This is a genomic window from Streptomyces sp. NPDC060184, from assembly GCF_042728795.1.
Classification (GTDB): Bacteria; Actinomycetota; Actinomycetes; order Streptomycetales; family Streptomycetaceae; genus Streptomyces.
Genome location: NZ_JBHWYX010000002.1, coordinates 225517 through 281630 on the forward strand (window position 1 = coordinate 225517; position 56114 = coordinate 281630).

Consider the following 56114-nt stretch of genomic DNA (forward strand, 5'->3'; position numbering starts at 1 on the left):
CCGCGACACCCCCTGTGTCAGCCCCGCACGTGCAGCCCGAAGCCACTGCGTCCCGCGGGCTCCAGGCCGTCCTTCAGCCGCAGCGAGGGGATGGCGTAGTCACCGGAGTTCTGCGGCCGGAACGCGATCGGATCGGTCGTCTCCAAGGTCAGCAAGCGCTGCCGCCACGCCTTGGCGATCTCCGGGTACTCCGCGTCGGTCATCCGGTCGGTGCCGTACAGCACGAACGGCGGCAGCACCTCGATGCCCGGGTAGTAGAGGATGCCGTGCTGGATCGGGAAGAGCAGGTCGTCGATGGGGCCGTTGATCCCGCGAGCGGTGTAGTGCGGCTCCGGGCCGCCGGTGGTCACCGACAGCAGGGCTCTGCGGCCCGCGAGGGTGCCTTCGCCGAAACGCTCGCCGTACTTGGTGTCGCTGTGCTCGCCGACGCCGTACGCGAAGTGGAAGGTGAACACGCGGTCCACCCAGCCCTTGAGGATCGCGGGCATCGAGTACCACCACAGCGGAAACTGGAAGATGATCGTGTCCGCCCACAGCAGCGTCTCCTGCTCGGCGCGGACGTCGGGGGTGAGCGTCCCGGCGTCGAAGGCCCTGCCCGAATCCCGCGCGACCCGCAAGGGGGTGGAGGCGTCGGGTCCGTAGTCCGCCGCGTCCACGACCGCCTTCCAGCCCATCGCGTACAGATCGCTCACCCGCACCTCGTGCCCGGCGCCCTCCAGGGTGGACACCGCGAGGTCCTTCAACGAGCCGTTCAGGGACTTCGGCTCCGGGTGGGCGTGGACGATCAGCGTCTTCATGGGAACTCCTTCGATCGGATTCCCTGGAGTCTGGCCGCCCCGGCCCCCGGTGTTCAGGGACGCCGCCACCGTCGGACCGGACTTCCTGGTAACGGCAGGACCACCCTCACCGGGCCTCCTCTGCAACCGCCGCGGCCATACTGGGAGGCATGGACGACCTCGCGGGCTTCCTCAGGACACGGCGTTCCCGGGTCGACCCGTCGTCGGTCGGCATCCCTGCCGACAACCGACGCCGGGTCGCCGGACTGCGCCGCGAAGAGGTCGCACACCTGTCCGGGGTCAGCGTCGACTACTACGTACGCCTGGAGCAGGGGCGCGCGACCCAGCCCTCCGACCAGGTGCTCGACGCGCTGGCCCGGGTGCTCGGCCTGGACGGGACCGAGCGCGAACACCTCTCCCGGCTCGCCTGCCGGCGCAGCCGCGCGAAGGCACCGGGCAGCCGCGTCCGGCCCGAGTTGCTGCGCGTCCTCGACCTGGTCGCGGAGGCCCCCGCGTTCATCATGAACCACCGTCTGGACGTACTCGCCGGCAACCGCCTCGCCGGACTCCTCTTCGGCCGGCCGCTGCCGGGCCTGAACACCGCCCGGCACCTCTTCCTTGAGGAGGACGAGCGCGGTCTCTACGCGGACTGGGAGAAGTGCACCCTGGACGTGGTCGGGCACCTGCGTCTGGCCGTCGGCCAGTACCCCGACGACCCCCGCCTGGCCTCGCTCATCGGCGAGTTGGCGATGGGCAGCGAGCGGTTCCGCCGCCTCTGGGCCCGCGCGGACGTCCGCGCCCGCACCCACGGGCGCAAGCCGTACCAACACCCGCTGGTCGGCCTGCTCGAACTGCACCAGGAGAACTTCGGCCTCCCCGGCGCGTCCGGCATGGAGTTGGTGGTCCTCTCCGCGCCCCCCGGCAGCCCCGCCGAGGACGGGCTGCGCCTGCTTTCGAGTCTGGGCACGGAGCACGGTGACGTGGAGGAACCGTCGGCGCGCGCCCGGACGCGCGAGTAGCCCGCACGGTCGGCCCGAACTCCCGTGCGTTCACCGGGCACGTGTGTGAAGCCCGGGTTCGCGGGCAGGCGAACCCATGAGCGCATCCCACCGGCCGTACGCATCGCGGTACGCACCGCCGCCGCCGAACGTGTCGCCGTACGCAACGCCGTACGTGTCGCCGTACGTGTCGCAAGGCCGTACGCATCGCGGTTCGCACAGCCGGGCGGGGAGCGCGGCCGAAGGACCGCCGAGGAAGGAGCGACCCATGAGTACCGACCCGTGGGGTTACCACCCTGCCAGCGGCCACATCTCCGGAACCGACCTGACCGGTTTCGCGGTCGAGGCCGTCGACGGGCACGTCGGCAAGGTCGACAAGCACTCCGACGAGGTGGGTTCCGCCCACCTCCTGGTGGACACCGGGGTGTGGATCTTCGGACGGGAGGTCCTGTTGCCCGCAGGCGCGGTCTCCCGGATCGACACCGAGGAACGCGTGGTCCACGTCGACCTCACCAAGGAACAGATCAAGGACTCACCGGAGTTCGAACGGCAGACGCACTCGGGCGACCCGGCCTACTACACGGACCTGGCCACCTACTACGGGATGCACCGGCTGATCTGACGCCTCGCGTCCTCCGTCGCCGTCCTGCCGTGGGCACCACGCACATCCGAAACACCTGAAACACCTGGAACACCTGGAACACCTGGAACAGAGCACAGCGCACGTCGCACAGAGCGGGGCGGGCCCGAAGAGGGTTCGCCCCGCGACGTGTGCCCGGAGCCGAAGCGCGGGGCCGGGGCGTCCGGCCGAGGGCCTGCGGGGCGGCCCCCGGGAGTTTCCCTGCCGTTCCTCCTCTGCCCATCTGGCCTGGCTACTCTCCCCCCGCCCGGTCCAGCACAGGAGAGGTACGTCCATGAGCGCCTCGGTCCACCGCACCTCACCACGGCCCCGGGTCTCCCCGATGCCGGGCAGGCAGCCTCAGGACCGGGGCCGGAGCGCGAGCCCGCACGGCAACTCGTCGCAGCGCGCACTCCTCTCGATCCAGTCGAGCGCCGGCAACCGGGCCGCGACCGTGATGGTGCAGCGCGCCCGGGAAGCGGCCGTCGGACGCCAGGACGCCGCACCGACGAACGTCAACACCGCCTCCCGGTCGCAGAGACTCCGCGACCGGGCAGCCGCGGGCTTCGACAGACTGAAGAAGAACTTCGAGTTCATCGACACCTTCGTCAAGGGCATCCAGACCCCCACCAACGCGGGCTTCGCCCAGCACGCCTCCGCCACGACCGACGAAGGCCTCAAGCACTCCGCCGCCGGCTCGGGATCCGGCGCCGCCGGAGTGGGCATCGGCGCGGAAGCCCTCGGGGCGTACATCAGCGGCAAGGACGGGCTCGACGCCAGGAAGAACATGGCGAAGCACAAGGACGGGGCCGCCCATCACGGGGCGAGGAAGAAGTTCATCTCCAAGACGTCCGACGCCTTCGTCAGCGCCGCCAGCTCGATCAACCAGTCACTGGCCTTCACCAAGGAGCTCACCAAGGCCACGAAGGCCGCGGACGCCCTGGCCGCATCCGAGGCGAGCGGGGTCAGCTCCGGTCTCGTCGGCGGGGTGAAGGGAACACGCGCCGCGGTCCGCACCGCGACGACGCTCCGCAAGCACCATGCGCTGAAAGCCTTCGAGAAACCCGACCGTGTCGAAGACACGGACCTGACCCGGCTGATGCAGGCGCGGAACGAAGCCGACCTCGCCATGGCCAGGGCCTACGTCGCCATGGACTCCGTGTGGGACCGCGAGGACGGAAACGGGCTGGAGGACATGCCGACCGCCATCGACGCGGCCCTGTCGGCGCTGGACGGCGCCCGCGACGCTGCCGACCAGTTCCGGCAGGCCGAGGACAGGAACACGATCAACACGGTGGTCGACTACGCGATCGGCAAGCAGAAGAACAAGATGGCCAAGCAGGCCGTCACGGCCGTGGGTGAGAGCGCCAAGGCCGCGGGCGGCATCGTGACGGCGGTCGCCGCCACCGCGGGCGCGGCCGGGCTCGCGAGCAACCCGGTCGGCTGGGGCATCGCCGCGTCCGCGGCCGGCCTCATCCTCGGCGTCGCCGCCTACAAGGGGGGCCGCGCGGGCACGAAGCGCTACGAGGGGGCCCGCCACCCCGAACGGTGGGCCCCCGACGGGGAGACTCCGAAGGCGCCGGCGTCCCGCGAGGACGCGCTGAAGGAGGCCCTGAAGTTCTGGAAGAAGGTCGAGAACGGCGAACGCCAGGCGATGGCACGCAAGATCTACGCCCTGGCGGCGGGTCCGAACATCGAGGGGAGCGGCCACACGACGACGGAGATGCGGGACTCGGCCAGATCCCTCCTCGTCATCCTCAAGGCAGGTCCCACCAACCAGAAGCTGACTCCCGAGGCATGGGCGGCGTCCCTCGACAACCCGAGCATGAGCGCCGCCTGGGTCAAGGAGATTGCGGAACAGCTGTCCTCGGCGTGACCGCAAGGCGGAACCGCGTGACCGCAAGGCGGAACCGCGTCGCACCTCCCGGTCAGGCCCCCCGCGCGACACCGGCCGACCCCTGCCGCGGCCCTGCCGCCCTGTCGGGGTGCGCCTCGATCTCCTCGCAGAGCACGGGGCGAGTTCATCGGTCCGTCTGCCGAGCGACGGGCCCGATGGCGTGCTCCGCCGCCGAACGGTCCCTCAACGGGGCAGCTGCCCCTCCCTGTTGATCTCCGTCACCCGTGCGCGGAGCACCACGCCGGGCGGTGCCGGCTGCACCGCGTCGGGCGGGCAGTCCCACTCCGGGCCGCCGCCGGGCGGACGCAGCCGGATGTCCGGGCCCACCCGGCCCACCACGCGCCCGACCTTGCCCGACCGGGCGTCGACCGCGAACGATCCCCGCTCCGGCCCACACGGCTCAAGCCTTTCGACCGACATGTTCCGCACCCTCCTTCACCTGGGCTCTCTCCCCGCCGATCACCCTCCGCATGCCCCCCGTAGCGACTTCTCCCCTGCCACCCCGCCGACCAGGCCGGGGGACGCGCCGCCGCCCACGGCTCCGCCGCGTCGGGCAAGCACACCGTCGGGCACGCGCGGTGGGCTGCGCGCACCCTTGGCGGTACACCGCCGCCGTGGCGGGATGCCGCCCGTACGCGTCTGCCCCTGAGCCCGGCCCCGCGGGTCTATCGTGAACACATGGCCACTCCCGAACTCATCCGTATCGTCTCCCGCGACTCGCCCATGGCCCTGGCCCAGGTGGAGCGCGTACGGGCCGAACTGGGTGCGCTGCACCCCGGAATCGCCACCGAGGTCGTCCCCGTGAAGACGACCGGGGACAAGTGGATGGGGGACCTCTCCCAGGTGGAGGGGAAGGGCGCGTTCACCAAGGAGGTCGACGCGGCGCTGCTCGCCGGGGAGGCCGATCTCGCGGTGCACTGCGTGAAGGACGTCCCCGCGGACCGGCCGTTGCCGGCCGGGACGGTGTTCGCGGCGTTCCTGGAGCGCGACGACGTGCGGGACGCCCTCGTGCACCCCGGTGGGCTCACGCTCGACGAGTTGCCGGAAGGGGCCCGTATCGGGACCTCGTCCGTACGCCGGATCGCGCAGTTGTCGGCCTCGCACCCGCATCTGGAGTGCGTACCGTTCCGGGGCAACGCCAACCGGCGGCTGGAGAAACTGGCCGCGGGCGAGGCCGACGCGCTGCTGCTCGCCGCGTCCGGGCTCGCGCGCATCGGGCGCTCCGACGCCGTCTCCGAGGTGCTCTCCACCGACGTGATGTGCCCGCCGATCGGCGCCGGAGTGCTCGCGCTCCAGTGCCGCGAGGACGACAGCGCCACGATCGACGCGGTCAGCGGCCTCAACCACCCCGGGACGTACCGGGAGATGACCGCCGAGCGGATGTTCCTGCACGTGCTCCAGGGGCACTGCAACAGCCCGATCGCCGGTTACGCCACCTACGGAGGCAACGGCGAACTCTCCCTGCGTGCCTGCGTGTTCACCTTGGACGGCAAGACCGTCCTGAACGCCCACGAGTGGGCCGGCCCGCTCGACCCCGCCACGCTCGGCACCTCGGTCGCGGTGGCCCTGTTGCGCCAGGGCGCCCGCGAGCTGATCGACTCCATCGAGCACTGAGACCGGCCGGGGATGAAGGACGGCGTGGAGCTGAACGGGCCGGACGGGATGAGCCTGCGGAAGAGGTTGAACGGGGACAGGGTTCTGCTGCGGCCGACGGCCGACGGCGACGCCGAGATCCTCCACCGGGTCGTACGCGAGCCGGAGGTCGCGGCCTGGTGGTCACCGCCCCCGGACAGCTACCAGGACAAGCTGGCCATCGTCTTCGAGGACGAGGTCGTCGGTGCCATCCAGTTCAGCGAGGAGAACGATCCGCAGTTCCGCCGTGCCGGTATCGACATCTTCCTGACGACGAGGCTCCGCGGGAGGGGGCTCGGTACGGACGCGGTACGCACGCTGGCCCGGTGGCTGGTGGAGGAACGCGGCCATCACCGGTTGACCATCGACCCCGCTGCGGCCAACACCTCGGCGATCCGCTGCTACCAGAAGGTCGGATTCAAGCCGGTGGGAGTCATGCGAGCGTACTGGCACAACGAACAGACGGGCGCCTGGGAGGACGGCCTGCTGATGGACCTGCTCGCGGACGAACTGATCTGAGCGCGCTCACACACGAGCGCAACGCGTGAACAGATCTGCGACAGACAACCCGAAAGGGTGAATTCGGCGAACCGCCCCGCATCGCGTGACGCTTTCCCCACGCGGTCACGCCCCCGTGCGTACGTACTTCCCCTCAGCCTCCCAGCCGCCCCTTGTGGCCCTCAGGCCGCCTGCGCCCCGCCCGTACGGCCTTCACGGCACTTCCGGGGCACTTCCAGGGCGGTTTCGGGGCGCTTCCGGGGCGCTTCCGGGGCAGGGGGTTCCGCTTCACGGGTACGGCATCAGGTTCTGCGGGGCCGCGTACGGCGTTTCGCTGTCGGCGAGACGCGGCGCCCGGCGGATGGGGCATCCGTACCTTCGGACCGCTGAACCGAAGTGTCCGGAGTGTGCGGAAGGCAGGGGAGCACCATGGGAACGCTGGAAGGCAGAACCGCCGTCGTGACGGGCGGCTCCCGGGGGATCGGCCGGGGCATCGTGGAGCGACTCGCGCGTGAGGGCGCCGAGGTCGTGTTCAACTACGCGCAGAACACCGAGGCGGCCGAGGAGGTCGTCCGTACCGTCGAGGAAGCGGGCGGCCAGGCACGGGCGTTGAAGCTGGACCTGGCGGAATCCGGGGCGGCCGAGAAACTGATGGAGGCCGCCGAGGAGCAGTCGTCCGGCGGCGTGAGCATCCTGGTGAACAACGCGGCGCTGACCTTCACCCCGGCCCCGCTCGCCGCGATCGAGGACGAGGTCTTCGACCAGGCGTTCGCGGTGAACACGAAGGCCGCGTTCCTCACCCTGCGGTACGCGGCCCGGCACATGCCGGACGGCGGCAGGATCATCAACATCTCGACGCTCAACACCCTGCGGACCGCCCCGGGCATCGTGCCGTACCTGGTCAGCAAGGGCGCGCTGGAGCAGCTCACCGCCGGGGCGGCAGTCGAGCTGGGCGCCCGCGGGATCACCGTCAACACCGTCTCCCCCGGCGCCACCGACACCGATCTGCTGCGGGGCTCCAACCCGGCCGAGGCGCTGGCCACGATCCCGGCCATGACGCCGCTCGGGCGCCTCGGAACGCCCGCCGACATCGCGGCCGTGGTCGCCTTCCTCGCCGGGGACGAGGGCCGCTGGATCACCGGCCAGAACATCCGGGCCACCGGCGGACTCGGCTGACCCGCAGCAGAGCGGTCCCACCCGGGGCGCACTGCCCTGGAGTGGACTGAATCGGGGCCAAGTCGCCCCGGACCACGGCAAGGAGCAAGGGGGCCGGCAAGGGGCAAGGGCCCGGCGGAGCGGGGCACCCGGGTACGCGACCGTACCCGGGTGCCTCCCGCGACGCCGGGCCCTCGGCTCGCACCGCACGCGCCGTACGCACCGCACGCACCGCACGAGCCGCACGAGCCGCACGAGCCGTCGAATGCACGTGCCCTGCCGGTCGTGGTCTGCGGGACCCGGGCGAAGGGGAGACGTCGGGGAGGACGGCGAGGAAGAGGCGGCGTTTGTCATGACTGCGACCCCGGTGGCCGGTACGGCCGCGCCCGAGGTGACCGATCGGCGGCTGACCCTCATCGGCCTGGTGCTGGCGCTCGGGACGTTCACCACGCTCCTCGACACCACGATCGTCACCATCGCCCTCGACCATCTGCACACGACGTTCCACGCCTCGGTGGCCCGGACCCAGTGGGTGTCGACGGGCTATCTGCTGGCGTTCGTCTCGGTGATCCCGGTCAGCGGCTGGCTCTCCGAACGGTTCGGCGCACGCAACGCGTGGATGTTCGCCATCGGTGCCTTCCTGACCGGTTCCCTGCTCTGCGGGCTCGCGGGCTCCCTGCCCGGACTCATCGCCTTCCGGGTGGTCCAGGGAGTCGGCGGCGGCATGGTCATGCCGATCACGCTCTCGCTCATCACCCGGGCGGCGGGGCCGGAACGGATCGACCGCGCCACCGCGGCCGTCGCGCTCCCGGGGCTGCTCGGGCCGCTCCTGGGCTCGGTGCTCGGGGGCGCCGTCGTGCAGTCGCTGAGCTGGCACTGGCTCTTCCTCGTGAACGTGCCCGTCTGCCTCGCCGCCCTCGTCCTCGGACCCGTCCTGCTGCCCGCCACCGCCGGACGGCGCGGCCATCGGCTCGACGTACCCGGGTTCCTGCTGCTGACGCCCGGGGTCGTCGCCGTCGCGTACGGCATCAGCCGGACGTCCGGAGCCGACGGCTTCGCGGCCACCTCCGCCTGGCTGCCGCTCGCCGCCGGTGGCACGCTGCTCGCCGCCTTCGTGGCGCACTCGCTACGGGCCCGTCGCCCCGCCCTCGTCGACGTCCGGATGTTCGCCCGGCGCGGCTTCGGCCTGGGCAGCGTCATCACCTTCGCGAGCGGGTTCACCACCTACGCGCTGTCGTTCCTGCTGCCCCTCTTCCACCAGCAGGTCCGTGGGGCGACGGTGCTCCACACCGGTCTGCTGCTCGTGACACAGGGGCTCGGCACGATGTTCTTCGTCGTGGTCCTGCGCACCGTCGCCGCCCGGCTCGACGGGCGCATGGTCGTCGCCGCCGGGGTGGCGCTGGCCATGCTCGGTACGGTGCCGTTCGCCCTCGCGGACACCCACGGCGGCACACCGCTGCTCCTGGCCGCGCAGTTCGCCCAGGGACTCGGCTTCGCCGCGACCGCCTTCCCGGTGATGACGCTCGCCTTCTCGAACCTGAGCCACGACGAAGCTCCGCGCGGCAGCGCCGCGTTCAGCGTCGTGCAGCGCGTCGGGGCACCCTTCGGTGTCGCCGTCATCGCCGTCGTCCTGCAGAGCCGCCTCGATGGCGCGACCACCGCGTCGGACAGGCTCGCGGCGTTCTCCGTCGCGTTCTGGTGGACCTTCGGGCTGAGCGCGGCCCCGCTCCTGTTCGCCTTCCTCCTGCCTGCGAAGGAGGAGGCGGGGGCGAAGGCCGGAGCGCGGGACGTCAGGCCGGCGTGCTGAGCCGGCCGTTCACGACGACCGGAAGACCGCCATTCTGAGGGGTGGGGCAACCAGCCCGACCGGCTGCGCCGACCGGCGCCGGAGCAGCCGGCCGACGCGGCGGAACGGCTGCGGAGGCGATGCCCGGGGCGAGGACCGTCGCAGCGCCCAGCGGATCGCTCCGGACGATCCTCGCCGGTGATCAATTCCGTTCCAGCAGGTTGGTGAACGGGTGTCGGGTGGTAGGTGAGGGGTGACGACGCCCGGTCGGAGGCGTACGGCTCGAACAGGCCCTACTGTGCAGGTCACGCACACCGCGCGGGAGCCGTCCCGCGCGGCCCGCGTCTCCCGGTCGGTGCCGTCGGTCTCCCCGCCACCGGTCAAGCCGACGACCGACCCAGCACGCTCTCCCGAGAAGAGATCACCATGCCCCAAGCGCCCGCTCTCATAGGCAAACTCGCGGAATCCGCCATGGGCCGCCGTGCGCGCGTACTCGATGTCCAGCGGCCCGCTCCCGGCTTCCTCGAACTCACCCTGAGCGCCGAGGCACCGCCCGGCGGCTGGCGCCCCGGGCACGAGATCCAGTTCCGGGTCGCACCCACCCTGAGCCGCCGCTACACGGTACGGACCGTGGGCGGCACCGGCACCGGCAGCCGCACCAGCACCGGCACCAGCGGCGATGGCAACGGCGGTGTCAGCAACGGCGGTGGCAGCACCGACCGTGGGGCCGAGGCCGAGCGGATCGGCATCATCGCCGCCATGGAGTCCCAAGGCCCCGGATCCACGTGGGTGGGCGAACTCCGGGCCGGTGCCGAGACCGTGCTGCTGGCCGGCCGGCACCGCGCCCTCCGCGAGACCGGGGGCCGGCGCCTCTACCTCGGCGACGGCTCCGCCCTCGGCACCATCGACGCCTACGCGCGGGAGGACGAACAGTCCCTCGTCGCCATCGAGGTGCCACCGCCCGCAGTCGAGACCCTGGCCGCGCGATGGCCCCGGTACGCCTTCCTGCCCGTCGCCAAGGCTCCGGGCGACGCGTTGTTCGCCTGGCTGGAACGCGCCGCCGGTGAAGGCGAGTTCACCCGGCTCGACGGCGCGATGCTGCTGGGCCACGCGCAGTCCATCCAGCGCCAGCGGGCCGCCCTGGTCGACAGCCGGATACTGCCGCGCCGCGCCGTCACCACCAAGCCGTACTGGGCCACCGGCAAAGCGGGGCTCTGAATCCCGGCGCGGGCGGCCCGAAGCAGTGCTTCCGCAGCCGCCTCGCGAACACGAAAAGAGCCAACCTCTCACGTCGCTCCGCGCCCTGAGGCGAGATCACCAAAAGTGCGTACTCACCTTCCGGTTGGGCCCCTACGGTCTCCCTTCAGGACACGGCATCCGTAAAGAAGCGGGAGCGTCGACGAGAAGGGAAGCACATGCACCGTATGGCTCCGCCCGACACCGTCCCGGGCCCGCGCGGTCGCGCCGCGCGTACCGTGCACAGGCTCGCCTCCCTCTGCGGAGTGCGTCGGCCTGCGTGTGCGGCCGTCACCGCCGGGTTGCTGGCGTTCGGTGCGGTCGTGGCGATCGGCACGGTCGATGCGGCCGAGACGGCCCGGGCGGGCACCATCGGTACCACCCCCGGCACCTACACCAGCTACGCGTTCGCCGGATCGCCGAAGCTGACCGACGTGACCTGGTCGACCGACGTGCTCACCGACCCCGGACTCACCTCCCAGGTCTTCTGGAGCCACCAGTTCGACTTCGACAAGGGCAACGGCGCCTACATCGGCCTGCAGTCCAACGGCGGTTCGAGCAGGACGTTCCTCTTCTCCGTCTGGGACGTGTCCCGCGCCGTGGCGGGCAGTGCCGGCAGCCACTGCCAGAGCTTCGACGGAGAGGGAACGGGCCAGAGCTGCCGGATGTCCCTCGCCTGGACCGCCGGTCACACCTACACCTTCACCGTGGCCTCCGAGGGCGGCGGCTGGTTCGGTGCCACGGTCCGCGACACGACCGCAGGGACCTCGTTCGAGCTCGGCAGCATCCTGACTCCGGCCACCGCCATCTCCCCCAGGGGGATGGTGGACCGGACCGAGTACTTCGAATGGAACGACTCCCGCGCCACCTGCTACGACCAGCCCTTCAGCGCCGCGCGCTTCGGCCTGCCCACCGCGAACGGCGGGACCGTCACCGCGAAGGTCTCCGCCACCTCGGCCAACGACAACGCCTGTGCGCCGATGACCCGGACCGACTCCGTCATCGGCGGCACCGTGCAGAACCTGGCGGTCGGGAACTCGGTACGCGGCAGGGTCATCGGGCTCTCCGGCACGTGCCTGGACTCCCGCGGCAGGGTCAGCGGCGGGGTCGGCGACGGAAGCGGCGGGTTCGGCGACGGAAGCGGCGGGTTCGGCGACGGAAGCGGCGGGGTCGGCGACGGAACCACCGCCGGCCTCAGCACCTGCACCGGGAACGTCGAGCAGGCGTGGGTCCGGTCCGCCGACGGCACCCTGCGCCTGCGCTCCGATTACTGCCTGGCCGAGAGCGGTACCGCCGCCGCCTCGGCCGTGGTGGTGCGCGACTGTGCCGGTACGGGCACCGGCGGCACGGTCACCGACGCGTCGAAGCTGTGGATGTACGACACCACCACACACGCTCTGGTCAACAAGGCGTCCGGGCTCTGCCTGGACGTCCCGGGCAGCCAGAGCAGCGACGGCACACCCCTGATCGTGTACGCCTGCACGGGGAACGCCAACCAGCGGTGGACCCTGCCCGCCATCACCTGAGCGCTCCATGGGCGCTCCCGTCCCGTCCTCAATCCCGCCGGATCAGCTCGGGGTCGATCCGGCGGCCGACGACGGGAAAGGAGCCCGCGGTGGCCAGAGCGATCACGCCTGCCGCACAGAGGGCGAGGAGAGGAAGGCCGTCGGTGTCCCAGAGGATGTCGCCGCCGCCCGCGACGAGGTAGCTGGACTCGGTGAGCTTGCCGGTGACCAGGGCGAGGGAGAGCCCCAGGGTCAGGGGAAGGACGACCTGGGCGCACTGGACGGCGCGCAGGGTGCGGGGGCGGGCGCCGAGGAGGGCGAGGGAGGTGACCTGGGAACGGCGCTCCACCGCACGGTCGGTGGCGGCGACCACGTAGGCGGCGACGCCGACGACCAGGCCGAGGACCATCCCGGCGCCGAGCAGCGCCTCGATGACGGCGATCTGCTGGAGTGCGCCCACGTCGACACCGATCGCCGTGACGTACGCGATGGGTGCGGCGGCTCCGATTCCGTCGAGGACCTTCCGCACCGTGGCCGCGTCCGGGGCGCTGGTGAGGAGAAGGCTGGCCCGGTCCGGTACCGCTCCCTTCGGGAAGGTGGACGGCGGTACGAGGAGAGGCAGGTCGGCCGCCATGGGCTCGTACGCCGTGTAGTGCGCCTCCGCCCCGGGGACGGTCACGTCGACCATCCGGGTCAGGCCGTCCTTGCGATAGGTGAACGGGTAGGCCGTGCCAGGGTGTTCGAGATCGCCGTCGGCCGAGGCGTTCCGGGCGGTGAGGCGCATGGGCTGCCCGTCGACGCACCCCCGGAGGTCGATGACGAGCTCGGCCAGCTGGGCGCAGGTCGCGACCACCGCGTCCGTTGCGGGGCCGGGGTCCTCGCGGTTCATGTCCGTCCACGAGTGCACCGCCACGGCGTGGCCTCGGGCGCCGGGCACCTCGGTCAGCGCGGCCCGGCCCGGCGCGTCCACGCCGTCCAGCGAGACGGAGTAGTCCTGGCGGAAGGAGTTGGGGCGGGAGACCTGGCTCAGCTCGACCAGCACGCCCTGGGCGAGGGAGGCGGCGAAGACCACGAGGACGAGTCCGGAGGCGACCCGGAGCGCGCTGCCCGGTTCCACCTCGTTGCGCCGCATGGCGAGTCCGAGCGGGAGGGACTCGGTGGACCGGGCGACCAGACGGGAGAGCCAGTGGCTGAGGAAGGGGAGGGTGAGGATCAGGCCGCTGCCCACCAGCAGGGCGGCTGCCGGGACGAGGAGTTCGGACAACCCCTCGTCGGTGGGTTTCCGGCCCGTCGCCCCCAGTACGCAGTAGGCGGTCACCACCCCGAGGCCCGCGATCAGGAGGTAGACGCCCCCGTGCCGGGGGCGGGCCGGCGGCGCGGTCCTCCGTACGGCGAGAGGGTCCCGGGCTGCCCGGCGGCCCCCGGCCCGCCCGGCGAACCAGGCGAGAACCGGGCAGACGGCCAGGCAGATCGCCACGGTGGAGGCGGAGAGCGCTCCGTCGGGGGCGTACCAACGCAGACCCGGCAGTCCGGTGCGGGCCACGACCTGGTTGACGAGGGTGTACAGACCGAGGCCCGCGACCGTCCCCAGCAGCGCGGCGGCGACGGTCTCCGCCGCGTTCACCCGCTGGGTGCCCTTGGCGCTCAGGCCCAGCAGGCGCAGAGCGGCGAGTCGTCGGGTCCTGCTCGCCGCCGAGAGCCGGGCGCAGACGGTGAGGAACACCGCGAGCGGCAGGAGTACGAGGGTGGCGAGGGTGAAGCGGAGGATGTCGAGGGTGGAGGGATCCACGGCGGGGGCGTCGGCGTACCTTCCGCCGAAGGCCGTGACGACGGTGCCCTTGGCCAGCCGGTCCGGGGTCACCCCGATGTAGGCGTACAGCTCGTCGGGGTGGCCGAGACCCGCCGCGGTGATCCTGCCCCGCTCACGACCGGGCAGGAGTTCGGCGAGCGCCGGATGGTCCCGCACCAGCTCGTGGACGGCCGGGGAGAGGTACACCTCGCCCGGACGGGGAAGCTCCGGGATGCCCGGGGGCGGGGCGGGCACCTCATCCCCCCTGGCGATGAAGACGCGGCTGAGCGGCCGGGAGCCGTACGCGTCGTCGAGGAGGAGTTGCCGGGTGCCGTGCGGGTTCGCCGGGGCGTCGGGGTCGGGGTCGGGGGAGGAGGCGGGCTGCCGCGCAGCGGCGCGTCCGTCACGGGCGTCCAGGATGGCGGGGATCGTGAGCACGGCCGCAAGGCAGCACACCCCGATCGCCCCGCCCACGACCATCAGCCAGAAGCGGACCCTGTTCCCCCGGCCGGAGCCGAACAGCAGCCTGAGCCCCAGTGCCAGCTCCTTCATACCGTCACCTGCTGTGCGAGCACGCCATCCGTCATCGTGCAGCGGGTGTCGGCCCGGGCGGCCACCGACTGATCGTGGGTGACCATGACGACGGCGCTCCCCCGGGCCCTCGCCAGGCTCAGGAACTCGTCGAGCACGGCTGTGGCGTTGGCGCTGTCGAGCGAGCCGGTGGGCTCGTCGGCGAACACCACGGCGGGGCGGTGCACCAACGCCCGGGCCACGGCGGCCCGCTGGCTCTGACCGCCGGACACCTGAGAGGGACGGCGCCCCCGCAGGGCTCCGATCCCCAGCCGGTCGAGCACCTCCGCCGCCTCACCCAGGGCCGTCTTCTTGCGGAGCCCCGCGAGGCGGAGCGGCAGGGCGACGTTCTCCTCGATGGTCAGCTCGGGGAGCAACTCGCCGTACTGGAAGACGAATCCGAAACGGTCCCGGCGGAGTGCGCTCAACTCCTCGTCCCTCAGGCCACCGAGCGGCCGGCCGTCGAAGACGACCTGACCGTCGGTGACCGGGAGGACTCCGGCCAGGCAGTAGAGCAGGGAGGACTTGCCCGACCCGCTCTGCCCGGTGATCGCCACCACCTCGCCCGGCCGTACCGAGAGCCGCGCATTCCTGACGGCCGCAGTGGAGCCGTAGGAGAGGCAGACGCCGTCGGCCACCAGCGTCCCGGTCCTGCTGTTCTGCATGGTTCGTGCCCCCTCGGATCGGGGCCCGGGATTCGCCCGCACCCCACGTGTTCGCTCGCTCGGTCACCGACGCACACGAGCCATTCCCTGTGCTCGGCAAGGCCCCTGTGCTCGGCAAGGCCCCTGCGCTCAGCAACGCCCTTGCCCGCGCACCCGCGGAAGGAAGCCCTGGCGCCCGGGAAAGTCCGTGGGCCCGGGAAAGCCCGTTTGGCTCGGGAAGCCCGCCCTACCAGGAAGTCCCCCGGGATGTCCCGCCCCCGAGAGATCCCGCTCCTGCGGGAGATTCGTCCTCCCCCAACAGGTGCGCGTGTGTCACCTCTTGTAGTGCGGGGCGGTGGCGCAGTTGTCCGGATGGAGCGTCCCTCTGTCCCGGCACACCCGGATGGTGGCGTCGCTGGTGTACAGGGCAGCCGCGTCGTACACGACCTTGTGGAGGGAGACCGTCTTCTTCTGCTTGCCGTAGAAGCGATTCCAGTCGTATCCCTCGACGCGAACCTCCACGTAGACGTTGTGGCCGTCGCCGGAATCGGCGTCCTTGAGCTTCCCCCTGAACTCGAAGCCGCCGTGCTCGGTGCCCTTCGGATTGAACCTGTACGTGCCGCTGCTGAAGAGCGTGCCCGAGCTCTTGAGGCGGGGGATGGTGTGCCAGCCGACGGCGAGTGCCGCCCCGGCACCACCGGCGAAAAGTCCGACCGCGAGCGCCGCGCTCACTGCGGCCTTCCGCCTGCCCCGCACCCCGCCCAGCGACTTCGTGAGACGCGCGACGGCCGAAGGACGCACGGTGTTCCGGACGTTCGGGGCGGCCTGGACGCTCGGAGTCCGCGCGGTCGCCTGAAGGCTCGGGGTGGCCAGAACGCTCAGGGTGTGCGGGGTGTTCCGGATGCTCGGGGTGTTCACGGTGTTCGGGATGCTCAACTTGCCCAACATGGCCGACCTCCTGCCGACGCGCCGCCGAACCGCCTCGTGGCGACCCGTGATTACAGAACGTAGCAAGCCGAGGCGCAGCGTGACCATGACGCTGCGTGAACTAACCCCCATCGGGTGATCCTGGTGCTTTCCTTTCAACCTCGCGCGCAGGCCGTGCCGTTCGCGCCGAGGGCGCACATCGTTCGCAACGGCGCACCTCCTCGGCTCCCGCGCGCGCTCGTCCGTTCGGGGTGCCGTCCCACCCCGCTCAGGGGTACCGCCCCGACCCGCTCGGGGATGCCGTCCCACCCCGCTCGGGGGTATCGCACCGACTCGTTCGGGGTGCCGCCCCGACCCCGCTCGCACCGCGCGCTCAAGCCCCGCGCGTGTTGAGGCGGGCCGCCTGGCGCGTCAGGTGGTCGCGCTCGGCGAGGTCGGGGGCCTTGTGGGCCGCCTCGGCGTACAGCCGTGCCGCCTTCGCGAGGTCGCCGTCGCGCTCGTGGAGGTATGCCGCCACGGCGGTGTGGCGGGGCACCGAGTCGTCCAGCCCCGCGAGTGCCGCCAGCCCCGCGCGCGGGCCGTCGGCTTCGCCGACGGCGACGGCGCGGTTCAGCCGGACGACCGGGCTGTCGGTCAGGCGTGCCAACTCGTCGTACCACTCGACGATCTGGGGCCAGTCGGTCTCCTCGGCGGTGGGCGCGTCGGCGTGCAGGGCCGCGACGGCGGCCTGGGCCTGGTACTCGCCCAACCGGTCGCGGGCCAGGGCCGCCTGGAGAATGCCGACGCCCTCGGCGATCAGCCCGGTGTCCCACCGGCCCCGGTCCTGCGCGGCGAGCGGCACCAGGCTGCCGTCCGGCGCGGTGCGCGCGGCCCGCCGGGCGTGGTGGAGCAGCATCAGGGCGAGCAGCCCGGACACCTCGGGGTGGTCGATGCGGGCCGCGAGTTGCCGGGTGAGACGCATGGCCTCGGCGGCGAGGTCGACATCGCCGGAGTAGCCCTCGTTGAACACCAGGTAAAGGACGCGCAGCACGGTGCCGACATCGCCGGGCCGGTCGAACCGCACACCGGAGACGGTGCGCTTCGCCCGGCTGACGCGCTGGGCCATGGTCGCTTCCGGCACCAGGTAGGCGCGGGCGATCTGGCGCGTGGTGAGCCCGCCGACGGCACGCAGGGTCAGTGCGACCGCCGATGCCGGGGTCAGCGAGGGGTGGGCGCAGAGGAAGTAGAGCTGGAGCGTGTCGTCCACCGCGGGCGCGGGCCCCGGTACGGGCTCCTCGTCCAGCCGGACCTCGCGGTGGCGGCGGGCGGTCTCCGCCCGGGTGGCGTCGAGGAACCTGCGCCAGGCCGCCGTGACCAGCCAGCCCTTCGCATCGCGCGGCGGGTCGGCCGGCCATACGCGTACCGCCTGGAGCAGCGCTTCCTGCACGGCGTCCTCCGCCGCCGCGAAGTCGGCTCCGCGACGGACGAGGACGGCGAGCACGCCCGGCGTGAGACTCCTGAGCAGAGCCTCGTCCAACACCCCGCCGGACGCCCCGCCCCTCGACCCGCCGGAAGCCCCGCCCGTCGCGTCGCCCGCCGCGTCGTCCATCGGTGAGGTCACTCCGTGATGGTGGGGTGGTGCGATCCCATGAAGGGGCGCAGCTCCAGCCACTCATGGATCGGTGCGCCGCCCGCGCCGGGGGCGGCCGACAGCTCTCCGGCCAGCTCGACGGCGCGCTCGTAGCTGTCGACGTCGATCACCATCCACCCGGCGATGAGGTCCTTGGTCTCGGCGAACGGGCCGTCGGTGACCGGCGGGCGGCCCTCGCCGTCGTACCGGACCCACGTCCCCTCGGGGGCGAGCGCCTGGCCGTCGACGTACTCGCCGGTCTTCTCCAGCCGGGCCGCGAAGTCGTTCATGTACTGGATGTGGGCCGAGATCTCCTCCGGGCTCCACTTGTCCATCGGCACGTCGTTGGCCGGTGCCGGAGCGCCTCGGTAGTGCTTGAGCAGCAGGTACTTGGCCATGGTCTCTCTCCTCGCTGCGGCGACCGTGTTCGCGGTCGCGTGGGTCGCGTTCGTCGCGTTCACTACGGGGACGGAACCGGTCACGGGTTCTCGACATCGCCGGGCAGGACATTTCCCGGGCTTCCCGCCGAGCTCCCGGACGCGGGCGCACGAACCCGGACCACTCCCAGCGTGGTGCCCCGGTCTTCGCGTGTCCAACGAACGCCCGCGTGTCCGGCGAACGCCACCGAAAACGGTGGGGGGCGAGGTGCGGCGCCCCCGGCCAGCCGCTCAGGACCTGCCCGCCCCCGACCACCCCGGACCGCCCCGACCGCCGTCCCGCACCGACCGCTCCTGACCCCACCCGAACCGCCCCGACCGCTCCGGGCCGCCCCGCTCAGACCGGAACCGCACCCGACGCGTAATCGCGCAGCTCCAGCGCCGCGTTGATGCTCCGCCCCTCCTCGCCCGAGGCGAGCGTCGGCTCGGCCAAGGCCTCGTTGCGCGCCGCGAGGTCCTCGGCCGTACGCGGCGCGAGGACGGCGAGCCCGCTGTGCGCGAGGGCCTGGTTGGCTTCCACGAACTCCCGCAGCCCGTTCTCGTACGCGGCGAACGCTGCCGTGTGGTCCTCCCGCACCGCCAGTTCACCGGCGAGGACGTACGCACCGATCAGCGCGATGCTCGACCCCTGCCCCGAGAAGAAGGACGGGGCGTACGCGGCGTCGCCGACGAGCGCGACCCGGCCCGTGGACCAGGACGGAAGGTGGATCTGCCCGGCCACGTCGAAGAAGAGGTCGTCCGCCTCTCGCATCGCGGCGACCATGCGCGGGACCTCCCAGCCCTCGTCGGCGAAGACGGAGGCGACGAGCTCGCGCTGGGCTGCCGGGTCGCGGAACGCCGCCGCCGGCACGGTCCCCGGCGCCAGGTCCGAGGCGAACACCAGGAAGCCGTGCAGGTCCTCGGACTCCTCCACGGCGTACAGGACCGCCCCCCTGCCCGGGGTGTTGCGGATGACTCCCTCGTGGCTGAGGCCGAAGTCGTTGGGCAGGGTGAAACCGGCGAAGCACTGGCCGAGGGAGCGGTGGTACCGCGCCTCGGACCCCATCACCAGCCCCCGGGTGTGCGAGTGGATGCCGTCCGCGCCCACGACCAGGTCGAACGTGCGCCGGGCTCCGCCTCGGAACACCACGTCCACGCCCCCGTCGGGCCCGTCGCCCCGGTCGTCCAGCGTCGCGATCGAGTCGCCGAAGAGGAACTCGACGTCGTCGCGGACGAGGCCGTACAGAAGGTCGGCCAGATCGCCCCGGCGCACCTCCACGTCCCGGCCGTCCACCCCGCCGGTCATGGTCTCCGGCCGGACCGAGGCCCGCACCGAACCGTCCGGGTCCAGGAACGACACCTGCCGGCTGTCCACGTGCGCGTCCCACAACCGGGGCAGCAGTCCCATCCGCTCCACGACCCGCAGGGCGGTACCCCGGATGTCGATGGGGTAGCCGCCGCCGCGTACCGCGTCCGCCTTCTCGACCACCGTGACCGCGAAGCCGTACCGGTGGAGCCAGTAGGCCAGCGCGGGGCCCGCGATGCTGGCGCCGGAGATCAGGACGCTGCGCTCGCGGGGTGCGGTGGTGCCCGTACCGGCGGCCTTACCGCGACCGGATTCCGTACCGTAGGTGCTGGTCATGAGGTGTCCCCTCTCGACAGGCACGCAGACTCTCACCATCTACGTAACTTAGGTATCTTTTTTGCGGACGCGAGAAGCCCGTGAAGCGATGCCGCAGACCCGACTATATACCTAACTTAGGTATCCAAAGGAGTGGCATGAGCGCCCAGGAGCCGCACGCGGCAGACCGCGACGCCCCCGAAAGCGGTTCCGACGGCGGTTCCGACGCGGCGTTCGATCTCGTCGCCGAGATGCTTCCGCGCATGGCTCAGCTCAGCAACACGCTCACCAAGGGGCGGCTGCCCGAGCACGCCATGGAGACCGCCGGACTCGCCCTGGAGCGGCCGTCGATGTCCGTCCTGGTCACCCTGCACATGGCCGGGACCCCGCTGCGCATCGGCGAGATCGCGGCGCGCATGCAGGTGGTCGGGCCCCACGTCACCCGGCAGGTCAACGGGCTGGAGAAGCGCGGACTGGTCCGCCGCGTCACCGACCCCGACGACCAGCGCGCCCGGCTCATCGAGCCGACGCCCGAGGGCGCGGCGGGCGCCGAACGCTACATGCGGACCATCCTCGGCTGGTTCGGCGGAGCGCTCGCCGGCTGGTCCGACCGGGACCGGCGGGAGCTGGGGCGCCTGCTGGGGCGGCTCGTGGACGACTTCACCCGCCATCTGTCGGCGCTGGACGCGGAGTAGCGGCGCCGCCCACAGCCCTCTCCCCCAGCCCCGCCCTCCACGGACCCGGGCCGCGGCGCGCCCCGGCAGAAGAACGCCGCACGGGCTTGCGGTTGCCGCTGCGGCAGCTTCTACCGTCCTTCTCAGGCCCGGAAAAACCCGGCCCGTACGGGGCAAGGCGAATCGGCCCCCGTACCGAGGATTCGTTCCCAGCTCCCGGTAGGCAGACGGACGGCACGCGAGCAGGCGGCACGTGAACGATCGGCACGTGAACGAACGCCAGATGATCCGGCTCGCCGAGTTCCTGGCCGCGGGCCTGTCCGCCGACTCGGCGCCCGTGCAGGAGCACGTGGACGCGCAGTACCGGGCGGTGACCGGGCTGCGGCCCGTCACCGCCGAGGAGCACCTCGCGATCGGGCGCTCCTGTGTGGAGAACCCGCAGTGGCGCGCGGCCTACGAGGCCGTCGCACCGGGCCTCGCCGCGTACCAGCGGGACGCCATCGAGGCGTACCACTCGGGCCGCCGGGCCTGACCGGACCGTCTCGGGGGGGCGCCCGGCCCGACCGTCAGCCCGGAAGGGGCCCCGCCCGGCCGTCGGCCCGGGAGGGGCGCCCGGCCCGACCGGCCGGGCAGCCGGGCCGGGCGCGGAAACACTTCGGCCCCCGGGAACGAATCCCGGGGGCCGAAGCCACAGCTGGACGCTGCGGGGGTGGAACCACCGATCCCTGGAGGGGATCAGAAGTCCATGTCACCGCCCGGCATGCCACCCGGGGCAGCCGCGCCGGCCTTCTCGGGCTTCTCGGCGATGACGGCCTCGGTGGTGAGGAAGAGCGCGGCGATGGAGGCGGCGTTCTGCAGAGCGGAGCGCGTGACCTTCGCCGGGTCGAGAATGCCCTCGGCGATCATGTCGACGTACTCGCCGGTCGCGGCGTTGAGGCCGTGGCCGATCGGCAGGTTGCGGACCTTCTCCACGACGACGCCACCCTCGAGACCACCGTTGACGGCGATCTGCTTGAGCGGGGCCTCCAGCGCGAGCTTGACGGCGTTGGCGCCGGTGGCCTCGTCGCCCGTCAGGTCGAGCTTCTCGAAGACGGCGGACGCCTGGAGCAGAGCCACGCCACCACCGGCGACGATGCCCTCCTCGACGGCGGCCTTGGCGTTGCGCACCGCGTCCTCGATGCGGTGCTTGCGCTCCTTGAGCTCGACCTCGGTGGCGGCACCGGCCTTGATGACGGCCACGCCGCCGGCCAGCTTCGCCAGACGCTCCTGGAGCTTCTCGCGGTCGTAGTCCGAGTCGGAGTTCTCGATCTCGGCACGGATCTGGTTGACGCGACCCTGAACCTGGTCGCTCTCGCCGGCGCCGTCGACGATCGTCGTCTCGTCCTTGGTGATGACGACCTTGCGCGCGGAGCCCAGCAGGTCGAGACCCGCGTTCTCCAGCTTGAGGCCGACCTCCTCGGAGATGACGGTGCCACCGGTGAGGATGGCGATGTCACCGAGCATGGCCTTGCGGCGGTCACCGAAGCCCGGGGCCTTGACGGCGACGGACTTGAAGGTGCCACGGATCTTGTTGACGACCAGGGTCGACAGGGCCTCGCCCTCGACGTCCTCGGCGATGATCAGCAGCGGCTTGCCCGACTGCATGACCTTCTCCAGCAGCGGAAGGAGGTCCTTCACGTTGGAGATCTTCGAGTTGACGATGAGGATGTACGGGTCGTCGAAGGACGTCTCCATACGCTCCATGTCGGTCGCGAAGTACGCCGAGATGTAGCCCTTGTCGAAGCGCATACCCTCGGTGAGCTCCAGCTCCAGACCGAAGGTCTGGGACTCCTCGACGGTGATGACGCCTTCCTTGCCGACCTTGTCCATCGCCTCGGCGATCTTGGCGCCGATCTCGGTGTCGGCGGCGGAGATGGAGGCGGTCGAAGCGATCTGCTCCTTGGTCTCCACGTCCTTGGCCTGCTCCAGCAGAGCGGCGGAGACGGCCTCGACGGCCTTCTCGATGCCCCGCTTGAGGGCCATCGGGTTGGCACCGGCGGCGACGTTGCGCAGACCCTCGCGGACGAGCGCCTGGGCGAGAACGGTGGCGGTGGTCGTACCGTCGCCGGCGACGTCGTCCGTCTTCTTGGCGACCTCCTTGACCAGCTCCGCACCGATCTTCTCGTACGGGTCCTCGAGCTCGATCTCCTTGGCGATGGAAACACCATCGTTGGTGATCGTGGGCGCGCCCCACTTCTTCTCGAGGACGACGTTACGGCCCTTGGGGCCGAGGGTGACCTTGACGGCGTCGGCGAGCTGGTTCATCCCGCGCTCGAGACCGCGCCGTGCCTCCTCGTCGAACGCGATGATCTTGGCCATGTGAAGTGGTCCTCCCGGACAGGGGTGGATTGCTCCGGACCGAGAGGCGCCCGCGACGGACGGCCTGCGTGCCCGGCGGTTCCTTGCCCCGCCGCGCCTGCGGGCCTCACCGGCCCGGTCCAAGTTCTGTCACTCTCACCTGGAGAGTGCTAACGCCAATGATTAGCACTCGACCCCTGCGAGTGCAAGCGTCCTCCTCGTCCTGGGGACAAGCTCCGGGCACGCCTCGGGGCGAACCGCAGGCACTCACCGGCCGGCCTCCGGGCCTCCGCGGACCCTTCCCGGCACGCGGAACGCGCACGCACGCAGGGCCCGTACCCCTGCCGGGGACGGGCCCTGCGTGCGTGAGAAGTGTCGTTGCCGACCGCGTCCGATCTCAGCCCACGGCGAGCTTGACCATGTCCGCCTGCGGCCCCTTCTGGCCCTGCGAGATCTCGAATTCAACTCGCTGACCCTCTTCGAGGGTGCGGTACCCGTCCATCTGGATCGCGCTGTAGTGGACGAAAACATCCGCACCACCGTCGACCGCGATGAAGCCGTACCCCTTCTCCGCGTTGAACCACTTGACGGTGCCCTGAGCCATGCCTAACTCCCCTATTTCTGGCCCCTGCACAGGACCGCACTTCGCGGACCCGGGTCAGAACTCACCCTCCGACAGGAGAGGGTGCGTGCGCCGGAACGCGTCGACCGCGGCCGAATGTATCTGCCCAACTGCCCTCTGCAACAGGTCAATCGGACGAGAATTCTGGTCGCGGCGGAACGCCCGAACATGAGGATTTGTTGAGAATTTTGGGCAAGTCGGGCCAGACAAAGGCCACTTAAGGCACAGAGGGCTTCCGGACTTTGGCTGCTTCTTGTCGCGCGGCGGCGCGATCTCGCACCCGCCCGGCGCGGACGGCCAAGGGGGCTTCCCCAACTGTACCGCGCTCAACCCTACGGAATTGCCCCCTCCGCGTCGTACGCGAAGGGGGCAACGGTGCGCTGCGGAACGGCTGTCGGGGTCCCGCCGCGCGGCGGGACCCGGGACCGGCCGTCGGGTCAGCAGCCGCCCGCGACGGCGGGAATGATCGAGACGCCGGCGCCGTCCGGCGTGGCCGCCTGGAGGCCGCCCTCGAAGCGGACGTCGTCGTCGTTGACGTACACGTTGACGAAGCGGCGCAGCTTGCCCTGGTCGTCCAGGACACGCGCGGCGATGCCCGGGTGGTCCTTCTCCAGGGACTCGATGACCTCGGAGAGGACGGTGCCCTCGGCCGAGACCTCGGCCTGGCCGCCGGTGTACGTGCGCAGGATGGTGGGGATGCGGACCTTGACGCTCATGGGGATTGCCTTCCTCGGTTCTCGGGTGGTCAGTGGGCCGCGAGGCCCGCGTCGCGGAACGCGTCCAGGCTCGGGCGGATGGTCGCCGACAGGCCGGTCGTCGGAGAGACGGCGTCCAGGGTCTTCAGGCCGTCGCCGGTGTTCAGGACGACGGTGGTCAGGGCCGGGTCGAGCAGGCCGGACTCGATCAGCTTCCGCGTCACGCCGACGGTCACACCGCCCGCGGTCTCGGCGAAGATGCCCTCGGTGCGGGCGAGCAGCTTGATCGCGTCGACGACCTGCTCGTCGTCGACGTCCTCCACCGCGCCACCGGTGCGGCGGGCGATGTCCAGGACGTACGGGCCGTCGGCCGGGTTGCCGATCGCGAGCGACTTGGCGATCGTGTTCGGCTTCTGCGGGCGGACCACGTCGTGGCCGGCCTTGAAGGCGGTGGAGACCGGGGAGCACCCCTCGGCCTGCGCGCCGAAGATCTTGTACGGCTTGTCCTCGACGAGACCGAGCTTGATCAGCTCCTGCAGCCCCTTGTCGATCTTGGTGAGCTGGGAGCCGGACGCGATCGGGATGACCAGCTGGTCCGGGAGCTGCCAGCCGAGCTGCTCGCAGATCTCGTACGCGAGCGTCTTCGAGCCCTCGCCGTAGTACGGGCGGAGGTTGACGTTGACGAAGCCCCAGCCCTCGCCCAGCGGGTCGCCGATGAGCTCGGAGCAGAAGCGGTTCACGTCGTCGTAGTTGCCGTCGATGCCGACGAGCTCGCCGCCGTACACCGCGGCCATGACGACCTTGCCCTCTTCCAGGTCGTGCGGGATGAACACGCAGGAGCGGAAGCCGGCCCGCGCGGCGGCGGCACCGACCGCGCCGGCGAGGTTGCCGGTGGAGGAGCAGGAGAGGGTGGTGAAGCCGAAGGCGCGGGCGGCCTCGACGGCGATCGCGACGACGCGGTCCTTGAAGGAGTGCGTCGGGTTGCCGGAGTCGTCCTTGACGTACAGGGCGCCGGTGACGCCCAGTTCGCGGGCGAGGTTGTCGGCCTTGACCAGCTTGGTGAAGCCGGGGTTCATGTTGGGCTTGTCGGCGACGTCGGCGGGCACCGGCAGCAGCGGCGCGTAGCGCCAGATGTTGTCCGGGCCGGCCTCGATGCGCTTCTTCAGCTCTTCCGGGGAGCCGCTCGGCAGGTCGTACGCCACTTCGAGCGGCCCGAAACAGGACGCGCAGGCGAAAATGGGACCGAGTTCGAAGCGTTCGCCGCACTCGCGGCAGGAAAGCGCGGCGGCGGGACCGAGGTCCACGGACGTGCCGGAATGCGCTGCAACGGTCTGAACAGCCATGATGGCGGAGGCCCTTTCTCCTCATCTTCCTTGCGACGCATTTCGCCACAAGACGGAATTGGCACCTTCCCCACCGTGGCCTCGCGGCCGGCGGGAGGGTTGCCGGGACTTCAACGGGCCGTTCCCTCAGTCCCTCTGGATGAGCGCTATGGCACTGGACCGTTCGATCCAGGCGTTTGTCCGCCCTCCGACCCCGACATGCGAAGGCAGTGAGCGTTGTTCAAGACTGTAACCGAAGCACCCGACGGTTGAGGTAGTCGTCCGAACCGCGAGATGGATCACATACAGGGAGTATCGCCCGTGCTGGAAGAGGTCGACAGCTGGCTGAACCGCCGTTCCTGGGCAGCCTCCGACCGCCCCCTGGACCGTCTCCTGGCCGCCAGGAGCCGGAACCCGCGGGGCTCCTCCGTGAGCGTCGTCCTGCCCGCGCTGAACGAGGAGGCGACGGTCGGCGACATCGTCCGGACCATCCGCGGCGAGCTGATGGAGAAGGTCCCGCTCGTCGACGAGCTCGTGGTGATCGACTCCGGCTCCACCGACGCCACCTCCGCCGTCGCCCGCGCGGCCGGAGCCCGCGTGGTGCACCGCGACTCGATCCTCCCCCGGATACCCGCCGTCCCCGGCAAGGGCGAGGTGCTGTGGCGGTCGCTCTTCGTGACCAGCGGCGAGATCGTCTGCTTCGTCGACGCCGACCTCAAGGACTTCTCCGCCGACTTCGTCTCCGGCATCGTCGGCCCGCTGCTCACCGACCCGGGAATCCAGTTCGTCAAGGCGATGTACGACCGGCCGCTGGAGACGTCGGACGGCCACGCACCCGCCGGTCCGCCCGCGCAGGGCGGTCGCGTCACCGAATTGGTCGCCCGCCCGCTGCTCAATCTGCACTGGCCGAAACTGGCCGGCTTCGTCCAGCCCCTGGGCGGCGAGTACGCGGTCCGGCGCGGGCTCCTGGAGCAGCTGGCCTTCCCCGTCGGGTACGGGGTGGAGCTGGGGCTCCTGGTGGACGCGCTGCGCACCGTGGGACTCGACGCCCTGGCCCAGGTGGACGTCGGGGTCCGCCGCCACCGCCACCAGGACGGACAGGCGCTGGGACGGATGGCCGCCGCGATCTACCGGACCGCGCAGCTGCGGCTCTCCCGCGGGCATCTGGTGCGCCCGGTGCTCACCCAGTTCGAACGCGACGAGGACGGTTTCCGGCCACACACCTACGCGGTGGACACCGAGGAACGGCCGCCGGTCCGGGAGATCGCCGAGTACACCGCGAGACGCGCCGCCTGACCCGGCCGGCCCCTCGCCGGGCAGACCCGGCGCTGCCCTCGCCGGGCACACCGCGAGCCGCGCCGTCCGGCCCGGCCCGGCCTCGAACACGTTTGGGGGGTTACGTATCGGGCTAGGTTCCGCTACATGGTCTCCGAGCACGCCGCCCAGGTCCTCGTCGCGTCCAACCGCGGCCCCGTGTCGTACACGCTGAACGAAGACGGTTCCCTCGACGCACGCCGGGGCGGAGGCGGGCTCGTCTCCGGACTGAGCGCCGTCGACGACAAGGTGTGGGTCTGCGCCGCGCTCGGCGACGGCGACCGCGAGGCGGTCCGGCGCGGGGTCGGCGAAGAGGGCGTCCGGATGCTCGACATCGACGCCTCCGTGCACGCCGACGCGTACAACGGCATCGCCAACTCCGTGCTCTGGTTCGTCCACCACCTGCTCTACCAGACCCCCGTCGAGCCGGTCTTCGACGACGAGTTCCGGCGCCAGTGGGCCGCGTACGAGACGTACAACCGGGCCTTCGCCGAGGCGCTGGCCGAGGAGGCGGGCGAGGGCGCCGCCGTGCTCGTGCAGGACTACCACCTCGCGCTGGTCCCCGGGATGCTCCGCGAGCTCCGCGCCGACCTGCGCATCGGCCACTTCTCGCACACCCCGTGGGCGCCGGTGGACTACTTCCGGCTGCTCCCCGACGACATCGGCGAACAGCTGCTGCGCGGCATCCTCGGCGCCGACCGGGCGGCCTTCCTCACCCGCCGCTGGGCCGACGCGTTCATCGGCTGCTGCACCGAGATCCTCGGCGGCACCAGCGGCACCCGCATCGGCGTGCACGGGCTCGGCGCGGACGGCGACTTCCTGCTCGCCCGCTCGCACGAGCCGGACGTGGACGAGCGGATGGCCGCGCTGCGCGAGCAGATCGGCGGCGACGGCAGCCGGAAGACGATCGTCCGGGTCGACCGGACCGAGCTGTCCAAGAACATCGTGCGCGGGCTGCACGCCTACCGCACCCTCCTCGACAACCACCCCGAGTGGCGCGAACGCGTCGTCCACGTCGCCTTCGCCTACCCCTCCCGCCAGGACCTGGCGGTCTACCGCGCGTACACGACGGCCGTCCAGGAGCTGGCCGACGAGATCAACAAGACGTACGCCACCGACACCTGGACCCCGGTCGTCCTGCACGTGAGGGACGACTTCGCCCGCTCGCTGGCCGCCTACCGGCTGGCCGACGTGGCGCTGGTCAACCCCATCCGGGACGGCATGAACCTGGTCGCCAAGGAGGTCCCGGTCGTCTCCGACCACGGGGTGGCCCTGGTGCTCTCCCGCGAGGCCGGGGCGTACGAGGAGCTGGGCGCCGACGCGCTGGTGGTGAACCCGTACGACGTGAGCGCCACGGCCGAGGCCCTGCACGAGGCACTGACCATGGACGGGACCGAGCGTGCCGAGCGGTCGGCGCGGCTCGCGGAGGCCGCGACCGCGCTGCCGCCGCAGGCCTGGTTCCTCCAGCAGCTGGAGGCGCTGCGGGAGGGGTGAGACCCCCAGGTCCCGGCGACGCTCAGATGCTCTCGGCCACGGCCGCCAGCAGGGCCGCGACCTGCTGCGGGCCCGGCACGATCAGGTCGGCGCGGGAAGCCAGCTCGGGGACCTCGGTGCCGCCGCTGCAGACCAGCAGGCCCGGCACCCGGTCCGGACCGCCCGAGCGCAGCTTCTCCACGGCCGCGAAGGCGGCGATGTCGCCGAGGTCGTCGCCCGCGTAGAGCACCGACCCGGCCCCCACCTCGGCCGCGTACCCGGTGAGCGCGACACCCTTGTCGACCCCCGGCGGGCGCAGCTCCAGGACCTGGCGGCCCGGCTCGACGATCAGTCCGTGGCGCGCGGCGAGCCGGCCGAGGGGCTCGCGCAGCAGCTCGAAGGCGGCCTGCGGGTCGGTGGCGCGGCGGGTGTGGACGGCGACGGCCTGTCCTTTCTCCTCCACCCAGGCGCCCTTCAGCACCTCGGGCCCGTCGAGGAGGGCGGGCAGCTCCGCGCGGACGGCCGCGAGACCGGGGTGCGGCGGCGGGGCGGCGACCTCGCCGGAGACCGCGTCCCAGCGCTCGGCGCCGTAATGGCCGAGGACCACCAGGTGCTCCAGGCCGGGGACCCCCGCGAACCCGCCGTGCGCGACCGCGACGGCCGCCGGGCGGCCGGTGATCACGACCACGGAGGCGATCTTCGGCGCGAGCGCGGCGAGCGCCGGCAGCACGTCGGCGTGGGCCCTGGCCTGCTCGGGGTCGGGCACGATGTCGGCGAGGGTGCCGTCGAAGTCGAGCGCCACCACGGCCCTGCCCGGACGGGCCAGCAGTGCGGCGAGCCCTTCGCGGCCCGCTTCGGTGGTCGGAGTCGGCACGTGGTCCAGGTGGCTGCCCATGCTCCGACAGTAGCGGGGCAGGGGCGGGCCTGCCGAGACCGCACCCCGCACGCCCGGACGACGCCCTCCCCCCGCCCCGTAGGCTCGGAGGGAGGGTGCGCGGGACAGCAGCAAGGAGCACGAGCATGGACGACCCCATCCAGCAGGTCGAGTACGAGCAGATGCTGCTCAGCCGCCACATCTTCCTGCGCACCGCCAACGGGCGGCGCAAGGACGACGTGCTGGAGCGGAGCGCCTACGTCCTGCTCAGCCGCATCCGCGTACAGGGGCCGATGTCCATCAAGGAGCTGAGCGACGCCTTCGGCCTCGACTCGTCCACCCTCAACCGGCAGACCGCCGCCGCGATGCAGGCCGGACTGGTGGAACGCATCCCGGACCCGTCGGGAGGCATGGCCCGCAAGTTCCGGATCACGCCGGAGGGCGCGCAGCGGCTCGACGTGGAGCGCGACAAGAACGCGAGCGGGCTCGGGCTCGTGCTGGAGAAGTGGTCCGCTGAGGACGTGGAGAGGTTCGCCGCCTACCTCAAGCGGTTCAACACCGACATCGAGCGGCTCTCGGGACGGCCCTGGCCCCGTCCTTAGTACGGGCGCGGGACGCGCCCGTACTAAGGACGGGGGACGCCCTGACGACCCCCGCGCGGGTCGCTCGTGCGGGTGAGCCGGGAGCCGAGGGCCGCAGGGCTCCTGCCCCTCAGCGCCGGTTCCGCTTGGCGGCCCGGACACGGCGCAGGCGGTTGACCGTGACGGGGTCCTCCTCCAGGGCGCGGCGGTCCTCGATGAGGGCGTTCACCAGCTGGTAGTACCGGACCGGTGAGAGGCCCAGCTCCTCGCGGATGGCGCGTTCCTTCGCGCCGGGGCCCGCCCAGGACCGCCGTTCCAGAGCCAGCAGCGCGCGGTCGCGGTCGGAGAGCGCGCCGGTCCCGGCCGCGTCCGCGCCCGTCCCGTCGGTGCGCGCGTTCTCGTCGCTGCCGGCGCTCCCGTCGGTCCGCGCGCTCCCGTCGGCGCCGGTCGCGTCGGGTCCGGGAGTGCCGGGGGTTCCGTTTCCGTGCTCGGGGGCGGTCATGCCGACCAACCTAACGCGCGCCCCGGACAGTGCCACCGGCGCGCCCCCGCCGCCCCCGGATTTTTGTATGCACACGATACAAAGCGGAATAGTGGACTAGACCTTTTGAGATCGGCGGGCGAAACTGTCCCCCGTGAGACATGTCATCGCCCTCGATGTGGGCGGCACGGGAATGAAGGCCGCGCTGGTCGGAGCCGACGGCACCCTCCTGCACGAGGAACGACGAGCCACCGGACGGGAGCGCGGCCCCGAGGCGGTGGTCGAGACCATCCTCGGATTCGCCGCCGACCTGCGCGCGTACGGCGAAAAGCACTTCGGCGAGACCGCGGTGGCCGCCGGGGTGGCCGTTCCGGGCATCGTCGACACCGAGCGGGGCATCGCGGTCTACGCCGCCAACCTCGGCTGGCGCGACCTGCCCCTGCGCGACCTCCTCGGCGAACGGCTCGGCTCCGTCCCCGTCGCGCTCGGCCACGACGTCCGCACCGGAGGGCTGGCCGAGGGCCGCAGCGGGGCCGGACGCGGCGCCGACCGCTTCCTCTTCGTCGCCCTCGGCACCGGCATAGCGGGGGCCATCGGCATCGACGGGGTCATCGAGGCCGGCGCGCACGGCAGCGCCGGGGAGATCGGGCACGTCGTGGTCCGGCCGGACGGCCCGGAGTGCGGCTGCGGCCAGCGCGGCTGCCTGGAGACGCTCGCCTCCGCCTCCGCGGTCACCCGCGCCTGGGCCGCCGCCTGCGGCGACCCCTCGCAGGACGCGGCGGACTGCGCGCGGGCCGTCGACGCGGGCGATCCCACCGCCCTGCGCGTCTGGGCCGACGCCGTCGACGCGCTGGCCGCCGGGCTGGTCACCGCGATCACCCTGCTGGACCCGCGCACGCTCATCATCGGTGGCGGTCTCGCCGAGGCGGGGGAAACCTTGTTCACACCACTGCGTGCGGCCGTCGAGGAACGCCTCACGTTCCAGACACTGCCCCACATCGTTCCGGCGACCCTCGGGGACACCGCCGGATGCCTGGGCGCGGGGCTGCTCGCCTGGGATCTACTCGCCACGGAGGTAACCGTCTGATGGCCGGACACGCAGACAGCACGGTTCTCACCGGAGCCCGGGTCGTACGGCCCGGTGGCACCGAGGAGAACGGCCGGTTGGCCGTCGAGGGCACACGGATCGCCGACGGGGCCCCCGAGGACGCCCGGACCCTGGACCTGACCGGGCACTGGATCGTCCCCGGCTTCGTGGACATGCACAACCACGGCGGCGGCGGCGCGTCCTTCACCGCCGGCTCGGTGGACCAGGTGCTGACCGGTGTACGGACGCACCGCGAGCACGGCACCACCACGGTCGTCGCCTCCACCGTGACCGACAGCCTGGACTTCCTCGGCCGCTGGGCCGGGGTCCTCTCCGAGCTGGCCGAACAGGGCGAGATCGCGGGCATCCACTTCGAGGGACCGTTCATCTCGCCCTGTCGCAAGGGTGCGCACAGCGAGTCCCTGCTCCGCGCCCCCGACCCGGCCGCCGTCGGCGCCCTGCTGAAGGCCGCGCGCGGTACGGCGAAGATGATGACGCTCGCCACCGAACTGCCCGGCGGGCTCGACTCGGTACGGCTCCTCGCCGACCAGGGGGTCATCGCGGCGATCGGCCACACCGACGCCACCTACGAGCAGACCGTCGAGGCGATCGACGCGGGCGCCACCGTCGCGACCCACCTCTACAACGCGATGCCCGCCCTCGGCCACCGCACCCCCGGCCCGATCGCGGCGCTGCTGGAGGACGAGCGGATCACCGTCGAGCTGATCAACGACGGCACCCATCTGCACCCGGCGGCCCTGGAGATGGCCTACCACCACGCGGGCGCCGCCCGGGTCGCCCTGATCACCGACGCCATGGACGCGGCCGGCTTCGGCGACGGCCAGTACCAGCTCGGCCCGCTCGCGGTCGAGGTCAAGGACGGCGTCGCCCGGCTGGTGGAGGGCGGTTCGATCGCCGGGTCCACGCTCACCCTGGACACCGCGTTCCGGCGGGCCGTGACCATCGACCGCATCCCGGTCGAGGACGTCGTCCGGTCGATCTCCGTCAACCCCGCCCGGCTGCTGGGCCTGTACGACCGGATCGGCTCGCTGGAGACCGGCAAGGACGCCGACCTGGTGGTGCTGGACGAGGAGTTCGCCCTCAAGGGCGTCATGCGCAAGGGCGAGTGGATCGTCGAGCCCAAGGGGGCCTGACCGGGGGCATGGCCGGGGTCCTGGTCGGGGGCCTGACCGGAGGAGCTGATCCGGGGGCCCGGACGGGGTGGTCCGGACGGGAGGGCCCGAGCGGGTCCCGAACGGGGACCCGCGACGGGCCCCCGCAACGGGGTCCGGACAAGCGGACTGACGGAGGGTCCGAAACACTCAAGCCCACTTGTATGACCGGAAATCGCCCCTCGCGAAAAGGCATTGTCGCCACGGCTCCCGTGGGTCACGCTGTCCACATGTTGATCAGGGAAGCCACCGAGAAGGACTGGCCCGACATCTGGCCCTTCTTCCACGCGATCGTCGCCGCCGGCGAGACCTTCACCTACCCCGCCGACCTCGACCAGGACCAGGGCCGTGACTGGTGGCTGCTGACGCACCCGAGCCGCACGGTCGTCGCCGTGGACGACTCGGGCACCGTCCTCGGCACCGCCAAGATGAACCGCAACCACCAGGGCAACGGCTCGCACATCGCGAGCGCCAGCTACATGGTCGACCCGGCGCACTCGGGCCGGGGCGTGGGGCGGGCACTGTGCGCGTACACCGTGGACTGGGCGCGTGAACAGGGCTACCGCGCCATGCAGTTCAACGCGGTGGTGGAGACGAACGCCCACGCCGTGAAGCTCTACGAGTCGCTGGGGTTCGAGGTCATAGGCACCCTGCCGGAAGGCTTCCACCACCCGAAGGACGGGTACGTCGGGCTGCACATCATGCACCTGCGGCTCTGAGCGGGGCCGCGGCGATCCACAGCCGGCCGATCCACAGCCGTCCTGTCCGGACCGGCGCCGCGCGGCTCCCTCGCGGGCGAGGTGGTGGCCGCCCGCTGCTCGCCCTCCGGACACCCTCTGGGCCCTTTGCCGTCTCTTTGGCATGATCACGGGCGTGACGTTCCCTCGGCACCGCACGTCCCGCCGCCGGAACGCCACATTCCAGTAGGCGGGACCGGCAAGCGGCCCGGCGAACGAGAGAGAAGGACCGGGGGCGAGTCCAGGTGATCCTGACCGTCACGCTGAACACCGCACTCGACGTGACCTGCACCGTCGCCGATCTCGTCCCGCACAGCCGCCACCGGGTGAGCGACATGGTCGAACGGCCCGGCGGCAAGGGCGTCAACGTCGCCCGGGTGCTCGCCGCGCTCGGACACCCCACGGTCGTCACGGGGTTCGCCGGAGGCCGCACCGGGGCACTGGTGCGCGAACTGCTCGCCCCGCTGGGCCCCGAGGACGCCCTCGTCCCCGTCGCCGGAGAAACCCGTCGCACGGTGACCGTCGTCGAACGCTCCAGCGGACGCACGACCCGGCTCGACGAACCCGGTCCCGAGGTCGGACCCGCCGAGTGGGCCGCCCTGCTGCGCACGTACGAGCAACTGCTCGGCGGCGCCACGGCCGTGGCCCTCTGCGGCAGCCTGCCTCCGGGCATCCACGTCGGCGCCTACGCGGAACTCGTCCGCCGCGCCCGCGCCGCCGGGATACCCGTGCTGCTGGACACCGGAGGGGAACCGCTGCGCCGGGGCATGGCCGCACGGCCCGACTTCGCGAAGCCGAACGCCGACGAACTCGCCCGCCTCACCGGCTCCCGGGAGCCCCTGCGCGCCGCCCGCGACGCCCGCCGTCGCGGTGCCCGCTCGGTCGTCGCCTCGCTCGGGGCGGACGGCCTGGTCGCCGCCACCGAGGAGGGGACCTGGCGCGCCACGCCGCCCTCCGCCGTCCGGGGAAACCCGACGGGGGCGGGCGACTCGGCGGTGGCCGGGCTGCTGTCCGGGCTCGCCGAGGGGCTGGCCTGGCCGGAGCGGCTGGCCCGTGCGGTGGCGCTCTCCACCGCGACCGTACTGGCCCCGGCTGCCGGGGAGTTCGACGCGGACGCCTATGCGGAGCTGCTGCCCCGCGTAGGCGTGGAACCACTCACCTCGGCGCTCTGACCCACCGGCGCGGCGGCTCGCGCGCGATCCCTACTGCTGCTGCCCGGCCTTCAGCGAGAGCTGGTCCAGGTTGGCGTCGCAGAGGTCGCCGACCTCGCAGGAGAGCTTCAGGGTGTTGGAGCCCTTGGTGAGGTTGACGTAGGCGTAGGTGTTCGTCCACCCCTTCGCCGCGTCGCCCTCCGCCGCCTGCGCGTAGTTCTTCATGTTGATGGAGCGGGGCGCCTCGGCGTTGACCGTCAGGGTCGTCTTGGCGTCCTTGCCGGGCACGCCGTACGTCACGTACAGGGTGTACGGACCGGCCTTCGGCACGTCGACCGTCCAGGTGGCCGACCGGCCGACCTCGTTGAGGCTGATGTACTGGCCGCTGGCGCTCTTCGCGCCCGGGACGGTGTTGTCCAGGGTGGCCGTGCCACCGAGGGTGAGCGCCGCCGCGTCCTGCTTCGGCAGTTCGACCGGCTCGTCCGAGGCGCTGGGCTCGGGCGAGGCGGACTTCTCGGTGTCGGCGCTGGGCGCCACCGAGGACGCGGCCTCGCTCTTCTTGTCGTCCTTGTCGGCGCCGTCGCCCGTGGTCAGGGCCACGCCGATACCGATCAGCACGACGGCGACGACCACGATCGCGCCGGCGAGGATGGCCTTCGTGTTGGGGCCGCCACGGCCGCCGTTCCCACCGCTGCCGCCGTTGCCCGCGCGCCCGGCGCCGCCGTGCCCGACCGAACCGGACGCCGTCACGGCGGTGGCACCGCCGGGGTAGGTCTCGGGAGCCGCGTACTGGGCGGTGGGCCGGCCGTAGGGCTGCTGGCCGTACTGCTGCTGCTGCGGCTGGCCGTAGGACTGCTGGGGCTGACCGTACTGCTGCGGGGGCTGCTGACCGTAGGGCTGCTGCTGGCCGTACGCCTGCTGCGGCGGGACCTGCCCGTACTGACGCTCGCCGACGGCCCGCACCTGGTTGTAGGAGGTCCGGGGGACGCCGCGCTGAGCCGCCGGCCCGGGGTAGCCGTAGCCGCCGCCACCGGGCGGCTGGGCGCCCGCCGCCTGCCCGTCCGCGTACAGATAGCCGAACGGATCGTCGTCCTCGGGCTTGCTCTCGCCGTTGTTTCCGGCCGTCATCCCTGGGTCACTCCTCACCATGTCGCCAGCCGTCGCCGACCGGGCGAGCCTACCTCGTACGGAGCATCCGCCGAATGTGCGACGGTCTCCGCCCCCTGCTCACCCTCAGTACGGGGCCAGGCACCGGACCGCCGGATGAACGTCAACCGGCCCTGCGGTGAACCTTCGCCCGGGACCGCTTCTCGACGTACATCCGCTGGTCCGCCGAGGCCAGCACCTCCTCCACGCTCATCCCGCACTCCGCCCAGCCGATGCCGAAACTCGCACCGACCCGGACCGCCCTGCCGTCCACACGGATGGGCGGGATGATCGCGTTCCGCAGGCGTACCGCCAGGTCGGCGGCGTCCGCCGCACCGAGCCCGTCCGCGAGCACGACGAATTCGTCACCCCCGAGGCGGGCGACGGTGTCCCCGTCCCGCACACAGGTGCTGAGGCGGCGGGCCACCTCGATCAGCACCGCGTCGCCCGTGGTGTGGCCGAAGCGGTCGTTGATGGACTTGAAGCCGTCGAGGTCGCAGAAGAGGACCGCGAGCCCCTTCGCGCCGTCGTCGCGCTCCGGGTCCGGCGCCACCGTGTGGACGTGGTGGTCGTAGGGGAGGGAGCCGGACCCCGGATCGAGGTCGTATCCGTGGCCCCGGGCCTCCACGTCGCCGTAAGCGGCGTCCAGCGCCTCGATCGCGGTGGCCGCGGTGGCGTGCGGACGCTCGCAGAGCCGCTCGCTGAGCCGGGACCGGAGCTCCGCGCTGTTGGGCAGTCCGGTGAGGGCGTCGTGCGAGGCGCGGTGCGCGAGGTTGAGCTCGTGCCGCTTGCGCTCCTCTATGTCCTCCACGTGCGTGAGGAGGAAGCGCGGCCCGTCCGTGGTGTCCGCCACCACCGAGTTGCGCAGCGAGACCCAGAGGTACGTGCCGTCGCGGCGGCCGAGCCGCAGTTCGGCCCGCCCGCCCTCGGCGGACGTACGGAGCAGAGTGCCGATGTCCTCGGGGTGGACCAGATCGGCGAAGGAGTGGCGGCGCAGTACCGAGGCCGGGCGGCCCAGCAGCCGGCAGAGCGCGTCGTTGGTACGGAGCAGCCGCCCGTGCTGGTCGCCGCCCACCTCCGCGATGGCCATGCCGCTGGGGGCGTACTCGAAGGCCTGGCGGAAGGACTCCTCGCTGGCCCGCAGCGCCTGCTGCTCGCGTTCGAGGCGGACCAGCGCACGCTGCATGTTGGCGCGGAGCCGGGCGTTGCCTATCGCTATCGCGGCCTGCGAGGCGTACATCTGGAGGGCCTCGCGGCCCCAGGCGCCGGGGCGGCGGCCGTTCCCGGGACGGTCCACCGAGAGCACCCCGAGCAGGTCCCGGTGGTCCCCGCGGTCCCCGCGGTCCCCGCGGTCCCGGCCGTTGCTGGCGTACATCGGGGCGTAGAGGCGGTCCAGCGGGTGCCACTCGTCCTCGAAGCGGGGTTCGGGGCCCTCGGTGTGCCACTGCGGCACGTCGTCGTCGAGGAGAACCCAGCCCTCGGTGTGCGGTATGAACCGCAGGTCCTCCCAGGCCTCCCCCATGGTCAGCCGGCGTTCCCAGGCGTCGCGGGAACCGGTGCGCCCGGTGATCAACGCCTCCGCGGCGTTGTTGCCCGCGAAGGCGGCCACGACGAGCTCACCGTCCGGCTGGACGAGATTCACACAGCCCAGCGCGTAGCCGAGACCGGTGACGAGTCCGTCCGCCACGGTCTGCAGTGTGTCGGCAAGGCTGCGCGCCGAATTGAGATCAGCGACGGCCTGGTGCAGCTGCCGCATGGTCGCAAGACGGACGTAGGGCTCCGACTCGGCCTCCATTGCTCGCTCTCCCCGAGACCTCGACAGCAACTCCAGATGTCATATCGACGTACTTATCGCAGTGTTCTCGCCACTGAATCACAGTGAGCTGTGCGGCCGGTACACAGGGTCAACAAATATCGCTCTCTGTGAGTCATGTCACAACGCAACGTAAAAGCGCGTCAGCTTGTTCCGCATGGCGCCCCATCCACTCCGGCGCACGCCCGGCGCACCCGCACCCGGGGCCGGTGTTCGCCGCTCGTACGCACGACCGGCACGCGCCCCCGGCGCCTGCGGGCACGCACCTGCGGCATGGAAGCGCACCACCGGTTCCGCCGATATATGCGCTATGCACCTTCTTGGCCCGGAGACCTAGGTCTCGACTGGTCCCCTGGCCCGATGCGGGCCCGCACCGGCCGCGGCTAGCGTGCGAGTGTGCCGCAGACGAAGACCCTCACCCCGAGCCCCGACGCCGTCCCCCATGCTGAGGGGGTGAGCAACGACGAGTTCCGGGCCGCTCTCGCGCGGCTGGCCGCAGGCGTGGTGCTGGTCACCGCCGAAGAGCCGACCGACGCCGAGGACGAGCGCGGCGAAGAGGCCGGGATGACCGCGACGGCGTTCCTCTCCGTCTCGCTCGACCCGCCGCTGGTGCTGGTGAGCCTGCGCAACGACTCCCGCATGGACGACCTGCTGGCCGAGCAGCCGCTCTGGGCGGTCTCCGTCCTCGCGGCGGAGCAGCGGCAGATCGCGTCCCGGTTCTCGATGAAGGGCCGGATCAGCGACCGGCTGCTCTTCGCGGACATCCCGCACGTGCGCGGTGAGGCCTCCGGGGCGCCGCTGGTGAACGGGGCGCTGGCCACGCTGGAATGCCGGACCGAACAGCGGGTCCTGGCGGGCGACCACACCCTGGTGATCGGACGGGTGCTCACCGCGCACGTACCGACGACGGCGGACGGCGGCGAGCCGCTGCTCTACTTCAAGGGGAACTACCGGACGCTGGGCCGAGGGGCCTGAACCGGCACCCGCGACGGTCGTCGGCGGCCGGGAACGCGCCCGTCCGCGTCACCAGTCGCGGCCGGAGCGGCCCCGCTTGGTGTCGCTCCGCTGCTTCTTCTCCCGCAGCCGCCGTTCGTTGATGCCGCGCGGGATCTTGCGCTTCCGGCGGGGCGCCGGCGGCGGGGCCGTCGCCTCCGCGAGCAGCGCCGCGAGCCGCACGGCGGCCGTCTCGCGGTTGCGCCACTGGGAGCGGTGCTCGGAGGCGCGTACGGACACCACCCCGTCGGTCAGCCGGGACGCCAGCCGCTCCAGCGCGCGCTCCTTCCAGACCTCGGGCAGCGCCTCGGTGGCGGCGAGGTCGAAGCGCAGCTCCACCTGGGTGTCGCTGGTGTTGACGTGCTGCCCCCCGGGCCCGGAGGACCGCGAGAAACGCCACATGAGCTCGGCCTCCGGCAGGGAGACCGCACCGCGGATGACATAGGGCCCGGACATGACACCCAGTCTCCCCGGCGTCCGGGCGGTCCGTCACCTTCTTTTGACGGGACGCGGACGGGAGCGGGCCGCGGGCGGACCCGCGGGCGGCGGGCGCGGTACGGGCCGGTGGGGCCGGGCGCGCGACGGAGGGGACGTACCGGGACGAAAGTTCGGCAAAGAAAGTAAAGGGACCTGGAACCTCGTGGCCTCCTCCTCGCGTTATGACGGGTGACGGTAGCTTTCGTGAGGGCACGAAGCCCGCGCACATGACGAGGAAAGGGACTTCCCATGGCAGTAAGCCTGTCCAAGGGCGGCAACGTCTCGCTCACCAAGGAGGCACCGGGCCTGACCGCCGTCACGGTCGGCCTCGGCTGGGACGTCCGCACCACCACCGGCACCGACTTCGACCTCGACGCCTCGGCGATCGCGGTGAACCCGACGGGCAAGGTCGTCTCCGACGGCCACTTCGTCTTCTTCAACAACAAGTCGACGCCGGACCAGACCATCGTCCACACCGGTGACAACGTCACGGGCCAGGGCGAGGGCGACGACGAGCAGATCAACGTCAACCTGGCGGGCCTGCCGGCAGACGTGGACAAGATCGTCTTCCCGGTCTCCATCTACGACGCCGAGTCCCGCAGCCAGAACTTCGGCCAGGTGCGGAACGCCTTCATCCGCATCATCAACCAGGCCGGCGGCACCGAGATCGCCCGGTACGACCTCAGCGAGGACGCCGCCACCGAGACCGCCATGGTCTTCGGCGAGCTCTACCGCAACGGCGCCGAGTGGAAGTTCCGCGCGGTCGGCCAGGGTTACGCCTCGGGCCTGCGCGGCATCGCGCAGGACTTCGGCGTCAACATCTGACGCGACCCGCGCCCACCCGCGCAGTGGGTACACCACGCTCAGGGCCTCCCCCGCACACGCGGCGGAGGCCCTGAGCGATTCGGTCCGGCGGATCGCGCCGGTCGGTGTGCTGCCGGCGCGCGGGGAGGTCAGCGCGCCGGGAGGTCAGTGCGCCGGGAGGTCAGTGCGCCGGGAGGTCCGGTTTCGCCGGGTCGGCCGGGCGCTCGTCGCCGTACAGCCAGACCGACCAGAGCCGGGACAGGTCCAGGCCCGTCGCCTTCTCCGCGTACGCCGTGAAGTCGGCCGTCGACGCGTTGCCGTGCCGGTGGGCCCTGGTCCAGCCCCTGAGCAGTGCGAAGAACCGCTCGTCGTCGTCCACCGCGAGCCGCAGCCGGTGCACGACCATCGCGCCGCGTCCGTACACCGGCGGCTGCGAGACGTCGGCGGCGGTCGGCGGCTCGGCGGGCGGGAAGGCCCAGTTCGCGTCGTCGGCGTACGCCTCCTCGAAGCTCTCCCGGGCCGGGGTGTCCTCGTGGTCCTCGCTCCAGAGCCATTCCGCGTACGTCGCGAAGCCCTCGTTGAGCCACATGTCCCGCCAGGTGGCCGGGGTGACCGAGTCGCCGAACCACTGGTGCGCCATCTCGTGGACGAGGAGCCCCGTGGTCGGCGGGCCGGGGTAGTACGGCCGGCTCTGCGTCTCCAGGGCGTACTCGGAGTCCTCCGCCCGGTCCACGATCGCGCCCGCCGAACGGAACGGGTACGGCCCGAACCGCTCCGCCTCCCAGTCCAGGATCTGCGGAATCCGGGCGAGTTCGGGCTCCGCCTCCGCCGCCACCTCGGGGTCCACCGCGGTGAGGACCGCCAGACCCTCGTCGGTGCGGGACTCCTTCGTGACGAACCGGCCGATCGCGACCGTCGCGAGATAGCTCGCCATGGGTTCGGAGGTGCGCCAGGTGTACGTGGTGCGGGCGGGATCGCCCGAAGCGCCCTCGGTGGCGCGCCGGGCGACGAGTTCGCCGTTGGACACGGCCGTCAGCCCCTCGGGGACGGTGACCGCGACGGTGTAGGTGGCCTTGTCGCTCGGGTGGTGGTTGCCGGGGAACCAGGCCGGCCCACCCGCCGGCTCACCGAGGGCGACGGCCCCGTCCGCCGTCCGCAGCCACCCCTCGTGGCTGCCGTCCGCGTCCGTCAGGGTGCGGGGCGCGCCGGAGTAGCGCACGACCGTCTCGAAGGTGCGGCCCCTGCGGAGGCGGTCGGCGACCTCCGCGTCGGGGCGGAGGACCAGCTCGCCGCCCGCCCGGTTCACGGCGGCGGGCCGCCCCTCGACGGTCGCCCCGGTGACGTCGAGCCCGACCAGGTCCAGGTGGAAGGCGCTCAGGTCCTGGGTGGCGCGGGCGGTGATCGTCGCCGTGCCCGTCAGCTGCTCGGCCTTGCGGTCGACGGCGAGGCGGAGGTCGTAGTGGGTGACGTCGTAGCCGCCGTTGCCGAGCTTCGGGAAGTACGGATCGCGCACCCCGGCCGCGCCCGGCGTCCCCGCCACCCCGGCGTCGCCGGTACAGGCCGTGGCCGTACAGCCGAGGACGGCGCAGGCGAGCAGCAGCGCACCGGCGCCGGGCCGACGCGTGCGGGTCCGCCGAGGCGCGGGACCACTCCGAGGTGCGGGACCACTTCGACGTGCGGGACCACTCCGAGGTGCGGGACCACTCCGACGTGCGGGGATGCGCGGATTCACGGCGCGATCCTATGTACCGGGCACGCACCGCGCCCGCACCCGCGCGAGGGCGGGGCGCCGGGCGCGGGAGACGCGGTCAACGGGTGAGAGCGGCGACCCCCGCGCGGGCGAACTTCTCGTCGAGGTCCCCGCTCGGGGCTCCGGCGACGCCGACCGCGGCGACGGGAGCGCCCTTGACCTGGACCGGGGCGCCGCCCGCGAGGAAGAGGGTGCCGGGGATGTCCTTCAGCGTCGGGGCCTGGTCCAGGCGCTTCACCAGTTCGGAGGTGGGGGCGTTCCAGGAGACCGAGGTGTACGCCTTCTTCTCGGCGGACTCGGGGGACTGCGGCCCGGCGCCGTCGCCGCGCAGGCTGACGATCGTGTTGCCGTTCCGGTCGACGACCGCGACGGAGACGCGCTGGTTCTCCTTCTGCGCGGCCTCGAGCACGGCCTGCGCCGCCTTCGTGGCGGCGGCGACGGTGAGGTGGGTCGACTGCTGGAGGTTCCGGCTCGCGGTGTCGGCCGAGGCCGCGACGGGAGCGGACGCGGGGGCCGAGGCGCTGGCGGAGACCGCGCCGAAGGTGCCCGCGCCCAGGGCGGCGACGGCCACCGCCCCGGTCAGCACCCGGGCCCGCAGCGAGAACCTGCGAGTGGCGGAGGCGGGGGACGAGGGGGTGGCGGAAGTGACGTTCATGGCGGTTTCCTCCGGGGGTCGGTGCGGCGCCCGGCCGGTCGGCGGTGGCGCTCCGGTATCGATGCTCCGGCCGGAACACAGCCCGTACCGTCGTCGTACCGGCTGGGCCTCCGACGCGGTCCGGTGGACCCTTCCGTCGGCCGATCGGTTGATGCGCGGGCAGCCCCGACGGGTCACCATGGAGGAGGCACGGGCGCATCCGCCCAGCTCACGGCATACGCGGCGGAGCCCGCCGCACGGCCGCGAGCACCGACGACAACGAGCGCGAGGCGGGTACGAGGTGCGGTGGAGAACCGGTCCGGGGCGGGACGGACCGGCGGGCGGTGCTTCCGCCGGACCCGGCTCGTCCGTGGCGCGCACCCCCGATCCGGACGCCCGGTGGCTGGCGCTCCTGCTGCACGCCGCGTTCTTCCTGCTGCTGGGCGCCTCGCTCACCCGCTTCCTGATGCACCACCCCGGCGAGGCCCGCACCCCGTGGGTCATCGGGCTGTCCGCCGCCCTCGCCGTCGTCCACGCCCTCGGCCCGGTGCTCGGCTCGCGGCCCACCCCGCGCCGGTTCGCCTGGCTCGCGGGGCTGGTCGCCGTCTGGATGGTGCTGGTCGTCCTCGCGCCGAGCTTCGCGTGGTGCGCCGTACCGCTCTTCTCCACCGGACTGCGGCTCCTCCCGCCCCGTGCCGCGCTCGTCCTGGTCACCCTGCTCACGGCGTTCGTGGTGGCCGCGCAACTCCGGCTCGCCACCGGCTTCGACCCGAACCTCGTGCTGGCACCGCCCGCCGTCGCGGCCGTGGCGACCGCCGTCCTCGTCCACGTCCGCCGTCAGGCCGACCGCCAGCAGGAACTCGCCGTACGCCAGCGCGAACTCATCGAGGACCTGGTCCGGACCCGGCGCGAACTGGCCGCGACGGAACGCCGCGAGGGCACCCTCGCCGAACGCCAGCGGCTCTCCATGGAGATCCACGACACCCTCGCGCAGGGCCTCTCCAGCCAGCAGATGCTGCTCCAGGCCGCCGAACGCGTCTGGGACACCGGGCCGGACACCGCCCGCGCCCATGTCCGTACGGCGGCGGGCATCGCGGCCCGCGACCTCGCCGAGGCCCGGCGCTTCGTCCACGACCTGGCGCCGGCCGACCTCGCGGAGGGCGAGGGTCTGGAGGCGGCCCTCCGCGCGCTCGCCGCACGGGCCACCGCGACGGGCGGGCCCGCCGTCCGCCTCCACGTGGAGGGCGCCGCGCGGTACCCGCTGCCGGACCGGGTGCAGTCGGCGCTGCTGCGCATCGCCCAGGGCGCCCTCGCCAACGTCGCCGAACACGCCGGTGCCGCCGCAGCCGCGCTCACCCTGACCCACCTGGACGACCGGGTGGTCCTCGACGTCGCGGACGACGGCCGCGGGTTCGCCGCGGACGCACCGGCGGCAGGCGCCGAGCAGCGGGGTGGTCCGCCGCGCCGGGGCCACGGGCTGCCCGCGATACGCGCCCGGGTACGACAGCTCGGCGGCCGGCTCACCATCGAGTCGACTCCCGGCGAGGGCACCGTTCTCTCGGCGGAGATTCCGCTGCCCGACCCCGACGAGCCCGCCCGTCATGGCGAGCACGCCACCCCCGAGGAGCCCGTATGACCCGCCGTACCGTACGCGTCCTGGTCTGCGACGATCACGCCGTCGTGCGCGCCGGGCTGCTCGCCCTCCTCGGCAGTGAACCGGACCTCGACGTCGTGGCCGAGGCAGCCGGCGGTGAGGAGGCCGTGGTCCTGGCCGCCCGGCTGAACCCGGACGTCGTCCTCATGGACCTCCAGCTCGGCCCCGGCATGGACGGCGTCGAAGCCACCCGCCGGATCACCGCCGGGGCGGGAGGAAGCGGCACGGGAGGGAGCGGCGGCGCGGGCTCGGGCAGCGGTGCGGGAACGGGCAGCGGTGCGGGCGGACGTGGAATCGGTGCGGGGCCGCACGTGCTCGTCCTCACGACGTACGACACCGACGCCGACATCACCCGGGCGATCGGCGCGGGCGCCACCGGCTATCTGCTGAAGGCGGAACGCCCCGAGGAACTGTTCGCCGCGATCCGGTCCGCCGCTCAGGGGCGCACCACGCTCTCCCCGCCCGTCGCGGACCGGGTGATGGCCCGGCTCCGTACCCCGCCTCCCGCGCTCACCGACCGAGAGCGGGACATCCTCGGGCAGCTGGCCCGGGGGCTCGGCAACCGGGACATCGCCCGCGCGCTCTTCATCAGCGAAGCGACGGTCAAGACCCACCTGGGGCGCATCTACGACAAGCTGGGCGTCGAGACCCGCGCCGGAGCGGTCGCCAAGGCCAACGAGCAACGCCTGCTCCCCTGAGCCGGGGCAGCCGGCCCACGGCCCCCGGCCCACGGCCCCCGGGCCGGGACTCCCGGGCCGGTGGTCCCGGCCCGGGGGTGGCGGTGCCGCAGGTCACCCGGGGTCCCGCCCTCGGCCGTCCCGCCGCCCGCTCCCGGCATGACACCATCGAACCGTGCTCGACATCGGCTACTCCCTCTCTCGTCGCTTCCCCGACCCCCCGCAGACCGACTACCGCCGCGCGGACGTCCACGCGCTGCGGCACGACCTGTTCTCCGGGGACGTGTACCTCGCTGACACCAAGGCGGACCGCGAAGTATCCACAGCCTGGGGATGGGTGCCGGTACTCGACTTCGCGTGGGCGCTCTGCGACATCGTCGAGCAGCTCGACCAGGACCCGCGCGGCAATCGCTCGCACAAGGAGCAGTACGCCGAGCTGGACTTCACCGAGTCCAGCGACCGCATGCTCTTCGCACGCCGGTTCGGCTGGGTGAACGTCGAGGCCGACTGGATGCACCCCGACGAACCACCGCTCACTTTCGGCCACTCACTGCTGCGCCGCGAGGCCCGTGACTTCCTCCAGGACCTGATCGCCGACCTCTCCGACATGCACGAGGGCCTTGCCGACAACCCGGTGATCTGGGACCTCCAGGCCCGCTTCCCCCGCCTCTGACCACGGGCCCCCGCCTCCGCCCGGACCAGGCTCCGCCCGGTCACGGCTCCGCCCGGACCACGGCGACGCCCCGGTCACGGCTCCACCCGGACCCCGATCTGTGCCGCGAACGCCGGGGCCAGTTCCATCAGCTGCACCGGGCTGATCACCGCGCCCGCCAGCCGTTCCACACCGCGCGCGATGTCCAGCTCGGCGGCGGGCCGCAGGTCCACCGAGTCCATCGTGGCGTTGCTGAAGTCGGCACGCCGCAGCACGCAGTCGCGGAACTCGACCCGTACCAGCCGGGCGTCCGCGAAGTCGGGCTCAAAGAGCACGCACCCCTCGAAGACGACGTCGGTGAGCCGTGCCCCGCGCAGGTTCAGGTAGTCGATCTTCCCGCCGCGCACCAGGACCCGTTCCAGCACCGCCCCGTGCATCTGCACCCCGCCGAGGCGCGCGTCCACGATCTCCACGTCCCGCAGCGACGCCTCGGCCAGCTCGGTGGCCACGCCCCGTACGCCGGTCAGCACCGAGTCGAGGAACCGGGCCCGCACCAGCTCCGTACGGTCCAGCGCGCAGCCGTCCAGCGCGCAGTCCATGAACCGGGCGCCGCGCCCCGACTGATCGGCGAGGTCCACGGAGGAGAACCGCAGCCCGTCGTAGTCGCCGTCCGCCTCCAGCTCGGCGTCCGCGTACGGGACGAGCGGCGGCAGCCGCACCTCCGGCCGCCGTGCCGCCGCGATCTTCTTCCGCCCTCCGACGCCCCTGCCGGTGCCGCCCCTGCCAGTGCTGTTGCTGTTCCTGCCCGCGCTCGCTGCCATGGACCCATCGTGGCGTACGGGACCGACAGCCCGGCGTCCCCCTGGGCGCCGCTCTGTCAGCCCGCCCGGCGCAGGCCCACCGTGGACCAGCGCACGCCGGAGCGGCCGTGCAGGTCCGCGCGCCCGCTGACGTGGACCGTGCTCAGCCCCTGCTCCCGGCCGCGCTCGACGGTCTCCTCCACCGATACGTCGAACATCCGCCGGCCCGCCGGAACGGGCCCGTGTCGCAGGGTCAGGACCACCAGACCGCCCGGGGCCGTCACCCGGCCCAGCGTCTCCATCCCCGCCGCCCGCTCCCCCTCGTCCAGATGCATCCAGACGGCGGTCAGCAGCACCAGGTCGAACCGCCGCCCCAGCGCCCGTACCGCCCGCAACTCCGGCAGCTCGTCGTCCAGCCACTCGACGGGCCGCGCAGCGTGGATCGCGCGCCCCCGCTCCCGCAGCCCGGCCGTCGGCTCCACGGCGACCACCGCGTGCCCCAGCGCCGCCAGCGCGGCGGCGTCCCGCCCGCTCCCCGCCCCGATGTCGAGCACCGCGCTGGGCCGTTCGGGGAAAAGATCCATCACCTCGCGGTGGACATCGGCGAAGGTGACACTCTCGTACTGTTCCACCAGCGCCTCGGCCGCCTCGGCGTAACCAGCGGTGCTCGAACTACTGTTGGCTCCTGTCACACCCTTGATCCCCATCCCTCGTCTTCTCCGGTTTCACGGTATCCGGGTGCTACCGGTACCGAACGATCCGGCCGACCTCTCCGACCTGGACGCCCGGACGGCCCGCCTGGGCCGCACGGGCCGAACGGACCGATGAGTTCCACTCGCCGGTCGAGTCCCCCAACTGTGAGCGCCCCCCGTTTCGAGGAGGAACAGATGACCCAGCTTCTGCGCGTACAGAACTTCACCGTGTCGAGCGACGGTATCGCCGCCGGCGAGGAACAGACCCTGGAGCAGCCCTTCGGCCATGTGGACCCCCAACGCCTCATGGCCTGGGCCGGAGCCACCGCGGGCTGGCCCAACCGCACCGACGGCAAGGGCAGCCGAGGCCTGGACGACTACTTCACCCGCGACTTCTCCCACAACATCGGCGCCGAGATCATGGGCCGGAACAAGTTCGGCCCGCAGCGCGGCCCCTGGACGGACCACGAGTGGCAGGGCTGGTGGGGCGACGAACCCCCCTTCCACACGCCGGTGTTCGTCCTCACCCACCACGAGCGCCCCTCGATCGAGCTCTCCGACACCACGTTCCACTTCGTCGACGCCGACCCGGCCACGGTCCTCGCCCAGGCCCGCGAGGCCGCCCAGGGCAAGGACGTTCGTCTCGGCGGCGGCGCCACCACCGTCCGCGAGTTCCTCGACGCCGACCTCGTGGACACCCTGCACGTCGCGGTATCCCCGCTGAAGTACGGCTCCGGGATCAAGCTCTGGGACTCCCCCGACGAACTCCGCGACCGCTTCCACCTGGACGTGGTCCCGAGCCCGAGCGGGGTGACCCACCACCTTTTCTGGCGGAAGTAGCGGAGCGGGGGTACGGGCCGCCGGGGCAGGTACGTGGCTGTGGGACGAGCGGGGGTGCCCCGCGCGCGGGGCGCACACTCCTTGGCGACCAACGACGACGCGACTCCTGAGGCCACCCCCAACAGATGGCCAGGACCACGTCCCTAGCCGACCGTCTCCGACGACCCCAGCTCGGCCAGCGCCTCGTCCGTCAGCCGGTACACGGTCCACTCGTCCTGCGGGCGGGCACCCAGGGACTCGTAGAAGCCGATGGACGGGGTGTTCCAGTTGAGCACCGACCACTCCAGGCGGCCGTAGCCCCGGTCCACGCAGGTCCGGGCGAGTTCGGTCAGCAGGGCCTTGCCGTGGCCGCCGCCCCGGCGCTCGGGGCGTACGTAGAGGTCTTCGAGGTAGATGCCGTGGACACCGCGCCAGGTCGAGAAGTTGAGGAACCAGAGCGCGAAGCCGACCGTCTCGCCGTCCTCGTCGGAGACGGCGATGTGGGCGTAGGCGGCGGGCCGTTCGCCGAAGAGGGCCTCGTGCAGCTGCTCCTCGGTGGCCCGCGCCTCGTCGAGCGCCTTCTCGTAGTCGGCCAGCTCACGGATCATGGCGTGGATGACGGGGACGTCTGCTGCGGTGGCGGTACGAATCATGGGGGCAGCGTAGACGCGGTGGGGAGACCGGCCGGCCGCCCGCCCCCGCGACAACGGCGGCCCCGCGCGCCCCGCGATGCCGAACGCCGACGCGTTCGTCATCCGGTGCGCGCGGGGCCGCCGGCGGCTTCGACCACCGTGGACCGGCCGCCGGGCAGCCGCGACCGGCGGCGTTACCGCACGGTCACCTCCGCCCCGGCGTGCACGGACTGCCCCGGAAGGCTGACCGTGAGGGTGCCCGTGGCGCTGTCCCAGTGGTACGCGTCGTGGGAGAGGCGCTTGCCGTGGACGGTGACCTCGGTGGGGGCGTGGGTGGTGCCCAGCAGGGAGAGGGTCCAGTCGCGCTTCTTGACCTGGCCCTTGTAGGAGCCCTTGGCCGCGCCGATCTTCACGGTCCTGAGCGTGCTCGTGCCGGAACCCTTCCTCGACGCCTTCTCCTCGTAGGTGACGGTCGTCGTGGCGCTCTTGACCTTCGTCGTCGCGGTGGTGCCGTCGTCCTCGTACAGCTGATACGAGCCGTCGGCGCCGGAGGCGATGGAGAGGGTGACGTCGGTGAGAGGGTTGCGGTCGTTGTCGGTGACGTTCTTGGTGCGGGTGGGCATGATGCCGCCGGACTTGATGAAGACGGGCATCGTGTCGAGGGTGGTGGCCACGTTCTGCGTGGTGCCGCCCTGGTAGGTCTTGCCGGTGAACCAGTCGGTCCACTGGCTGCCCGCCGGGAACCACACCGGGGTGGTGGTGGACTCACCGGGCGTGGTCACGGGGGCGACCAGGACGTCGGAGCCGTAGAAGTACTCGCTGTCGGACGCGGCGTAGGCGGCCGGGTCCTCGGGGTACTCCAGGTAGGTCGGGCGGACGATCGGTACGCCGGTGCGGTTCGCTTCCTCGGCGAGGGTGTAGGTGTAAGGCACCAGGTTCTCGCGGAGGTTGAGGAAGGCGTCGGCCGACTTGCGGGCCGCCGGGCCGTACTGCCAGGGCAGCCGGTCGCTGTGGTTGCTGTGCAGGCGGTCGACGGGCTGGAAGGTGCCGAGCTGGACCCAGCGGGCGTACAGGTCGTCGGGGAGCTTGTTGGTGCCCTCCGCGCCGGTCAGCCCGGTCGTGTCGACGTGGCCGCCGATGTCGTGGGTGATGGAGGCCATGCCGGTCGCCGCGGACTCGCCCGGGGTGTAGCCGACCTCGAAGCGCAGCGTGCCCCAGGTGGAGAGGGTGTCGCCGGTGAAGTGGAGGGTGGTGCGCTTGTCCGCCCAGGGCCCGGTCGGCAGGGCCTGCTGGCCGCTGTATCCGCCGGCCTGGAGCGAGCCGTAGGCGCGGGACATGACGAAGCCGCGGCCGATGGCCCGGTCGGAGTCGTCGGCGTAGCTCTGGTTGATCCACGCGTCGGGGGTCACGCCCTGCAGCGAGGACTGCGAGGAGTCGCAGCACCAGTCGAGCCACCAGAAGTCGACGCCCTGCTCGTCCATGGTCCGGTGCAGGTCCATGTACGCCTTGAGCTGGTCGGCGTCGCCGAAGTCGAAGGTGTAGCAGTCGCTTCCGCAGGCACCCTTGGCGAGCTTGCCCTTGGCGGTGGCCTGCGCCTGGGCGAACTGCGGGTCGGAACCCTGGATGCTCGGGTGCGTGTTGAGCGTGTTGTGCAGGCCCTGCTCCTTCGACCAGTCGAAGAAGCCCTCGGCGTCGGGGAACTTGTTCTCGTCGATCTCCCAACCGCGCCAGGTGTCACCGGCCTTGAAGTCGGTGTCGGTCACCAGGACGTCGAGGGGCACGCCCTCCTCGCGGAACGCCGGCAGGATCGTGTCCTGGTAGTCGGCGGCCGTGCGGTCGATGTACTCCGAGTACCAGACCCCGTAGGCCCAGGTGGGCAGCAGGGCGGGCGGCCCGGTCAGGGTGGCGAGGTCCGCGAGGCCCTGCTTGTAGTCGTGGCCGTACCCGAAGACGTAACCGTCCTGGTAGGGCGAGCCGCCGTGCGCGGGGCGGGGGCGGACCTTCTTCGACGTGAGGTCGTACAGGGCCGACGGGGAGTCGTCGAGGAGGTACCAGCCGTCCTGGCTGAGCAGGCCCGGCGTGGTGGTGACGGGGGTCGCGTTGTCGCCGTTCACGCCGTCCAGGCCGCGGCGGTAGCCGCCGAGCGCGAGGTGCGGCTGCGGTGCGGGCGACTTCGGGGAGGCCACCGAGACGGTGTCGGCGTTGACGTGGCAGCTGCCGCCGTCGGGGCAGCCGAGGGTGATGTCGTTGGCGCCGGCCTTGAGGGCGACGGAGACGGAGGCGGTCTGCCAGTCGTCCCAGTCCTTGGTGGCGGGCAGTTCGAGGGTCGCGGTCGACGCGGTGGCCCCGGCCGAGGACCCGGTGCTGGTCACGGAGGCGGTGCGGGTCCGGTGGAGGCCGTCGCCGCCCTGGCCGTTGGCGTACCGCACCCGGAGCGTGTAGACGCCGTCGGCGGGGACGCCGACCAGGTGGGTGGTCAGGCCGGAGCCCTGGTTGAGTTCGGCGACGAAGCCGGTGCCCGCGTACCCCCGGTGGTTGAGGGCGCCGGTGGCCGAACCGGCCAGCCGCGCCGACTCCGCCTCACAACTCGTGCCGTAGAGGCAGCTCTTGACGGCGGTCGTGTTGACGGAGGGGTACGAGTCGTCTCCGGCGGCCAGCAGGGCGACGCTGTCGAGGTTGACCGAGCCGGAGTCCGTGGCGGTCCGCGTCACCGCGACCGTGTGCTGCCCCTTGGTGAGCTTCAGCTGCGCGGTGGCCGTGGCCCAGGTGTCCCAGTTGGCGGTGGTGGGCAGTTCCACCTTCTGCGGGGTGCCGCCGTCGACGGTGAGCGAGAGGGTGCGGGTCTCCGACTTGCCGTCGCCGCCCTGGGCGTTGGCGTAACGCAGAGCGAACCGGTAGACACCGTCGGCTGTGACATCGATGTCAGTGGAGACCGAACTGCCGGTGGCCTCGAAGCCCGCGGCGAAGGCGGCTCCGGTGTGGCCGCCGTGGTCGGACGCCGTGCCGAGACCCGCGAGCCGGAGGCTCTCCGCCTCGCAGAGCGCACCGAGCCCGCAGACGAGCCGCTGCCATGGGGCGGCGGTCACGGGCTGCTTGCCCGCGTCGAGCTGGACGGAGAAGTTCTGGGAGTCGAACGCCCCGGAGCCGACCCGGTAGCGCAAGGTCATCGCGCTCGTCCGGACGGTCAGCCAGCCGTCCTTCGTCTGCGCGGTGTAGGCGGTCGGCTTGAATCCGTCCCGCCCGATCGCGTTGAACGTCGGGTCGTCGGTGAACCTGCCGTCGCCCGCGTACTCGGTACGGACCAGGGTCGGCGAGAGGATCTCGAAGCGGGCGCCCCCGGAGGTGACCGTCGGTATCCGAGTGCCGTGGCTCCCGCCGGCGGCGGCGGTTCCCGCACCGGCGGTCAGGGTCGTCGAGGCGGCCACGGCCAGGGCGGCGACGGCACCCACTCTCCGGCGTACTCGTGGACTTCCACCACGGCTCTTCGATGCGGCTTTCACACGCGACTCCGTTCTGCTGTCCGCCGGTCAACGGCTCATCCCTGCCGTGCCGACCACTTTTCCCACGTTGCAAAATCGACCACTCGGCATGCAGGAGAACACGCCGTCTCGCGCCGTGTCCATAACGCTGCACCGTGTGAGGAAAGTTGGCGGCCGGGGCGGTTGAGGTGTCCGCAATCCCGGGGTGGCCCATGCCAGTTGGCCGTACGGTGACCGGCTGTCACCGGCCCAGCAGCCGCCGGGCGATCTCGGCGTGGTCCGGGGCGAGGGTGTGCGCACCCTCCCTGCTGTGCCAGAGCACGTTCTGGAGGACCCGGCCCAGAGTCCAGGCGCGCGCCCGCTCCCGGTCGTACCCGGGCCCGAGCGCCTCGCTGAGGGCGTCGAAGCGCCAGATGATCTCCGCGGGGTCGAAGCGGTTGTCGAGCGCGGGGAAGAGCTCGAATCCGGGGTCGCCCGCCAGGGGCTTCGGGTCCAGGGCGACCCAGGTGTGGGCACGGTCCGTACCGGGGCGCCCGGCCAGGACGTTGTCGTAGTGCAGGTCCCAGTGGAGCAGCCGGTCGCCCGGTTCCCCGGCCACCTCGCGCAGCGCCGCCGCGCAGTCCGCGACCAGCCGCCGCTCCTGGTCGTCGGCGAGGGCGGCCAGGGCGCGGGGTGTCTCCGCGAGCATCCGGGCCGCCATCTCCGCCAGCGTGCGCAGCCCCGGCGGCGCGGGCACCGCAACCAGCCGGGCCAGCACCCGCGCGAGGACGCCCACCGCCTCCCGGGCGTCGGGGACCGCCGACAGCGGGCGATTCTCGTCCAGGCGCTCCAGCAGCATCGCGCCGGTCTCCGGGTCGTGGGCGAGCAGCCCGACCGCCCCGGCCCCCGCCTCGCCCCACGTCCGCAGCGCGAGCGCCTCACCCGCCGACTCCTCGTCCAGCAGCTGGAGTTTCAGCGCCCCCGGAAAGCCGTCCGGGAGGTCCGGGACGCCGTCCGGGAGGTCCGGGACGCCGTCCGGCAACTCCCCCGAAGCGTCGCCGACGGACCGGACCACCGGCAGGACCAGCGCGCACATCCCGCACATCGGCCGCCCGTCGACGCGCAGCCCCCACTCCCGGAGGTAGCGGGCGGCCAGCCCCGGCAGCGCGTCGGTGAAAGCCCTTCCGGCCGCCCCGCGGAACATGGTCTGGGTGGCGATCAGCTCTTCCGGGATGTCGATCACGCCACCGATCGTAGGACCGTGCGTCAATCGGGACCATGGAGCGAAACCGCCCGGCAGCAGCCGTCGCCGCCGCGATCGGCCGCTGGACGGCCCGATCCCCGGGTACCTACGTCTGGTTGACGGTCCTCCTCGTCACCTCCCACCTGCTGGGCCCGCTGCTGCCCGCGGCCGGGGAGTTCGTCCGGCTGCCCGCGCCCGCCGATCCGCACACGCTCGCGGACCGCCCGTCCCAGGTGTTCCTCGCCGGTCTGCTGTGGCTGCCGGAGGGCGGGCACTGGGTGCTCTGCGCGGTGCTGTTCACCCTCTTCCACGCGCCCGCCGAACAGTGGCTGGGGACCCTGCGGTGGTGTGCCGCGGTGGCCGTGGCGTACGTGCCCGCCGGGCTGCTCGCGGAGGCCGTGCTGCTCTGGGCTTCGCGGCACGGGCACGCACCCCTCTCCGCGTCCAACTCCCTGGTGTACGCCACCGATCAGGGGCTGGCCGGGATCGCGGCGGTGCTCACCTACCGGCTGCCGCGCGTGTGGCGGTACGCGTACGCCTTCGCCGTCCTCGTGTTCTGCGGGGTCCCGCTGGGAGCCGGGCCGGACGTGACCGACCTCGGCCGGTTCACGGCCGCCCTCGCCGGACTGGCCTGCTACCCGCTGACCCGGGGGCGCGGTACGGCTGTTGCCCGCCGCCCCCGCGCGACGGGACGGGCCGCGGCCCAGTAACCTCCCGCATCGAACGGCACTTCGCGCGAGCGACGTGCCCCACGCGCCGCACGGCACTTCGCGCGAGAGCCGTGCGGCGCGTGCGGCGCGTGTGACGCGTGTGACGCGTGCGGCGACCATGGTGATTCCCGTCCCCCAACGACCCTGACGGCAGAGGCGACATGAGCAGCGACAGAACCGCCGGGCCCCGCCGGGAGACCACCGACGGCGGCATATCGTTCTGGTTCGCGCGGGCGGGCTTCCCCGCGCCCCGCGAGCCCCTGCCCGGCGACACCCATGCCGACGTCTGCGTCGTCGGCGGCGGTTTCACCGGGCTCTGGACGGCGTACTACCTGAAGCGGGCCGTCCCCTTCCTCAACATCACCGTGCTGGAAGCCAAGTTCTGCGGTTACGGCGCCTCCGGCCGCAGCGGCGGTCTGCTCTCCGGGACCGTCGCGGGCCGCGACCGCTACGCGCGGCTGCACGGCCACGACGCGGCGGTACGGCTCCAACGCGCCATGAACGACACGGTCGGTGAGGTCGTCCGGGTCGCCGCCGAGGAGAACATCGACGCCGACGTCCACGCGGGCGGCGCCCTCGGCGTGGCGTACACGCCCGCGCAGCTCGCCCGGCTCAAGGACCACCATGCCGTCGAGATCGCGTTCGGCGAGCGGGACCGGGTGCTGCGCGGGGCCCGCGAGACCGCCGAACGGATCAGGGTCAACGGCGCGGTCGGCTCCACCTGGACCCCGCACGGCGCCCGCCTCCACCCGGCGAAGCTGGTCACCGGGCTCGCGGCGGCCGTCGAGGCGCTCGGCGTCACCGTCCACGAGTCGACCCCGGTCACCGAGATCCGCCCCAAGCACGCCGTCACCCCGTACGGCACGGTCCGCGCCCCGTACGTGCTGCGCTGCACCGAGGGGTTCACCGCGAGCGTCAAGGGCCACCGGCGCACCTGGCTGCCGATGAACTCCTCGATGATCGTCACCGAGGCGCTGCCGGCCGCCCTCTGGTCCACGCTGGGCTGGGAGGGCCGCGAGACCTTGGGCGACCTGTCGCACACCGGGACGTACGCCCAGCGCACCGCCGACGACCGGATCGCGCTCGGCGGCCGGGGCGTGCCGTACCGCTTCGGTTCGCGGACCGACGACGACGGACGGACCGGGCCCGCAACCGTCGAGGCGCTGCGCGCACTCCTCGTCCGGCTCTTCCCCACCACGGCGGGCGTCTCCGTCGCCCACGCCTGGTCCGGCGTGGTCGGCGTGGCGCGGGACTGGAGCGCGACGGTCGCCCTGGACCGCTCCACCGGCCTCGGCTGGGCGGGCGGTTACGTCGGCTCGGGCCTCGCCACCGCCAACCTCGCCGCCCGCACCCTGCGCGACCTGATCCAGCAGGACTCCGGCCAGGCGGGCCCGACCGGGCTGACCGCGCTGCCGTGGGTGAACCACCGGGTCCGCCGCTGGGAGCCCGAACCGCTGCGCTGGCTCACCGCCCGCGGCGCGTACGCCGCCCGCCGCGCCGCCGACCGCCGCGAGGCCGCCTCCTCGCGCGCCGACTCGGACCCGCTGGCCAGGCTGGCGGACCGGATCGCCGGGAGGTGCTGAGGGGGCGAGCTGTGGGGGCGCGCGGAGGCGGCGCGGGGAGCGCGGCGGGGCACCGGGCGCACGGGGGCCGGTCCGGTGACGCGCGACCGTCACACGGCTGCCGGGTGGTGCGCGGCTTCCGCCGCCCGGCAGGTACCCCTACGCTGCGGCCATGACGGCGAACCCCGTGCACCCCTTCGACCTGGTGATCTTCGACTGCGACGGCGTCCTGGTGGACAGCGAGCGCATCTACGTCAAGGTGGACGCGGTCGTCATGGCGGAGCTGGGCGCGGCGTTCACCGAGGCGGAGATCATCGAGCGGTTCGTGGGCTCCTCCACGGAGGTGCTGCGGGCAGCGGTGGAGGAGCGCATCGGCAGGCCGCTGGCCGACGACTGGGACGCGCCGTACTCCCATCTCTACCGCGCCGCGCTCGCCGGACTCACCCCCGTCGACGGCATCCCCGAGGTGCTGGCCGCGCTCACCGTCCCGTACTGCCTCGCCTCCAACGGCTCCCACCGCTCCATCCGCCGCAGCCTCGCCACGACCGCGCTCAGCCACCACTTCGAGGGCCGCGTCTTCAGCGCCGCCGACGTCGCCCGGGGCAAGCCCGCCCCCGACCTCTTCCTGCACGCCGCCCGCACCCTGGGCGCGGACCCGGCGCGGTGCGCGGTGATCGAGGACAGCGCATACGGGATCGCCGCCGCCCGCGCCGCCGGGATGCGGGCCTTCGGCTACAGCGGCGGCCTCACCCCGGCGGCCCGCCTCGAAGGCCCCGGCACGGTCGTCTTCGACGACATGCGCACGCTGCCGGGTCTGCTGGCGGCCGGCTGACGCTCCCCCGCCCGCCCGTACCGCCCCATACCGCTTCGGTCCTGTCCCGCCCCGCCTCCGTCCCGCACCGCCCCTCCCGTCCCGCGTCCCGTACCGCCCCGGGCGCGCGGTCCCCGCTCCCACCAGGCACCATCGGTGTCCGGGGCGGCACCCGTACGCCGCCTCCGGGCCCGCGGGTCCGCCGCCCACCTCTCCGGAGCACGCATGTCCTACGACGTCCACGCGGTCCGCGCGCAGATCCCCGCCCTGAAGTCCGGTTCCGCGCGCTTCGACGCCCCCGGGGGCACCCAGACCCCGCAGCCGGTGATCGACGCGATCGTCCACGCCCTGGCCCACCCCCTCGCCGTGCGGGGCGTCCAGAACGAGGGCGAGCGCAACGCCGAGGCCATCGTCGCCGGTGCCCGCTCCGCGCTCGCGGACCTGCTCGGGGCCGACCCGCGCGGCATCGTCTTCGGACGCAGCTCCACCCAGCTCACCTACGACCTCGCGCGCACCCTCGCCAAGGGGTGGGGCCCCGGCGACGAGGTGGTGGTCAGCCGCCTCGACCACGACTCCAACATCCGCCCGT

The 56114-nt window shown here is 72.5% G+C and carries 51 protein-coding genes, 1 pseudogene and 1 riboswitch (1 of these 53 running past the window's edge); of the genes and pseudogenes, 28 read left to right on the forward strand and 24 right to left on the reverse strand.

What is annotated here, in order from left to right:
- Positions 1-17: 17 nt before the first annotated feature.
- Positions 18-797 (reverse strand): NAD(P)H-dependent oxidoreductase, encoded by a 780-nt coding sequence (locus ACFWEE_RS02670; RefSeq protein ID WP_386885708.1) that lies wholly within the window; start codon positions 795-797, stop codon positions 18-20.
- Positions 798-946: 149 nt separating this feature from the next.
- On the opposite strand from ACFWEE_RS02670, the gene ACFWEE_RS02675 reads away from it, so the two are divergent.
- From ACFWEE_RS02675 to ACFWEE_RS02685, 3 genes are all read left to right on the forward strand, one after another.
- Positions 947-1795 (forward strand): helix-turn-helix transcriptional regulator, encoded by an 849-nt coding sequence (locus ACFWEE_RS02675; RefSeq protein WP_386885710.1) that lies wholly within the window; start codon positions 947-949, stop codon positions 1793-1795.
- Between the two features lie 247 nt (positions 1796-2042).
- Complete coding sequence (locus tag ACFWEE_RS02680) at positions 2043-2396, forward strand: PRC-barrel domain containing protein (RefSeq protein ID WP_327176449.1); 354 nt, start codon at positions 2043-2045, stop codon at positions 2394-2396.
- Positions 2397-2688: 292 nt separating this feature from the next.
- Positions 2689-4269 (forward strand): hypothetical protein, encoded by a 1581-nt coding sequence (locus ACFWEE_RS02685; RefSeq protein WP_386885712.1) that lies wholly within the window; start codon positions 2689-2691, stop codon positions 4267-4269.
- 204 nt (positions 4270-4473) lie between these two features.
- Here ACFWEE_RS02685 and ACFWEE_RS02690 read toward each other — a convergent pair whose 3' ends face one another.
- Positions 4474-4710: a hypothetical protein gene (locus tag ACFWEE_RS02690; protein ID WP_386885714.1), complete on the reverse strand. Its 237-nt coding sequence runs from the start codon at positions 4708-4710 to the stop codon at positions 4474-4476.
- A 258-nt stretch (positions 4711-4968) separates the two neighbouring features.
- Between ACFWEE_RS02690 and hemC the strand changes: the two genes are divergently transcribed.
- From hemC to ACFWEE_RS02720, 6 genes are all read left to right on the forward strand, one after another.
- Positions 4969-5904, forward strand: coding sequence for a hydroxymethylbilane synthase (gene hemC / locus ACFWEE_RS02695; protein ID WP_386885716.1), 936 nt, complete (start codon positions 4969-4971; stop codon positions 5902-5904).
- A gap of 48 nt (positions 5905-5952) precedes the next feature.
- Complete coding sequence (aac(6'), locus tag ACFWEE_RS02700; RefSeq protein WP_386885826.1) at positions 5953-6441, forward strand: aminoglycoside 6'-N-acetyltransferase; 489 nt, start codon at positions 5953-5955, stop codon at positions 6439-6441.
- A 408-nt stretch (positions 6442-6849) separates the two neighbouring features.
- Complete coding sequence (locus ACFWEE_RS02705; protein WP_386885718.1) at positions 6850-7596, forward strand: SDR family oxidoreductase; 747 nt, start codon at positions 6850-6852, stop codon at positions 7594-7596.
- Between the two features lie 331 nt (positions 7597-7927).
- Positions 7928-9382 (forward strand): DHA2 family efflux MFS transporter permease subunit, encoded by a 1455-nt coding sequence (locus tag ACFWEE_RS02710; protein ID WP_386885720.1) that lies wholly within the window; start codon positions 7928-7930, stop codon positions 9380-9382.
- Positions 9383-9787: 405 nt separating this feature from the next.
- On the forward strand, positions 9788-10579 hold the full coding sequence (locus ACFWEE_RS02715; protein WP_386885722.1) for a hypothetical protein: 792 nt from the start codon (positions 9788-9790) through the stop codon (positions 10577-10579).
- 341 nt (positions 10580-10920) lie between these two features.
- Complete coding sequence (locus tag ACFWEE_RS02720) at positions 10921-12123, forward strand: ricin-type beta-trefoil lectin domain protein (RefSeq protein ID WP_386885724.1); 1203 nt, start codon at positions 10921-10923, stop codon at positions 12121-12123.
- A gap of 28 nt (positions 12124-12151) precedes the next feature.
- Here ACFWEE_RS02720 and ACFWEE_RS02725 read toward each other — a convergent pair whose 3' ends face one another.
- The 6 genes from ACFWEE_RS02725 to ACFWEE_RS02750 form a co-directional block, all read right to left on the reverse strand.
- Positions 12152-14443: an FtsX-like permease family protein gene (locus ACFWEE_RS02725; RefSeq protein WP_386885726.1), complete on the reverse strand. Its 2292-nt coding sequence runs from the start codon at positions 14441-14443 to the stop codon at positions 12152-12154.
- Positions 14440-15126 (reverse strand): ABC transporter ATP-binding protein, encoded by a 687-nt coding sequence (locus ACFWEE_RS02730; RefSeq protein ID WP_386885728.1) that lies wholly within the window; start codon positions 15124-15126, stop codon positions 14440-14442. Before ACFWEE_RS02730 ends, ACFWEE_RS02725 begins: the two co-directional genes overlap by 4 nt.
- Before the next feature lie 312 nt (positions 15127-15438).
- On the reverse strand, positions 15439-16053 hold the full coding sequence (locus ACFWEE_RS02735) for a hypothetical protein (RefSeq protein WP_386885730.1): 615 nt from the start codon (positions 16051-16053) through the stop codon (positions 15439-15441).
- Between the two features lie 352 nt (positions 16054-16405).
- Positions 16406-17548 (reverse strand): RNA polymerase sigma factor, encoded by a 1143-nt coding sequence (locus ACFWEE_RS02740; protein ID WP_386885828.1) that lies wholly within the window; start codon positions 17546-17548, stop codon positions 16406-16408.
- Positions 17549-17628: 80 nt separating this feature from the next.
- Positions 17629-18039, reverse strand: coding sequence for a YciI family protein (locus tag ACFWEE_RS02745; protein ID WP_386885732.1), 411 nt, complete (start codon positions 18037-18039; stop codon positions 17629-17631).
- 376 nt (positions 18040-18415) lie between these two features.
- Positions 18416-19699, reverse strand: a complete 1284-nt coding sequence (locus ACFWEE_RS02750) for an FAD-dependent monooxygenase (RefSeq protein WP_386885734.1) — start codon at positions 19697-19699, stop codon at positions 18416-18418.
- 230 nt (positions 19700-19929) lie between these two features.
- Between ACFWEE_RS02750 and ACFWEE_RS02755 the strand changes: the two genes are divergently transcribed.
- Both ACFWEE_RS02755 and ACFWEE_RS02760 read left to right on the forward strand, forming a co-directional pair.
- Positions 19930-20373 carry a MarR family winged helix-turn-helix transcriptional regulator gene (locus tag ACFWEE_RS02755; RefSeq protein ID WP_386885829.1) on the forward strand — a complete coding sequence of 148 codons (444 nt, stop codon included), beginning with the start codon at positions 19930-19932 and terminating at the stop codon, positions 20371-20373.
- A gap of 240 nt (positions 20374-20613) precedes the next feature.
- Positions 20614-20884: pseudogene (locus ACFWEE_RS02760) on the forward strand (TipAS antibiotic-recognition domain-containing protein); the annotation flags it as partial.
- 203 nt (positions 20885-21087) lie between these two features.
- Here the strand turns inward: ACFWEE_RS02760 and groL are convergent.
- The 4 genes from groL to thrC form a co-directional block, all read right to left on the reverse strand.
- On the reverse strand, positions 21088-22710 hold the full coding sequence (gene groL / locus ACFWEE_RS02765; RefSeq protein WP_386885735.1) for a chaperonin GroEL: 1623 nt from the start codon (positions 22708-22710) through the stop codon (positions 21088-21090).
- A 376-nt stretch (positions 22711-23086) separates the two neighbouring features.
- The gene (locus tag ACFWEE_RS02770) at positions 23087-23293 is read right to left on the reverse strand and encodes a cold-shock protein (protein ID WP_003967346.1); all 207 of its coding nucleotides are present in this window, start codon (positions 23291-23293) and stop codon (positions 23087-23089) included.
- A gap of 455 nt (positions 23294-23748) precedes the next feature.
- The gene (locus ACFWEE_RS02775) at positions 23749-24027 is read right to left on the reverse strand and encodes a MoaD/ThiS family protein (protein WP_266705881.1); all 279 of its coding nucleotides are present in this window, start codon (positions 24025-24027) and stop codon (positions 23749-23751) included.
- A 29-nt stretch (positions 24028-24056) separates the two neighbouring features.
- On the reverse strand, positions 24057-25349 hold the full coding sequence (thrC, locus tag ACFWEE_RS02780) for a threonine synthase (protein WP_386885737.1): 1293 nt from the start codon (positions 25347-25349) through the stop codon (positions 24057-24059).
- 18 nt (positions 25350-25367) lie between these two features.
- Positions 25368-25495, reverse strand: a riboswitch (SAM riboswitch).
- Between the two features lie 154 nt (positions 25496-25649).
- Here thrC and ACFWEE_RS02785 point away from each other — a divergent pair.
- Positions 25650-26624 carry a glucosyl-3-phosphoglycerate synthase gene (locus tag ACFWEE_RS02785; RefSeq protein ID WP_386885739.1) on the forward strand — a complete coding sequence of 325 codons (975 nt, stop codon included), beginning with the start codon at positions 25650-25652 and terminating at the stop codon, positions 26622-26624.
- Between the two features lie 126 nt (positions 26625-26750).
- The gene (locus ACFWEE_RS02790; RefSeq protein WP_386885741.1) at positions 26751-28136 is read left to right on the forward strand and encodes a trehalose-6-phosphate synthase; all 1386 of its coding nucleotides are present in this window, start codon (positions 26751-26753) and stop codon (positions 28134-28136) included.
- 22 nt (positions 28137-28158) lie between these two features.
- On the opposite strand, the gene otsB is transcribed toward ACFWEE_RS02790, so the two are convergent.
- On the reverse strand, positions 28159-29010 hold the full coding sequence (gene otsB, locus ACFWEE_RS02795; RefSeq protein WP_386885742.1) for a trehalose-phosphatase: 852 nt from the start codon (positions 29008-29010) through the stop codon (positions 28159-28161).
- A gap of 125 nt (positions 29011-29135) precedes the next feature.
- Between otsB and ACFWEE_RS02800 the strand changes: the two genes are divergently transcribed.
- Positions 29136-29591, forward strand: a complete 456-nt coding sequence (locus ACFWEE_RS02800; RefSeq protein ID WP_386885744.1) for a MarR family winged helix-turn-helix transcriptional regulator — start codon at positions 29136-29138, stop codon at positions 29589-29591.
- A gap of 109 nt (positions 29592-29700) precedes the next feature.
- On the opposite strand, the gene ACFWEE_RS02805 is transcribed toward ACFWEE_RS02800, so the two are convergent.
- Positions 29701-30072 carry a DUF3263 domain-containing protein gene (locus ACFWEE_RS02805; RefSeq protein WP_386885746.1) on the reverse strand — a complete coding sequence of 124 codons (372 nt, stop codon included), beginning with the start codon at positions 30070-30072 and terminating at the stop codon, positions 29701-29703.
- Positions 30073-30205: 133 nt separating this feature from the next.
- Between ACFWEE_RS02805 and ACFWEE_RS02810 the strand changes: the two genes are divergently transcribed.
- The 4 genes from ACFWEE_RS02810 to ACFWEE_RS02825 all read left to right on the forward strand — a co-directional run bounded on the left by ACFWEE_RS02810 (position 30206) and on the right by ACFWEE_RS02825 (position 34219).
- Positions 30206-31138: an ROK family protein gene (locus ACFWEE_RS02810; protein WP_386885748.1), complete on the forward strand. Its 933-nt coding sequence runs from the start codon at positions 30206-30208 to the stop codon at positions 31136-31138.
- Positions 31138-32292, forward strand: a complete 1155-nt coding sequence (gene nagA / locus ACFWEE_RS02815; RefSeq protein ID WP_386885750.1) for an N-acetylglucosamine-6-phosphate deacetylase — start codon at positions 31138-31140, stop codon at positions 32290-32292. Before ACFWEE_RS02810 ends, nagA begins: the two co-directional genes overlap by 1 nt.
- A gap of 248 nt (positions 32293-32540) precedes the next feature.
- Positions 32541-33029: a GNAT family N-acetyltransferase gene (locus ACFWEE_RS02820; RefSeq protein ID WP_386885752.1), complete on the forward strand. Its 489-nt coding sequence runs from the start codon at positions 32541-32543 to the stop codon at positions 33027-33029.
- Between the two features lie 263 nt (positions 33030-33292).
- On the forward strand, positions 33293-34219 hold the full coding sequence (locus ACFWEE_RS02825; RefSeq protein WP_386885753.1) for a 1-phosphofructokinase family hexose kinase: 927 nt from the start codon (positions 33293-33295) through the stop codon (positions 34217-34219).
- Positions 34220-34249: 30 nt separating this feature from the next.
- Here ACFWEE_RS02825 and ACFWEE_RS02830 read toward each other — a convergent pair whose 3' ends face one another.
- Positions 34250-35326, reverse strand: coding sequence for a carbohydrate-binding protein (locus ACFWEE_RS02830; protein WP_386885755.1), 1077 nt, complete (start codon positions 35324-35326; stop codon positions 34250-34252).
- Between the two features lie 142 nt (positions 35327-35468).
- Entirely contained in the window at positions 35469-37139 is a 1671-nt protein-coding gene (gene cdgB, locus ACFWEE_RS02835; RefSeq protein WP_386885757.1) for a diguanylate cyclase CdgB, read from the reverse strand.
- Positions 37140-37610: 471 nt separating this feature from the next.
- Between cdgB and ACFWEE_RS02840 the strand changes: the two genes are divergently transcribed.
- A complete protein-coding gene (locus tag ACFWEE_RS02840; protein ID WP_386885831.1) occupies positions 37611-38132 on the forward strand; it encodes a flavin reductase family protein in 522 nt (173 codons plus the stop codon).
- A 48-nt stretch (positions 38133-38180) separates the two neighbouring features.
- On the opposite strand, the gene arfB is transcribed toward ACFWEE_RS02840, so the two are convergent.
- A complete protein-coding gene (gene arfB, locus ACFWEE_RS02845) occupies positions 38181-38606 on the reverse strand; it encodes an alternative ribosome rescue aminoacyl-tRNA hydrolase ArfB (protein WP_386885758.1) in 426 nt (141 codons plus the stop codon).
- Between the two features lie 270 nt (positions 38607-38876).
- On the opposite strand from arfB, the gene ACFWEE_RS02850 reads away from it, so the two are divergent.
- A complete protein-coding gene (locus ACFWEE_RS02850) occupies positions 38877-39452 on the forward strand; it encodes a TerD family protein (RefSeq protein ID WP_386885759.1) in 576 nt (191 codons plus the stop codon).
- A 160-nt stretch (positions 39453-39612) separates the two neighbouring features.
- Here ACFWEE_RS02850 and ACFWEE_RS02855 read toward each other — a convergent pair whose 3' ends face one another.
- Positions 39613-41031 (reverse strand): M1 family metallopeptidase, encoded by a 1419-nt coding sequence (locus ACFWEE_RS02855; RefSeq protein WP_386885833.1) that lies wholly within the window; start codon positions 41029-41031, stop codon positions 39613-39615.
- A gap of 208 nt (positions 41032-41239) precedes the next feature.
- On the reverse strand, positions 41240-41836 hold the full coding sequence (locus ACFWEE_RS02860; RefSeq protein WP_386885761.1) for a heme-binding protein: 597 nt from the start codon (positions 41834-41836) through the stop codon (positions 41240-41242).
- Between the two features lie 151 nt (positions 41837-41987).
- Here ACFWEE_RS02860 and ACFWEE_RS02865 point away from each other — a divergent pair, with 151 nt between their 5' ends.
- The 3 genes from ACFWEE_RS02865 to ACFWEE_RS02875 all read left to right on the forward strand — a co-directional run bounded on the left by ACFWEE_RS02865 (position 41988) and on the right by ACFWEE_RS02875 (position 44819).
- Positions 41988-43451 carry a sensor histidine kinase gene (locus ACFWEE_RS02865; protein ID WP_386885763.1) on the forward strand — a complete coding sequence of 488 codons (1464 nt, stop codon included), beginning with the start codon at positions 41988-41990 and terminating at the stop codon, positions 43449-43451.
- Positions 43448-44167, forward strand: coding sequence for a response regulator (locus ACFWEE_RS02870; RefSeq protein ID WP_386885765.1), 720 nt, complete (start codon positions 43448-43450; stop codon positions 44165-44167). Before ACFWEE_RS02865 ends, ACFWEE_RS02870 begins: the two co-directional genes overlap by 4 nt.
- Positions 44168-44321: 154 nt before the next feature.
- Positions 44322-44819: a hypothetical protein gene (locus ACFWEE_RS02875; RefSeq protein WP_386885767.1), complete on the forward strand. Its 498-nt coding sequence runs from the start codon at positions 44322-44324 to the stop codon at positions 44817-44819.
- A gap of 74 nt (positions 44820-44893) precedes the next feature.
- Here the strand turns inward: ACFWEE_RS02875 and ACFWEE_RS02880 are convergent, their stop codons facing one another.
- Both ACFWEE_RS02880 and ACFWEE_RS02885 read right to left on the reverse strand, forming a co-directional pair.
- A complete protein-coding gene (locus ACFWEE_RS02880) occupies positions 44894-45619 on the reverse strand; it encodes a pentapeptide repeat-containing protein (protein ID WP_386885769.1) in 726 nt (241 codons plus the stop codon).
- Positions 45620-45675: 56 nt separating this feature from the next.
- Positions 45676-46290: a class I SAM-dependent methyltransferase gene (locus tag ACFWEE_RS02885; protein ID WP_386885771.1), complete on the reverse strand. Its 615-nt coding sequence runs from the start codon at positions 46288-46290 to the stop codon at positions 45676-45678.
- A gap of 195 nt (positions 46291-46485) precedes the next feature.
- Here ACFWEE_RS02885 and ACFWEE_RS02890 point away from each other — a divergent pair, with 195 nt between their 5' ends.
- On the forward strand, positions 46486-47130 hold the full coding sequence (locus ACFWEE_RS02890; protein ID WP_386885772.1) for a dihydrofolate reductase family protein: 645 nt from the start codon (positions 46486-46488) through the stop codon (positions 47128-47130).
- 143 nt (positions 47131-47273) lie between these two features.
- On the opposite strand, the gene ACFWEE_RS02895 is transcribed toward ACFWEE_RS02890, so the two are convergent.
- The 3 genes from ACFWEE_RS02895 to ACFWEE_RS02905 form a co-directional block, all read right to left on the reverse strand.
- The gene (locus ACFWEE_RS02895) at positions 47274-47762 is read right to left on the reverse strand and encodes a GNAT family N-acetyltransferase (protein WP_386885774.1); all 489 of its coding nucleotides are present in this window, start codon (positions 47760-47762) and stop codon (positions 47274-47276) included.
- Positions 47763-47935: 173 nt separating this feature from the next.
- Positions 47936-51190 carry a TIM-barrel domain-containing protein gene (locus ACFWEE_RS02900; protein ID WP_386885776.1) on the reverse strand — a complete coding sequence of 1085 codons (3255 nt, stop codon included), beginning with the start codon at positions 51188-51190 and terminating at the stop codon, positions 47936-47938.
- A 271-nt stretch (positions 51191-51461) separates the two neighbouring features.
- Positions 51462-52403 (reverse strand): aminoglycoside phosphotransferase family protein, encoded by a 942-nt coding sequence (locus ACFWEE_RS02905; protein ID WP_386885834.1) that lies wholly within the window; start codon positions 52401-52403, stop codon positions 51462-51464.
- A gap of 74 nt (positions 52404-52477) precedes the next feature.
- Between ACFWEE_RS02905 and ACFWEE_RS02910 the strand changes: the two genes are divergently transcribed.
- The 4 genes from ACFWEE_RS02910 to ACFWEE_RS02925 form a co-directional block, all read left to right on the forward strand.
- On the forward strand, positions 52478-53152 hold the full coding sequence (locus ACFWEE_RS02910) for a rhomboid-like protein (protein WP_386885778.1): 675 nt from the start codon (positions 52478-52480) through the stop codon (positions 53150-53152).
- A 161-nt stretch (positions 53153-53313) separates the two neighbouring features.
- A complete protein-coding gene (locus ACFWEE_RS02915; protein ID WP_386885779.1) occupies positions 53314-54735 on the forward strand; it encodes an NAD(P)/FAD-dependent oxidoreductase in 1422 nt (473 codons plus the stop codon).
- 151 nt (positions 54736-54886) lie between these two features.
- On the forward strand, positions 54887-55546 hold the full coding sequence (locus tag ACFWEE_RS02920; RefSeq protein WP_386885780.1) for an HAD family hydrolase: 660 nt from the start codon (positions 54887-54889) through the stop codon (positions 55544-55546).
- A gap of 204 nt (positions 55547-55750) precedes the next feature.
- A protein-coding gene (locus tag ACFWEE_RS02925; protein ID WP_386885782.1) for a cysteine desulfurase-like protein crosses the window boundary here: on the forward strand, positions 55751-56114 show its start. 881 nt of this gene lie beyond the right edge of the window; only the first 364 of its 1245 coding nucleotides appear in the window; its start codon is at positions 55751-55753; its stop codon lies off the right edge, out of view.

Coding starts and splice junctions, on each gene's coding strand:
- ACFWEE_RS02670 (WP_386885708.1), bottom strand. CDS start 797: ATGAAGACGCTGATCGTCCACGCCCACCCGGAGCCGAAGTCCCTGAAC.
- ACFWEE_RS02675 (WP_386885710.1), top strand. CDS start 947: ATGGACGACCTCGCGGGCTTCCTCAGGACACGGCGTTCCCGGGTCGAC.
- ACFWEE_RS02680 (WP_327176449.1), top strand. CDS start 2,043: ATGAGTACCGACCCGTGGGGTTACCACCCTGCCAGCGGCCACATCTCC.
- ACFWEE_RS02685 (WP_386885712.1), top strand. CDS start 2,689: ATGAGCGCCTCGGTCCACCGCACCTCACCACGGCCCCGGGTCTCCCCG.
- ACFWEE_RS02690 (WP_386885714.1), bottom strand. CDS start 4,710: ATGTCGGTCGAAAGGCTTGAGCCGTGTGGGCCGGAGCGGGGATCGTTC.
- hemC (WP_386885716.1), top strand. CDS start 4,969: ATGGCCACTCCCGAACTCATCCGTATCGTCTCCCGCGACTCGCCCATG.
- ACFWEE_RS02705 (WP_386885718.1), top strand. CDS start 6,850: ATGGGAACGCTGGAAGGCAGAACCGCCGTCGTGACGGGCGGCTCCCGG.
- ACFWEE_RS02710 (WP_386885720.1), top strand. CDS start 7,928: ATGACTGCGACCCCGGTGGCCGGTACGGCCGCGCCCGAGGTGACCGAT.
- ACFWEE_RS02715 (WP_386885722.1), top strand. CDS start 9,788: ATGCCCCAAGCGCCCGCTCTCATAGGCAAACTCGCGGAATCCGCCATG.
- ACFWEE_RS02725 (WP_386885726.1), bottom strand. CDS start 14,443: ATGAAGGAGCTGGCACTGGGGCTCAGGCTGCTGTTCGGCTCCGGCCGG.
- ACFWEE_RS02730 (WP_386885728.1), bottom strand. CDS start 15,126: ATGCAGAACAGCAGGACCGGGACGCTGGTGGCCGACGGCGTCTGCCTC.
- ACFWEE_RS02735 (WP_386885730.1), bottom strand. CDS start 16,053: ATGTTGGGCAAGTTGAGCATCCCGAACACCGTGAACACCCCGAGCATC.
- ACFWEE_RS02745 (WP_386885732.1), bottom strand. CDS start 18,039: ATGGCCAAGTACCTGCTGCTCAAGCACTACCGAGGCGCTCCGGCACCG.
- ACFWEE_RS02750 (WP_386885734.1), bottom strand. CDS start 19,699: ATGACCAGCACCTACGGTACGGAATCCGGTCGCGGTAAGGCCGCCGGT.
- ACFWEE_RS02755 (WP_386885829.1), top strand. CDS start 19,930: ATGCTTCCGCGCATGGCTCAGCTCAGCAACACGCTCACCAAGGGGCGG.
- groL (WP_386885735.1), bottom strand. CDS start 22,710: ATGGCCAAGATCATCGCGTTCGACGAGGAGGCACGGCGCGGTCTCGAG.
- ACFWEE_RS02770 (WP_003967346.1), bottom strand. CDS start 23,293: ATGGCTCAGGGCACCGTCAAGTGGTTCAACGCGGAGAAGGGGTACGGC.
- ACFWEE_RS02775 (WP_266705881.1), bottom strand. CDS start 24,027: ATGAGCGTCAAGGTCCGCATCCCCACCATCCTGCGCACGTACACCGGC.
- thrC (WP_386885737.1), bottom strand. CDS start 25,349: ATGGCTGTTCAGACCGTTGCAGCGCATTCCGGCACGTCCGTGGACCTC.
- ACFWEE_RS02790 (WP_386885741.1), top strand. CDS start 26,751: ATGGTCTCCGAGCACGCCGCCCAGGTCCTCGTCGCGTCCAACCGCGGC.
- otsB (WP_386885742.1), bottom strand. CDS start 29,010: ATGGGCAGCCACCTGGACCACGTGCCGACTCCGACCACCGAAGCGGGC.
- ACFWEE_RS02800 (WP_386885744.1), top strand. CDS start 29,136: ATGGACGACCCCATCCAGCAGGTCGAGTACGAGCAGATGCTGCTCAGC.
- ACFWEE_RS02805 (WP_386885746.1), bottom strand. CDS start 30,072: ATGACCGCCCCCGAGCACGGAAACGGAACCCCCGGCACTCCCGGACCC.
- nagA (WP_386885750.1), top strand. CDS start 31,138: ATGGCCGGACACGCAGACAGCACGGTTCTCACCGGAGCCCGGGTCGTA.
- ACFWEE_RS02820 (WP_386885752.1), top strand. CDS start 32,541: ATGTTGATCAGGGAAGCCACCGAGAAGGACTGGCCCGACATCTGGCCC.
- ACFWEE_RS02830 (WP_386885755.1), bottom strand. CDS start 35,326: ATGACGGCCGGAAACAACGGCGAGAGCAAGCCCGAGGACGACGATCCG.
- cdgB (WP_386885757.1), bottom strand. CDS start 37,139: ATGGAGGCCGAGTCGGAGCCCTACGTCCGTCTTGCGACCATGCGGCAG.
- arfB (WP_386885758.1), bottom strand. CDS start 38,606: ATGTCCGGGCCCTATGTCATCCGCGGTGCGGTCTCCCTGCCGGAGGCC.
- ACFWEE_RS02850 (WP_386885759.1), top strand. CDS start 38,877: ATGGCAGTAAGCCTGTCCAAGGGCGGCAACGTCTCGCTCACCAAGGAG.
- ACFWEE_RS02860 (WP_386885761.1), bottom strand. CDS start 41,836: ATGAACGTCACTTCCGCCACCCCCTCGTCCCCCGCCTCCGCCACTCGC.
- ACFWEE_RS02865 (WP_386885763.1), top strand. CDS start 41,988: ATGCGCGGGCAGCCCCGACGGGTCACCATGGAGGAGGCACGGGCGCAT.
- ACFWEE_RS02870 (WP_386885765.1), top strand. CDS start 43,448: ATGACCCGCCGTACCGTACGCGTCCTGGTCTGCGACGATCACGCCGTC.
- ACFWEE_RS02880 (WP_386885769.1), bottom strand. CDS start 45,619: ATGGCAGCGAGCGCGGGCAGGAACAGCAACAGCACTGGCAGGGGCGGC.
- ACFWEE_RS02890 (WP_386885772.1), top strand. CDS start 46,486: ATGACCCAGCTTCTGCGCGTACAGAACTTCACCGTGTCGAGCGACGGT.
- ACFWEE_RS02895 (WP_386885774.1), bottom strand. CDS start 47,762: ATGATTCGTACCGCCACCGCAGCAGACGTCCCCGTCATCCACGCCATG.
- ACFWEE_RS02905 (WP_386885834.1), bottom strand. CDS start 52,403: ATGTTCCGCGGGGCGGCCGGAAGGGCTTTCACCGACGCGCTGCCGGGG.
- ACFWEE_RS02910 (WP_386885778.1), top strand. CDS start 52,478: ATGGAGCGAAACCGCCCGGCAGCAGCCGTCGCCGCCGCGATCGGCCGC.
- ACFWEE_RS02915 (WP_386885779.1), top strand. CDS start 53,314: ATGAGCAGCGACAGAACCGCCGGGCCCCGCCGGGAGACCACCGACGGC.
- ACFWEE_RS02920 (WP_386885780.1), top strand. CDS start 54,887: ATGACGGCGAACCCCGTGCACCCCTTCGACCTGGTGATCTTCGACTGC.